Below are 56,781 nucleotides of genomic sequence, written 5' to 3' on the forward strand. Positions count from 1 at the left end.
AAGAGTGAGTCGGGGTTCAAAAAATTGGCATTGAACATAGTGCACGCTGTTGAGTTCTCAAGGAACGGACGCACCCGCTTCACGATCCGATCAGGACCGATCACTCGGGGCTTGTTCGTTGTTTCCACCCGGTCATCCCGAAGGACGCATCCGAATGCTTCAAGCCGATGAAAAGACATCTTCGAGGCTTGGAATCTTCGTGCCGCTTGAGGAGGGTCTGCGTGGCCTCTCGGCCTTCCCGCTCTCCGCTCCTGTGGGGCAACGAATGAATACTTTACGGAGATCCGGGCACCCATGCAACTCGACGGTGCATCCCGGGCGTGTCGCGCGTGTTTCCGCGGATTTCCGCTCGGACGACAGCCGGTCGTCCGAGCAGGCGGCGACCACCCGGTGGAAACGAGAACGGCCCCGCATCGCTCGTGCGATGCAGGGCCGTTCGACGACACCGGTCGGATCACTCGACGAAGACGCCGGCGAGGGTCTTCTTGCCACGGCGGAGCACCGCCATCGCGCCCGGCGCGACGAAGTCGGCAAGGGTCGCCTTCTCGTCATCGACCCGCACGTTGTCGAGCGAGACGCCGCCCTGGGCGATGGCGCGCCGGCCCTCGCTGGCGCTCGCGACGAGTCCCGTATCGGCGAGCACTTGCGCGATGGGTGCGTCGGGCGACGTCGTCGTGTTGGGCAGTTCGCGCAGCGCCGACTCGAGCGTCGCGGCGTCGAGCGCGGCCAGGTCGCCCTGGCCGAAGAGCGCCTGCGAGGCCGCGATGACCGCGGCCGTGGCATCCGCCCCGTGCACCAGGGTGGTGACCTCGGAGGCGAGCACGCGCTGGGCCTCGCGCCGGAACGGCTCGTCGGCGACCGCCGCCTCGAGCTCCTCGATGCGCGAGCGGCTCAGGAACGAGAACACCTTGAGCCGCGCGATCACGTCGGCGTCGTCGGTGTTGAGCCAGAACTGGTAGAAGCGGTAGGGGCTGCACATGTCGGCGTCGAGCCAGATCGCGTTGCCCTCGCTCTTGCCGAACTTGGTGCCGTCCGCGTTCGTGACGAGCGGCGTGCCGATCGCGTGGACGCTGCGCCCCTCGACCCGGTGGATGAGGTCGGTGCCGCTCGTGAGGTTGCCCCACTGGTCGCTGCCACCGGTCTGCAGCACGCAGTCGTACTGGCGGAACAGCTCGAGGTAGTCGTAGCCCTGGAGGAGCTGGTAGCTGAACTCGGTGTAGCTGATACCGGCGTCGGAGTTGAGGCGCGAAGCGACCGCGTCCTTCTTCAGCATCGTGCCGACGCGGTAGTGCTTGCCGATGTCGCGCAGGAAGTCGATCGCGCTGAGCTCCGCCGTCCAGTCGAGGTTGTTGACGAGACGCACCGGGTTGTCGCCCTCGGCCGAGAGGAACCGCGAGACCTGCCCCTGCAGGCGGCCGACCCACTCGGCCACGGTCTCCTTCGTGTTGAGCGTGCGCTCGGCGGTCGGGCGCGGGTCGCCGATGAGGCCGGTCGAGCCGCCGACGAGCCCCAACGGCCGGTGGCCGGCGAGCTGGAGCCGTCGCATGACGATGAGCTGCACGAGATTGCCGAGGTGCAGGCTCGGCGCGGTGGGGTCGAACCCGCAGTAATACGTGATCGGCTCGCCCGCGAGGAGCTCTTTCAGCGCGGCCCGGTCGGTCGACACGTGCACGTGGCCGCGCCAGACGAGCTCTTCCCAGACGTCTTCGAAAGCGGCGTCGTTCTGCTGGGTGGAGAGGATCACGGGGTCTGACACCACGCCAGAGTATCAGCGCCGCGAAACAGGCTGCATCGCTAAGCAGAGCACAGTTAGTGCTGTATGCTTATCTCTGATCGAGTAAATGATAGCGCCTGAAGGAGTCGAGATGATCGTCGTCACCGCCGACCAGGTCGCGAGTCGAACCCGAGCCGACCTCGCGGGTGCCGCGCGCGACCGAATCCAGGCCGCGCACGGCGATGCGCTCGTGCTGCCCGTCGCCCGCAACGCCGGCGACGAGATCCAGCTGCTCACGCGTGACGGCCGTACCGTCGTCGACGTCGTCTTCGAGCTCACCCGCGACGGCAACTGGAGCGTCGGCATCGGTTGCGGCCCCGTCCACGAGCCCCTTCCCGACGACATCCGGGAAGCGAGCGGTGAAGCGTTCTTCGCCGCGCGGGACGCGGTCGAGCGCGCCAAGAAGAGCTCGCCGCGCCTCGCCGTCGAGGCCGGTGCCGACGGCCACGACGGCGCCCTCGACGGGCTCTCCGCCGCCGACGTCGAGGCGCTCTTCACGCTCGCCCTGCTGCTGCGCGAACGCCGCTCCGACCAGGGCTGGGAGGTCTACGACCGCATCGTCGGAGGCGCACGGCAGACCGACATCGCCGATGAGCTCGGCGTGAGCGCCCCGGCGATCAGCTCGCGCATGAAGTCGGCGAACATCCGCGCAGAGCTCGACGCGGTCCCCGCGCTCGCTAGGCTGCTTGAGCATCTGGACGCCTCGACGGAAGCCCGCGCATGAACCTCATCGTCATCGCCGACGCGATCACCTGGTCGGCCCTGCTCATCTCCCTCGCCGCCGCGACCGTGCTGTCGGTGCTCGCATCGATCCGGCCGAACCGCGCCTACGTCTGGTTCGCGACCGGCACCCTCGGCATCGCGCTCGCCGCAGCCGCCGCGACGAGCGCCGCCGCGCCGTTCGGCCTCGCACCGATCGTCGTGGTCCTCGGACTCGCGACCGCGGCCTTCGGCGGCAGCGCGGCGGCCGGCACCGCACTCGACCTCGCGATGGGAGGCGCGGTCGCGCCAGGGCTGCACGGCGGCATCATCGTCACCGACCGCCGGGTCGACCCGAATGCGGCGCCCGGCGTGCAGGCGCCCGAACGGCGGCGCGAGGTGCTGCGCGGCGGCCTCACGATCGGAGTGCTCGAGCGGATCGCCTCGGCCGGGGCGATCGTCGCGGGCTTCCCCGAGGCGCTGGCCATCGTCGTCGCGGTGAAGGGCGTCGGCCGGTTCACGGAGCTCGAGGCGCCCGAGGCGCGCGAGCGGTTCATCATCGGAACCTTCGCGAGCCTCATCTGGGCCTGCGCCGCCGCGCTCGTCGTGCACCTCGCCATCAACTGAACCGGCCCGGATGCCTCGGCCGACGCATCCGGCCTCATGAGGTGGGGTCGACGGCCCCCGCATGCCGGCGGTAGGGCGAGACGCCCTCGTCGCCGGGCAGCCAGAACCGCCAGGGGTAGGCGGCGCCGCCACCGATGCCGTTGACGCCCGTCCGCGGGCCGCTCGCGTGGTGCAGCGGATTCGCCGGCACGCGGAGCCCGAACGGCGGAGCCAGCAGATCGCCGCCGTCCGCCGCGAGCGGCACGCCGAGCGCCTTCGAGAGGCGTCCCGGTCCCCGCGCGAGATCGCGGTCGCGCACCCCGGGCCGGCGACGCCGGGCGAGCTCGAGACCGTCGACGACCGTGGCGCCGCGCAGGAGCACCGCCGACGAGGTCCCCGCGGCACGTGCGACCACGTTGAGGCACACGTGCATGCCGTAGCTGAAGTAGGCGTAGAGGTGCGCCGGCTCCCCGAACATCACCGCGTTGCGCGGAGTGCGGCCCCGGAAGGCGTGCGAGCCGGGGTCCTCCCCCACGCCTCGATACGCCTCGACCTCCGAGAGCCGGATCGCCACCTCGCCGTCGGGCGCACGGTACGAGAGCACCGCCCCGAGCAGGAGCGGCGCGAGCCGCACCGGATCCTGTTCGAAGAACGCCCGCTCGGGAGCGACCAGCAGCCTCAGTTCGACGCCTCCGGGAGGCCCGCCATCAGCTGCCGCACCCGCTCAGCGAGCCGGGCGAACTGCTCGGCGACCCGCTGCGGCGCCGTGCCGCCGACGCCGTCTCGGCTCGCCACCGACCCCTCGATCGTCAGCACCTCGCGCACCTCGGGCGCGAGATGGGGCGAGATCGCGGCGAGCGCGGCGTCGTCGACGCCGTCGAGGCCGACCCCGTGCTGCTCGGCGTAGCGCACGAGCGCCCCGGTGATCTCGTGGGCGTCGCGGAACGGCACGTGCCGCTTCACGAGCCACTCGGCGACGTCGGTCGCGAGCGAGAACCCGGCGGGAGCGAGCTCGGCCATGCGCTCGGTGTGGAACGTCAGGGTCGCCACCATGCCCGTGAAGGCCGGCAGCAGGACCTCCAACGTCTCGACCGAGTCGAAGACCGGCTCCTTGTCCTCCTGGAGGTCGCGGTTGTACGCGAGCGGCAGCGCCTTGAGCGTCGCGAGCAGGCCCGTGAGGTTGCCGATGAGGCGACCCGACTTGCCTCGGGCGAGCTCGGCGATGTCGGGGTTCTTCTTCTGCGGCATGATCGACGAGCCCGTCGAGAATCCGTCGTCGAGGGTGACGAAGCCGAACTCGCGCGTGTTCCAGAGGATGATCTCCTCGGAGATGCGGGACAGGTCGATGCCGGTCAGCGCCATGACGAACGCGAACTCGGCGACGACGTCGCGGCTCGCCGTGCCGTCGATCGAGTTCTCGGCGGGAGCGGCCAGGCCGAGGTCGCGCGCCACCGCGGCGGCGTCGAGCCCGAGGGTCGAGCCGGCGAGCGCTCCCCCGCCGTAGGGCGACACGTCGGCGCGCTTCGTCCAGTCGACGAGTCGCTCGAGGTCGCGCGACAGCGCCCACGCGTGGGCGAGCAGGTGGTGGGCGAGCAGCACCGGCTGCGCGTGCTGCAGGTGCGTGCGCCCGGGCATGATCGCGCCCCGATGCGCGTCGGCCTGCGCGGCGAGGGCGTCGATGAGGTGCACGAGCTGCTGCCCGATGGTCGCCGCATGGTCTTTCAGGTACAGGCGCACGAGGGTCGCGATCTGGTCGTTGCGGCTGCGGCCCGCGCGCAGCTTGCCGCCGAGCTCGGGCCCGACGACGTCGATGAGCGCGGCCTCGAGGGCGCCGTGCACGTCCTCGTCGCCCTCGGCGGCCACGAGGTCGCCCGAGAGCACCCGGGCCTCGAGGGTGTCGAGGCCCGCGAGCATCGCCGCGAGCTCGTCGGCGTCGAGGTAGCCGGCCGCGGCGAGCGCACGCGCGTGCGCACGCGAGCCGGCGAGGTCGTACCCGGCGAGCTGCCAGTCGAAGTGGGTCGATTTCGAGAGCCGGGCGAGCTCGGGCGAGGGGCCCGACGCGAAGCGTGCGCCCCAGAGCGATCCCTCGTTGGTGCCGTGCTCGGTCATCATGCGTCCTTCCGGTCGAGCAGCCAGCTGAGCAGGGCCTTCTGCGCGTGCAGCCGGTTCTCCGCCTCGTCCCACACGATCGACTGCGGGCCGTCGATCACCGCGGCGTCGACCTCGACCCCGCGGTAGGCGGGCAGGCAGTGCATGAAGACCGCGTCGGCGTCGGCCTCGCCCATGAGCGCCTCGGTCACGCGATAGTCGCCGAAGGTCGCGAGGCGCTCGGCCTTCTCGTCCTCCTGCCCCATCGACACCCAGGTGTCGGTGACGACCACGTCGGCGTCGCGCGCCGCCTCGACGGGATCGGTCGTGACGAGCACCGATCCGCCGGTGGTCGCGGCGACGCGCGCGGCATCGGCGATGATGTCGGCCCGGGGCGCGTACGCCGCGGGGGCGGCGACGCGCACGTGCATGCCCGCCGTCGCGCCGGCGAGCAGGTACGAGTGGGCCATGTTGTTCGCGCCGTCGCCGAAGTACGAGAGCGTCAGTCCGGCGAGCGAGCCCTTCCGCTCGCGGATCGTCTGCAGGTCGGCGAGCAGCTGGCAGGGGTGGAAGTCGTCGGAGAGCGCGTTGACGACCGGCACCGTCGTGCCCTCGGCCATCTCCTCGAGGCCCGTGTGGTCGAAGGTGCGCCACACGATCGCCGAGACCATCCGCTCGAGCACCCGTGCGGTGTCGGCGACCGACTCCTTGGCGCCGAGCTGGCTGTCGCTCGAGCTCACGACGAGCGGCACGCCGCCGAGGTCGGCGATGCCGACGGAGAACGAGACCCGGGTGCGGGTCGAGGTCTTGTCGAAGAAGACCGCGACGGTCTGAGGTCCGTCGAGCGGGCGCTCGGCGTATCGGTCGGCCTTGAGGCGGTCGGCGAGATCGAGCACCTCGGCCTGCTCGGCCGGCGAGAGGTCGTCGTCGCGGAGGAAGTGGCGGGTCATGCGGTCCGTTTCGTTCGGAGGGCGAAGGAGGTCAGGAGGCGGTCGCGCGCTCGAGCGCGCGACCGAAGCGGACGTCGAACTCGTCGAGCTCGGCGTCGCCGATGATGAGCGGCGGGGCGATGCGGATCGTCGAGTCGTTCGCCGCGTTGACGATGAGGCCCTCGTCCATCGCCGCGGCGACGACGCGCCCCGCGACGGGTTCGTCGAGGCCGACGCCGACGAGGAGGCCCCGGCCCCGCACCCCGGCGACGAGCGGGGAACCGATCCCGAGGATGCGCTCGCGCAGCTCGGCGCCGCGACGGGCGGCGTTGCCGACGAGGTCGGCGCGCTCGATCTCGCCGAGCACCGCGTTGGCGACCGCGGTCGCGAGGGGGTTGCCGCCGAACGTCGAGCCGTGCTGCCCCTTGGTGAACAGTGACGAGGCACGGCCGAAGGTGACGAGACCGCCGATCGGGATGCCGCCGCCGATGCCCTTCGCCACGGTGATGGCGTCGGGCGTGATGCCGGCGTGCTGGAACCCGAACCACGCGCCCGTACGACCGGCTCCCGTCTGGATCTCGTCGACGATGAGCAGCGCGCCGTGACGGTGCGTGAGCTCGCGCGCGGCTTCGAGGAACCCGGGCGGCAGCTCGACGACGCCCGCCTCGCCCTGGATGGGCTCGAGGATGAGCGCCGCCACGGCGTCGTCGATCGCCGATTCGAGCGCCTCGACGGTCGCGGGGATGTGCTCGACGCCGCCCGGGAGCGGCTCGAACGGGTCGCGCATGTGCGGCTTGCCGGTCAGCGCGAGCGAGCCCATCGTTCGGCCGTGGAAGCCGTCGACGAGGGCGAGCACGCGCGTCCTGGCGCCGCCCGAGTTGTTGAGGCGGGCGAGCTTGAACGCGGCCTCGTTCGCCTCGGCGCCCGAGTTGCCGAACCAGGCGCGCCCCGCGTCGCCGGTGCCCGCCAGCCGCGTGATGCGCTCGGCGAGCTCGAGGGCGGGCTCGGTCGTGAAGTAGTTCGACACGTGCGCGAGCGTCGCGGCCTGTCGCGAGACCGCCTCGACGAACACCGGGTGCGCGTGGCCGAGCGAGTTGACGGCGATGCCGGCGAGGAAGTCGAGGTACTCCTTGCCCGTGTCGTCCCACACCCGGCACCCTTCGCCGCGCGCGAGCTTCGCGAGCGGCATGCCGATCGACCGCATGACGCGGGTGTCGAAGCGCTGCTGCCAGTCGTTCATGCCGCACCTCCTGCGGGGACCACCTCGGTGCCGATGCCCTGCTGGGTGAAGACCTCGAGCAGGATCGAGTGCGGCACCCGGCCGTCGATGATCGCGGCCTTCGCGACGCCGCCGTCGACGGCTTCGAGGCACGCCCGCATCTTCGGGATCATGCCCGACTCGAGCGACGGCAGCAGGGCCTCGAGCTCGGGAACGCCGATCATCGAGACGAGCGAGTCGCGGTTCGGCCAGTCGCGGTAGAGTCCGGCGACGTCGGTGAGGATGACGAGCTTCGCCGCCCCGAGCGCCACGGCGAGCGCGGCCGCCGCCGAGTCGGCGTTCACGTTGAGCGGCTGCCCCGGCGCGTCGACGTCGGGCGCGATGGAGGACACGACCGGGATGCGGCCGGCCGACAGCTGCGCCGCGACCGCCTCGGGGTCGACCGCGATGACGTCGCCGACGAGCCCGAGGTCGACCTCGACGCCGTCGACCACCGCGCCGCGCCGGCGGCCTGTGAAGAGTCCGGCGTCCTCGCCCGAGAGCCCCGCCGCGAGGGGACCGTGCTCGTTGATGAGCGAGACGAGCTCGCGGTTGACCTGGCCCGAGAGCACCATGCGCACGACGTCCATCGCCTCGGGCGTGGTCACCCGGTAGCCGCCGCGGAACTCGCTCTCGATGCCGAGCCGCTCGAGCATCGACGAGATCTGCGGGCCGCCGCCGTGCACGACGACCGGCTTGATGCCGGCGTATCGGAGGTAGACCATGTCCTCCGCGAAGGCGCGCTGCAGCTCGGGGCTGACCATGGCGTTGCCGCCGAACTTCACGACGATCGTCTCGCCGTGGAAGCGCTTCAGCCAGGGCAGCGACTCGATGAGCACCCGTGCCTTCGCGGCCGCGGCGGCGGCCTCGTCGATCTCGGCGGTCTCTGCGGCGTCGGTCGCGGCATCCGTTTCGTGATCGCCCATGGTCAGCTCGCGTACGCGCTGTTCTCGTGCACGTAGTCGTGCGTGAGGTCGTTCGTCAGGATCGTCGCGGAGGACTCGCCGGCGTGCAGCTCGATGAGCACGTGCGTGGCCCGCGGGGTCAGGTCGACCTCGTCGCGCGGACGGTCGGGTCGTCCCGCATGGCAGACGCGCACTCCGTTCATCGAGACGTCGACGAGGTACGGATCGAACGGCGCGCGCGTCGTGCCGATCGCGGCGAGCACGCGGCCCCAGTTCGGGTCGTTGCCGAAGATCGCGGCCTTGAACAGGTTGTTGCGCGCCACCGAGCGCCCGACCTCGACGGCATCGTCTTCGGTGACGGCACCGCGCACCTCGATGGTGATGTCGTGGCTCGCACCCTCGGCGTCGGCCTGCAGTTGCGCCGCGAGGTCGAGGCACGCCGCCGTGAGCGCCGCGGTGAACGCGGCCTCGTCGGCGACGACGCCCGAGGCGCCGCTCGCGAGCAGCGTGACCTGGTCGTTGGTCGACATGCAGCCGTCGGAGTCGAGCCGGTCGAAGCTCACCCGGGTGGCCTGCCGCAGGGCGCGGTCGAGGGCGGATGCCTCGAGGTCGGCGTCGGTCGTGATGACGACGAGCATCGTGGCGAGCCCCGGCGCGAGCATGCCCGCGCCCTTGGCCATGCCGCCGATGCGCCAGCCGTCGCCGTCGACCACGACGGTCTTCGGCTTCGTGTCGGTCGTCATGATGGCGCGCGCCGCATCGTCGCCCGACGCGCCGTCGGCGGACAGCCGGTTCGCGGCGCTCAGCACGCCCTCTTCGAGGATCTCGCCGTCGAGCTGGTCGCCGATGAGTCCGGTCGAGCAGACGAGCACGTCGCCGGCCGAGACGCCGAGCGCCGACGCCGCCGCCTCCGCGGTGCGGTGCGTGACCTGGAAGCCCTCGGGGCCCGTGAAGCAGTTCGCGCCGCCCGAGTTCAGCACGATCGCCGAGACGACGCCGTCTTTCGCGACCTCCTTCGACCAGATGATCGGGTTGGCCTGCGCGCGGTTCGAGGTGAACACGACGGCGGCCTGCTGCGACGGTCCGCGGTTGACGACGAGAGCGAGGTCGAGGGCGCCGGTGCGCTTGATGCCGGCCGCGATGCCGGCGGCTTCGAACCCTGCTGGGGCGGTGACGGTCACGGGGCGACTCCGTTCACGGGCAGGCCGGTCGACTCGGTGAGCCCGAGCGCGAGGTTCGCCGACTGGATGGCGGCACCCGCGGTGCCCTTGACGAGATTGTCGACCGCGGTGACCACGACGACGCGGCCGGCGCGTTCGTCGATCGCGAGGCCCATGAGCGCGGTGTTGGCGCCGAGCACGTCGGCCGTGCGCGGGAACTGCCCCTCGGGCAGCAACTGCACGAACCGTTCGCCCGCATACGCGTCCTCCCAGGCGGCACGAACCGCCGAGGCATCCGTGCCGGGCATGATGCGGGCCGTCGAGGTCGCGAGGATGCCGCGCGACATCGGCACGATCACCGGGGTGAACGAGAGCGTCGGCTCGGCCGCGCCCGCCCAGCGCAGCGCCTGCTGCACCTCGGGGATGTGCCGATGCACGCCGCCCACCGAGTACGGGTTCGCCGAGCCCAGGATCTCGGCCGCGAGCAGGTGAGCCTTCAGGCTCTTGCCGGCGCCGGACGGGCCGACGGCGAGCACCGAGACGAGGTCGCGGTCCTCGATCACGCCCGCACGGATGCCGGGGGCGAGCGAGAGCGCGACCGTCGAGGCGTTGCAACCGGGGGCTGCGATGCGCTTCGCCTTCGCGAGCCGGTCGCGCTGGGTGCCGCTGAGGCGCGGCAGCTCGGGCACACCGTACTCCCACGCCGGGTGGAAGTCGCCGCCGTAGAACTCGGCCCAGTCGGCCTCGCTCTCGAGGCGGTGGTCGGCGCCGCAGTCGATCACGAGGGTCTCCGGCGACAGCTCGGCCGCGATCGCGCCGGAAGCGCCGTGCGGCAGGGCGAGGAAGACGACGTCGTGGCCCGCGAGGGTCTCGGCCGTCGTCTCTTTCAGGGTCAGGTGCGTGTAGGTGCGCAAGTGCGGCTGCACCGCGGCGAGCGACTGCCCGGCGTTCGAGTGCGCGGTCACGGTACGGACCTGGAGCTCGGGATGATCGGCCAGGAGGCGCAGGATCTCTCCCCCGGCATAGCCGGACGCGCCGGAGACGGCGACGGAGTACGTCATGGAATCCACCTTAGGGTCTGTGCGGTCGGGGCGATGTTCCGGCGACGCCCCGCGACCGACCCTCAGGCCGTCGCAGGGGTCGCCGAGATTCGGCGCCCGCCACGGCGTCGGCTGCGCACGACCTCGACACGCGCGTGGCGTGCGGCGGCGAACCGGGTGATGGACATGCGACGACCCTATCGACGCGCTGCCGCGCCTCGCAAACCGAGCGTCGCACGACGTCACGGGAAGCCGCAGCGCGGCACCGGCGACGCGACGCGCGAAAGGGCCGGGAAGCCATCGGCTTCCCGGCCCTTCGTCGTGCGCGCGATGCTGCCTCGGCCGCCGCGCACGCGTCCGCTAGTCGCGGATCGCGGCCCCCGTGCGCTGGCCCGCGAGCGCGGCTCCGGCGAGCTTCGCCTCGCTCGCCTCGGCCGCGGTCAGGGTGCGGTCGGCGGCGCGGAACCGCAGTGCGAAGGTGAGGCTCTTCGACCCCTCCACGACGCCCTGGCCCCGGTAATCGTCGACGAGCTCGAGGTGCTCGAGCAGCTCGCCCGCACCCTCGCGCACGGCGGCGGCGACCTCGGCTGCCGGCACGTCGGCGGCGACGACGAGCGAGAGATCCTGCGTCGCCGCAGGCAGGGTGCCGATCGGCGTGGCCTCGACCGCGGGGTCGGCCGCCGCGATCACGGCGTCGAGGTCGAGCTCGGCGATCGCGACCACGCGGGGCAGATCGTTCGCCTCGGCGAGCGCGGGGAGCAGTTCGCCCGCGAAGCCGACGTGGCGACCGCCGACGCGGAGTTCCGCGGTGCGACCGGGGTGGAACGCGTGGTGCGATCCCTGCACGATCTCGAGCTCGGCGCCCGTCGCCAGGGCCACGCGGCGAGCAGCGTCGAGCGCATCGGCCAGCCCGTAGGGCTCGGCCGGGACGCCCGGCTGCTTCGCGACGCGATCGCCGACGAGCAGCACGCCCAGATGACGCGGCTGGGGCGGGATCCCGGCATCGAGTGCGGCGAGCGTCTCGTCGGTCGGCTTGGCGTCGCCGACCGGCAGCTCGGCGGAGCCGTAGGCACGACCGGGCTCGGGCCGGAACACGAGCCCGATCTCGAAGAGGTCGAGGTCGACGAGCCCGCGCGAGCGGTTGCGCTTGGCGGCCGCGATCAGGCCGGGCACGAGCGAACGGCGCAGGAACGGCGTCGACTGGTCGAGCGCGTTCGCGAGGCGGACCGACGCGACCGGCGAGCCGTCGACGCTGCCGAAGGTGCGGTTCTCGTCGTCGGTCGCGAACGGGAACGTGAGCACCTCGACCGAACCGGCTGCGGCGAGCGCGTCGGCCGTCTGGCGGCGCAAGCGCTGCGAGCGGGTCAGGCCGCGGCCGGGCGGCGCGACGGGCAGCACCGACGGGATGCGGTGGTAGCCGACGAGCCGGGCGACCTCTTCGGCCAGCTCCTCGCGACCCGTGAGGTCGGGGCGCCATGCCGGCGGGACGACCGACCAGCCGCCCTCGACGCGCTCGAGCACGCCGCCGATCTCGGCGAGCGCGTCGTGCACCTCGTCGTCGGTGTACTCGACCCCGATGACGCGGGCGACGAAGCCGTCGGGCAGCTCGATCGCCTCGCGATCGGTCGTCGTCTGGATGAGCGACCCGCCCGCGTCGGCCGTGCCGCCCGCGAGGTCGACCATGAGCTGGGCGACGCGTGCGACCGCGACGGCCCCGATCGTGGGGTCGATGCCGCGCTCGTAGCGCTTCGCCGCCTCGCTCGGCAGCTTGTGCCGGCGCGCGGTACGGGCGATCGACACCGGATCCCAGTGCGCGGCCTCGATGAGCACGTTCTGCGTCGTGTCGCTCATCTCGGTCTCGGCACCGCCCATGACGCCGGCGAGCCCGATGGGGCCGCGGTCATCGGTCACGACGATGTCCTCCGCGTGGAGCGTGCGCTCCTTGCCGTCGAGCGTCGTGAACCGCTCCCCCGCCTCGGCACGCCGCACGACGATGCCGCCGCGGAGCGTGTCGAGGTCGTACCCGTGGATCGGCTGGCCGAGCTCGAGCATGACGTAGTTCGTGATGTCGACGAGCACGGAGAGCGAACGGATGCCGGCGAGCTTCAGTCGCGAGACCATCCACGCCGGCGTCGGGCGCGAGGCGTCGACGCCCCGGACGATACGGGTCGCGAAGGCGCTCGACGCGAGCTTGCCGCGGATCGGCGCGCGGTCGTCGATGACGACCGGGAAGCCGTCGCCGGAGACCTCGGTCGCGGGCGTCTGCTCGACCGGATCGCGGAAGACGGCGCCCGTGGCGTGCGCGTACTCGCGGGCGACACCGCGGATCGAGAACGCGTAGCCGCGGTCGGGCGTGACGTTGATCTCGATCGCCGCGTCATCGAGGCCGAGCAGCGCGATCGCGTCGGTGCCGACCGGCGCGTCGATGCCGAGGGTCGACAGTCGCAGGATGCCGTCGTGGTCGTCGCCGAGGCCGAGTTCGCGGGCGGAGGCGATCATGCCGTCGGAGACGTGCCCGTAGGTCTTGCGCGCGGCGATCGGGAACGGCCCGGGCAACACCGACCCCGGGAGCGTCACGACGACCTTGTCGCCCGGGAAGAAGTTGCGCGCACCGCAGACGATGCCGTGCACGGCGTCGCCGCCGTCGGCCGCCCGCTCGCCGTCGGGTGCGACGCGCACCTGGCACCAGCGAATGGTCTTGCCGTTCGTCTGCGGCTCCTCGACGAACTCGAGCACCTCGCCCACGACGATCGGGCCCTCGAGCTCGAACGTGTGCACGTCTTCTTCTTCGAGGCCGACCTTCACGAGGGCGGCGTGGACGTCCTCGGGCGTCGTGCCCGGCACGAGCTCGACGTACTCGGCGAGCCAGCTGAGAGGTACTCGCATGAATCAGACCACCATTCCGAACTGCTGGGAGAAGCGGACGTCTCCCTCGACCATTTCGCGCATGTCCTGCACGTCGTTGCGGAGCATCAGGCCGCGCTCGATGCCCATGCCGAACGCGAATCCCGTGTAGACCTCGGGGTCGATGCCGGCCGCCTTCAGCACGTTGGGGTGCATCATGCCGCAGCCGCCCCACTCGATCCAGCGGGCGCCGCCCTTGAACGTCGGGTGCCAGAAGTCGAGCTCGGCGCTCGGCTCGGTGAACGGGAAGTAGCTCGGGCGCAGTCGGATCTTCGCCTCGTCGCCGAAGATCGACTTCACGAAGTGGTCGAGCGTGCCCTTGAGGTGCGCCATCGTGAGGCCCTTGTCGACCGCGACGCCCTCGAACTGCATGAACACCGGCAGGTGCGTCGCGTCGAACTCGTCGGTGCGGTACACCCGCCCCGGTGCGAGCACGTAGAGCGGCAGGTCGCGCTCGAGCATCGAGCGGATCTGCACGGGGCTCGTGTGCGTGCGCATGACGAGGTGCGCCTCGGGCGGGTCGACGAAGAAGGTGTCCTGCATCGCCCGCGCCGGGTGGTCGGCGTCGAAGTTCAGGGCGTCGAAGTTGAACCACTCGCTCTCGACCTCGGGGCCTTCGGCGATCTCCCAGCCCATGCCGGTGAAGACGTCGCACACCCGGTCCTGCAGGAGGGCGAGGGGATGCCGCGCGCCGGCGTGGAACCGCGACGGCAGCGCCGTGACGTCGACGGTCTCGGCGACGAGCTGCGCGGCGGCCTCGGCCTCGACGATCTCGGCCTCGCGGGCGGCGAACGCCTGGTTGACACGCCCGCGGGCGCCGCCGACGAGCTTGCCGAGGGCGGCCTTCTGCTCGTTGGGCACGTTGCGCAGCTCGGCGTTCAGGAGCGCGAGCGGCGACTTCTCGCCGGTGTGCTCGGTGCGAACGGTCTTCAACGCGGCGGAGTCGCCGGCCGACGCGATGGCCGCGAGGGCCGCGTCGACCGCGGACTGGACCGCGGACTCGGTGATTTCGAGGGGTTCTGGCACGAGAACCGAGTCTACCGGCGACGCGAGACGGTGCGTGGCGCGCCGTCCCGTGACCGACGTGGCGTCGAATCCTCGTCGCCCTCAGCCCCGGAGGCCGCCGCCGGTCCCTTCGCTGCCGCCGATCGCGTCGAGACCGGCCTGCACCGCGACCGCACGGGTCGTGGTGATGTTCTCGTCGAGCAGGTCGGCGGTGACGACCACCTTGTTCGAGCGCCGCAACCGACGTTCGACCCGGTAGGCGATGTACGAGAGGATCAGGCAGAGCAGGATGTAGATCGTGCCGACCACGATCGTCGCCGGGACGATCGGCGACCCGTACGTCGACTGGGAGCCGATATACCGCGCGTAGAACAGCAGCTCGGGGTACGTGATGATGTAGCCGAGCGCCGTGTCTTTCAGGGTGACCACGAGCTGGGCGATGATGACGGGCATCATCGCGCGGATCGCCTGGGGCAGCAGAATGAGCCGCATGACCCCGGCCTTGCGCAGGCCGATCGCGTAGCCCGCCTCCGACTGCCCCCTCGGCAGAGATTCGACGCCGGCGCGGAAGACCTCGGCGAGCACCGAGCCGTTGTACGCGACGAGGGCGATGACCACCGCCCAGTACGGGTCCATCTTCACGCCGATGACCGGGAGCCCGTAGTACAGCAGGAACATGAAGACGAGCACCGGAATCGCACGGAGTACCTCGACGACCGCACCAACCGGACGACGCAGCCATGCGTGGTCGGAGAGCCGGCCGAGCGCGAGAAGGAGGCCGAGCACGAGCGCGCCGACCGCCGCGACGCCGAACGCGGCGAGCGTGCGGCCCGTCGCGAGCAGGATCTGCACCCACACGTTCGTGTACGTGAAGGCCGACCACTTCTCGGCCGTGAACTGCCCCGTCGCCCAGAGCCGCCACAGGATGAACCCGATGATCGCGACCACCACGACGACGGTGACGATGCCGAGGATGCGGTTGCGGGCGATGGCCCGAGGGCCGGGTACGTCGTAGAGGACGCTCGTCATCGTGCCACCTTCCAACGGTTCTCGAACGCTCGCTGCGCCCACGAGAGCAGGAGCACGAGCACCACGAAGATCACCATGATCCAGAGGATCACGACGAACTGGTTCTCACCGCGCTCGCTCATGTTCGCCCGGATCGAGCCGAGGTTGACCACGCTGAATCCGGCCGCGACGGTCGTGTTCTTGAGCAGTGCGATGAACACGCTCATCATCGGCGGGATCACGGAACGGAATGCCTGGGGCAGCACGACGAGCGACATGACCTGGCCGAAGGTGAGGCCGAGTGCACGCGCCGCCTCGGCCTGGCCGACCGGCACCGTGTTGATGCCCGACCGGATCGTCTCGGCGACGTACGTCGCGGTGTATATGCCGAGCGCGAAGATCGCCAACGTCAGTGAGACCCCGGTCGTCAGCCGGAGCCCGAACAACGGCGGCAGCGCGAACGCGAACGCGAAGAACACCAGGGTCAGCGGAGTGTTGCGCACGGTGTTCACGTAGACCGCGCCGACCGAGCGCGCTATCGGCACCGGGGAGACGCGCATCGCCCCGACCAGAGTGCCGAGCACGAGTGCGACGATGCCGCCCCCGACGAAAAGCACGAGCGTGCCGATGAGCGTCTCGACCCAGAGATCGAGGTTGTCGGTGATGATGCCCATCGCGCTCCTTCATGGGGCCGGGATCGTGCGGCGTGGCCGCGGTGCGGGTGCGGGGCGGAGGCGGCGCAGCGCCTCCGCCCCGGGTGATCAGCTGGTCGGGTCGACCTCGGGCTGCTCGCCCTGGATGCCCGCCGGGGCGAGGTTCTCGTCGAAGAGCGCCTGCCACACGTCGTTGCCGTCGGTGAAGAGCGTGTTGATGTGCTCCTGCAGGGCGGCGTCGCCCTTCTGGATGCCCACGCCGTAGCGCTCCTCGCTGAACGGCTCACCCGCGATCTTCAGGGCATCGGGGTCCTGCGCGACGTAGCCGGCGAGGATCGCCTCGTCGGTCGTGATCGCGTCGACCGCTCCGGCCTTCAGCTGCTCGACGCACTGCGAGTACGTGTCGTACTCGACCGTGTCGCCGGGGTTGTACTCGTCGCGGATGCGCTGCAGCGGCGTCGAGCCCGTCACCGAGCAGACGATCTTGCCCTCGAGGTCGTCTGGGCCGTTGATGTCCTCGTTGTCGGCCGCGACCAACAGGCCCTGGCCCGTGATGAAGTACGGGCCCGCGAAGTCGATCTGCTCCTTGCGCTTGTCGGTGATCGAGTACGTGCCGACGTAGTAGTCGATGTCGCCGTTGACGAGCGCCTGCTCGCGGTTCGCCGACGGGATCGTCTGGTACTCGATCTGGTCTTCGCCGAAGCCGAGCGACGCCGCGATCCACTGGGCGATGCCGATGTCGAAGCCGCTCCGCTCGCCGGTCGCGGCGTCTTCGTAGCCGAGGCCCGGCTGGTCGTTCTTCACGCCGATGACGACCTTGCCCCGGTCGGTCATCGCGTCGAACGTCGGGCTGCCCTCGAGCTGCACGTCGGTGGCGACCTCCCACAGCGCTGCGTCGCCGCCGGCGTCGTCGGTCGCGCCGTCACCGCCGGTGTCGCCCGGGCTGCCGCTGTTGCACGCACTGAGTGCGAGCGCCGCGATCGCGATGCCCGCCAGCGCACCGGCGATTCGTGTAGTCCTGCGCATCTTGTCCTCCTGGTATCGAATCCGGTACGGTCGCCGCGCCGAGCGCGGACGTCTAGTGGGTGATGAGCTTCGCGAGGAAGTCCTTCGCACGGGCGCTCTGCGCATTCGTGAAGAAGTCGTCGGGCGTCGCCTCCTCGACGATCTGCCCGTCGGCCATGAACACGACCCGGTCGGCCGCCTTGCGGGCGAAGCCCATCTCGTGCGTGACGACGATCATCGTCATGCCGTCTTGCGCGAGCCCGACCATGACGTCGAGCACCTCGTTGATCATCTCGGGGTCGAGGGCCGAGGTCGGCTCGTCGAAGAGCATGACCTTCGGGTTCATCGCGAGGGCGCGCGCGATCGCGACCCGCTGCTGCTGCCCGCCCGAGAGCTGCGCGGGCAGCTTCTGGGCCTGTTCGCCGACCCCGACGCGATCGAGCAGCACCTTCGCCGCCCGCTCGGCGTCGGCCTTCGACTGGCGCTTCACCTTGATCGGCCCGAGCGTCACGTTGTCGAGCACCGTCAGGTGCGAGAACAGGTTGAACGACTGGAAGACCATGCCGACGTCTGCGCGGAGCGCGGCGAGCTCTTTGCCCTCTTGCGGCAGTTCGGCGCCGTCGATGCGGATCGAGCCCGTCGTGAACGTCTCGAGCCGGTTGATCGTGCGGCAGAGCGTCGACTTGCCGGACCCGGAGGGCCCGATGACGACGACGACCTCGCCCCGGTGCACCGTGAGCGAGACGTCTTTCAGGGCGTGGAACTGGCCGTAGTGCTTCTCGACGTGCTCGACCACGACGAGGGGCTCGCCACGTCGTGCGCTGATGTTCGAGGTCGGCGGGCCGGACTGGGTTGGGTCCATACCCCCAAAACTAGGGAGATTCCGTACCTCGCCACCAGAGCATTCGCGGCGCGGTTACCGATTCGTGATCAGCGAGACCCGCTCATCGTTCGACGGCGACCGCGCGTTCGGGCGTCAGCTGCGCTGCGCGAAGGCGCTCTCGTAGAGGCACACCGACGCCGCGGTCGCGAGGTTCATCGACTCGGCGTGGCCGTAGATCGGCACCGTGACGACCCGGTCGACGAGGGCGAGCTGCTCGTCGGGCAGACCGCGCGCCTCGTTGCCGAACAGCCACGCCGTGGGCTTCGCGAGCACCCCGTCGTTGCGCGCGGTCAGGAGGTCCTCGCCCTTGATGTCGGCCGCGAGCACGGTGAGCCCGGCGGCGCGGGCCCGCGCGAGCACGTCGTCGAGGTCTGCGCCGACCGCGACGGGAACGTGGAAGATCGAGCCCGTCGACGACCGCACGACCTTGGGGTTGTAGAGGTCGACCGCGCGCCCGGTCATGATGACCGCGTCGGCGCCGGCGGCGTCGGCCGCGCGGACGATCGTGCCTGCGTTGCCGGGATCGCGCACCTCTTCGAGGATCGCGACGAGCTTCGGGGATGCCGCGAACACGTCTTTCACGGCGGTCGGGAACTGCCGGCACACCGCGGCGAAGCCCTGGGGCGTGACGGTGTCGGCCATCGACGCGAGCACCTCTTCGGTGACGTACTCGGGCGTGAGCCCGGCCACCACGGCGGCCTCGGCGATCTCGGGATACCGGTCGAGCGCCGTCGGGGTGGCGTAGAGCTCGACGAGCAGCTCGGGCCGGAACTCGAGCGCTTCGGCGACCGCCTGCGGCCCCTCGAGCAGGAACAGCCCGCTCTCGACTCGCGCGGCCTTCTTGGCCAGCTTCGCGACGGCACGGACTCGCGGCGAGCGGGGGTTCTCGAGCATGGTTCCAGTCTATTCAGCGGGATGCCCCGGCCGAGGCATCCGCGCATGCGAACGGCCCGGCACCCTCAGGGGTGCCGGGCCGTTCGTGGAGACGTCGTCGCTTGCGCGGCGATCTTCGGGGCCGAGGTGTCTGGCCGCCGAAGATGCAGCGCCGTCTTACGCGGCGGTCTTCGGAGCCGAGGTGTCTGGCCGCCGAAGATGCAGCGCCGTCTTACGCGGCGGTCTTCGGAGCCGAGGTGTCTGGCCGCCGAAGATGCAGCGCCGTCTTACGCGGCGGTCTTCGGAGCCGAGGTGTCGGCCGGGAGCGCCTTCTTGGCCGTCTCGACGAGCGCGGCGAAGGTGGCGGGCTCGTTCACCGCGAGCTCCGCGAGGATGCGGCGGTCGACCTCGACGCCCGCGAGGCCGAGGCCCTGGATGAGGCGGTTGTAGGTGAGGCCGTTCTGACGCGAGGCCGCGTTGATCCGCTGGATCCAGAGGCGACGGAAGTCGCCCTTCTTCTTGCGGCGGTCGTTGTACGAGTAGACGAGGGAGTGGGTGACCTGCTCCTTCGCCTTGCGGTACAGGCGCGAACGCTGACCGCGGTAGCCCTCGGCGCGCTCGAGGATGACGCGACGCTTCTTGTGCGCATTGACTGCGCGCTTGACTCTAGCCATGACTCTGTTTCTTCCTTAACGGGTCTCGCGGCTCAGTGGCCGAGAAGCTTCTTGATCTTCTTCGCGTCGGCGGGCGAAACGACCTGGTCCTGGTTCAGGCGCATCTTGCGCGACGAGGCCTTGACCTCGAGGTTGTGGCGCATACCGGCCTGCTGCTTCTTGATCTTGCCGCTGCCGGTGATCTTGAAGCGCTTCTTGGACCCGGAGTGGGTCTTCTGCTTCGGCATCTCGTGATTCTCCTTGGTTCTGCCGTCACGCTGGTGACGGACGCGGTGCTTGGCCTACGCCTCGGTGGACTCGGCCGTCTGCGGGTCGGACTCGGCCGGGGCATCCGCCGCCGGTCGCGCCTTCGCCGCAGCACGCTGTGCATTCGCCTCGGCCTTGGCCTCGGACTTGTTCTTCAGGGGCGCGATGACCATGACCATGTTGCGGCCGTCGATCGTGGGGTTGTGCTCGACCGTGCCGAACTCCGCCACGTCCTCCGCGAAGCGCTGCAGGAGACGCACACCCATCTCGGGGCGCGACTGCTCGCGCCCGCGGAAGAGGATCATCGCCTTGACCTTGTCGCCGGCCTTCAGGAAGCCGACGGCGCGCTTCATCTTGGTCTCGTAGTCGTGCTTGTCGATCTTGAGGCGGAACCGCACCTCTTTGAGGATGGTGTTCGCCTGGTTGCGCCGGGCCTCTTTCGCCTTCTGCGCAGCCTCGTACTTGTACTTGCCGTAGTCCATGATCTTGACGACCGGCGGACGAGAGTTCGGGGCGACCTCGACGAGGTCGAGGTCGGCCTCCTGCGCGAGCCGCAGGGCCACCTCGATCTTCACGACGCCGACCTGCTCTCCGCCGGGACCCACGAGGCGGACCTCGGGAACGCGGATACGGTCATTGGTACGCGGATCGCTGATGCGTGTACTCCTCTACTCAAGCTGTTTCATGCGCCGAACGAGGAGACTCACGTATTTCGCGCGGATTCTCACCGCGGCTCATACGGCACCCTGTCTACTCCCCCGCGCCGACCTCGCGATCGGCGGCGTGGAAGCGGAGTGCAATCGACCCGGTAACCTTGATGAAGCGGTATGCGCGGGTGGGAGAATCTCCACTTTCGTACCGGGGAGAAGCCCCGGAGCCCGAAGTAGTCTAGCAGAGGATGTCTGTGACCCAGAACACGCCCGCCCCCGCGGGTTCCGACGAGTTCACCCCCCGTCCCGACGCGGCCCCCTCCGACGAACACGCCGCATACGACGCGGCCGTCGCCGGTGAGGTCGAGGGCGCGACGCGCGACATCGCCGACGTGCCCGCCGTCGAGGTCATCACCACCACGGCGGTGCACCTCATGAGCGCGGCCGCGGTCAAGGTCGGCCTCGCCGACGACCCCGTGTCGCAGCTCGACCTCGACGAGGCGCGCAAGCTCATCAACGCCCTCGCCGGCCTCATCACCGCGGGCGCACCCGAAATCAGCGACATGCATGCCAGGTCGCTGCGCGACGGCCTGCGGTCGCTGCAGCTCGCGTTCCGGGAGGCCTCGCCCATTCCCGACGCGATCGGGCAGGGCCCCGGCGAGAAGTGGACCGGTCCGGTCAGCTGACCCCGAACCGACGCGCGACGTCGGGCGGGCTCAGCGCTGGCAGTTCGGGCACCAGAAGACGACGCGCTCCTGCGGGTCGGTGACCGCGTCGACCCGCTCGCGCCCGAGTTCGCCGCGCTCGATCGTCGTGCGGCAGCGCCGGCACGGCTCCCCCGCCCGCCCGTAGACCCAGAGCCGCTGCCCGCGGCGGTCGACGCCCGTGGTGACCCTCGCCCGACGGTCGCGGTTCGCGACGATCAGCCGGCGCGCGAGGTCGACGACCGCGGCCAGCCCCTCGACCTCGCCGACCGGTCGCTGCGGGCGGATGCCGCGGAGGAAGCACAGCTCGTTGACGTACACGTTGCCGAGGCCGGCCAGGTTGCCCTGGTCGAGCAGTGCGACCGCGAGCGGTACGGCGGGATGCTCGCCGAGCCGGCGGACCGCCTCCGCCGCGTGCTCGCCGCCCCAGGCCGGGTCGAGCACGTCGGGGCCGAGATGGGCGAGCATCGCCGACTCTTCGGCCTTCGGCACGACCTCGACCTCGCCGAGATCGAACCCCACCGCCTCGACATCGGACGTCGCGAGTACGACACGGGCCCGATGCGCCGGCTTCGTCCACCGCTCGCCCGGTGCGAAGACCCGCCATTCGCCCTCCATCTTGAGGTGCGTGCGGACGGTGTGCCCGGACGTGCGGACGAGCAGGTGCTTGCCGCGGCTCACGACCTCGTCGACGTGCTCGCCCGCGAGGTCGACCGTCGCATAGCGAGGGACCCGGAAATCGGTGCGAGCGAGGTCGCGCCCGGCCAGGACGGGTCGCAGCATGGCGGCGAGCTGGTAGACGGAGTCACCTTCGGGCATCGAGCCGCAACCCCCTCGGCGTCTCGCCGAAGCCCGCCGCGCGCAGCGCGGCCCCGAGCGGCGTGCCGAGCACGAACGCGCCGTTCACCGATTCGACGGCCAGCCGCCGAACGCGGCCCGCGGTGACGAGACCCGCCACGGCCGCCGCGGCGAGCGCGAGGAGCTCGTCGTCGTCGGTGTAGGCGAGCACCGTCTTGCCGCCGCGCTCGACGTAGGCGACGAGTTCGCCGTCGGCGACGACCACGATCGCCCCGGCCTTGCGGGCCGCCCGGTGCGAGCTCTCGCCGGGTGGGTCGGGCCACGGCAGCGCGGCCCCGTAGGCGTTCGCCGGGTCGGTCGCCGCGAGCGCGAGCGCCCGGGGCGCGTCGGCGTCGCGCACGTCGAGGTCGGCATGGCTCCGCAGCCGGTCGACCGCGCCCGGTGCGGCGAACTGCGCCGCGCCCAGTCGCTCGACGAAGTAGCCGCGGCGGGCCCGCCCCGACTCCTCGAAGCCGCTCAGCGTCTTGTAGACGAGGGCGAACCCGCCGACGACGCCCTCGGCGACGGCGGCTCCGCGAGTGACCACGCCGTATCGGTCGAGCAGCATCTCGCCGAGCGCATGCGCACGCCGGGTGGCGTCGGCATCGGCCACCGGCAGGATCGACCAGCGTCCGGCGACCGACGGCGGGCCGGTGCGGCTCGGCATCGTCGCCCGCGGCAGCGAGCGCCCGCGCAGCATCCGCGCCCGGGGCACCGGGCGGCTCGCCTTGTGCGCGCTGCGCCCGCCGCTCGTGAGTGCGCGCACCGGTGCGAACGTGTCGTTCGTCACGAGGCCCGCCCAGGCGAGCCCCCAGAGCGCTTCGACGAGGGCGCCGTCGTCGACCGGCGCCTCGAGCTCCCCGAAGGCGCCGACGGCGTCGGAGAGCTGCCGGAAGAAGAACGCGCCGCCCGAGCCCAGTGCGACGAGCACCTCGCGCTGCAGCGGGGTGAGCTCCGCGTCGATCGGCGGCGCGAGCGTGAGCGGGGCGGTCTCGGCGAGGTGCAGCGTGATCCATCCGTCGTCGCCGGCGAGCTCGCCCGCCCCCGCCCACAGCACTTCGCCGCTCGCCATGAGCTCGTCGAGCATCGCCGGGCTGTAGTCGGCGACGCGCGAGGGCAGCACGAGCGACTCCCACGCCGACGCGGGCAGGCGCACGCCCTCGAGCTGCTCGATGGTGCTCGCGACGCCGTCGATGCCGCGCAGCCCCCCGCCGACCTGCTGCCACGACGGCAGGAACCGTGCGAGCGCACGCTGGGGCACCGGCTCGATCTCGTGGCGAAGCGCGGCGAGCGAGCGGCGCCGGAGCCGCCGCAGCACCTCGGCGTCGCACCACTCGGTCGACGTGCCGTGCGGGCGGAACTCGCCCTCGACGACGCGTCGTTCGTCGGCCAGCCGGCGAAGCGCGGCGCGGGCGACGGCGACGCCGATGCCGAACCGATCGGCGACCTCGTCGACCGCGAAGGGCCCGTGCGTGCGGGCGTACCGGCTCACGAGGTCGCCCATCGGGTCGGCGACGTGCTCGCTGAACGCGACGGCCACCCCGGGTGGCACGGGCACGCCGAGCGCATCGCGCAGGCGCCCGACGTCTTCGACCGACGACACGTGCTCTCGACCGGCGAACCCGACCCGAACGACCCTGCGCGAGGCGGTGAGCTCGGCGACGGCCGAGGCCGGGTCGGTCGATTCGTCGACACGGGCGGCGATCTCGTCGACGGTGAGCGGGCCGAGCGCCATGAGCAGGTCGGCGACGCCTTCGGCACCGCGGACCCGGCGGTCGGGATCGAGTCGCTGCAGCTCGCGCTCGGTCTGCTCGATGACCCCCGGGTCGAGGAGCTCCCGCAGCTCGACCCGTCCGAGCAGCTCGCCGAGCAGCGACTGGTCGATCGCAAGGGCGGCCGCGCGGCGCTCGGCGAGCGGCGAGTCGCCCTCGTACATGAACGCGCCGACGTAGCCGAACAGGAGCGTGCTCGCGAACGGGCTCGGCGAGTCGGTCGTCGTCTCGACGAGTCGCACGCGCCGCGCGGCGAGGTCGGCCGCCACCTCGATGAGGCCGGGCACGTCGTAGACGTCTTGAAGCACCTCGCGGACGGTCTCGAGGATGATCGGGAAGGTGGGGAACGCACTCGCGACCTCGAGCAGCTGGGCGGCCTTCTGCCGCTGCTGCCACAGCGGCGAACGCCGGCCCGGCTGGTAGTGCGGCAGCAGCAGTGCACGGGCGGCGCACTCCCGGAACCGGCTCGCGAACAGCGCCGACCCGCCGACCTCGTCGGTCACGAGCTGCTCGAGCTCGGCGGCCTCGAAGTGGAAGAGGTCGGCACCGGGCGGTTCGTCACCGGTGTCGGGGATGCGGACGATGATGCCGTCGTCGGCCGCGACGGCGGCGCCGTCGACCCCGTGCCGCTCGCGGATGCGCGCCGCCACGGCGAGCGCCCAGGGCGCATGCACGGGCATGCCGAACGGCGAGTGCAGGATGATGCGCCAGTCGCCGAGCTCGTCGCGCGTGCGCTCGACGACGAGCGTGCGGTCGCTCGGCACTGCGCCCGTTGCACGGCCCTGGTCGGCGAGGAAGGCGATGAGGTTCGTCGTCGCGTTCTCGTCGAGTCCGGCTGCCGCGATGCGCGCCCGTGCCTCGGACTCGGTCGCGGTCGAGACCTCGCGCATGAACGCCCCGAGCGCGCGACCGAGCTCGACGGGCCGGCCGAGGCCGTCGCCCTTCCAGAACGGGACGCGACCGGGCTGGCCGAAGGCGGGCACGACGTTGACGCGGTCGAACGTGATCTCCTGGATGCGCCAGCTCGTCGCCCCGAGCGCGAAGACGTCGCCGACGCGCGACTCGTAGACCATCTCTTCGTCGAGCTCGCCGACCCGTCGCCCCGTGGTCTCGTCGCCGCCCACGAGGAACACGCCGAACATGCCGCGGTCGGGGATCGTGCCCCCGCTCGTCACGGCGAGCCGCTGGGCACCCGGCCGCCCCGTGACGACCCCGACCTCGCGGTCCCACACGACCCGTGGCCGCAGCTCGCCGAAGCGATCGGAGGGATAGCGGCCCGCGATGAGGTCGAGCGTCGCCTCGTAGGCCGAGCGGGGCAGCGTCGCGAACGGCGCCGCCCGCCGGACCGTCGTGAACCAGCCCTCGACGTCGAGCTCGTCGACGGCCGCGGCCGCGATCGTCTGCTGGGCGAGGATGTCGAGCGGGTTCGCCGGCACCCGCATGGTCTCGATGAGCCCGGCGAGCATGCGCTCGGCCGCGACCGCCGTGTGCACGAGGTCGGCGCGGTGCTTCGGGAACATGACGCCGCGCGAGACCTCGCCGACCTGGTGGCCCGCTCGCCCGAGGCGCTGCAGGCCGCTCGCGACCGACGGCGGGGACTCGACCTGCACCACGAGGTCGACGGCACCCATGTCGATGCCGAGCTCGAGGCTCGAGGTCGCGACGACGCAGCGCAGGCGCCCCGACTTGAGGTCGTCTTCGATGTCGGCCCGCTGCTCTTTGCTGACCGACCCGTGGTGGGCGCGCGCGATGACGGGCGCCGCGCCGGCGGTCTGGCCCGACTGCGCCATGAGCGCGGCGGGCGGGCCCGACGCGGCGGCCGCGGTGACGAGCTCGGCGCGCTCGACCTCGTCGAGGTGCAGCTCGTTGAGACGGGCGGTGAGGCGTTCGGCCAGCCGCCGGGAGTTCGCGAACACGATCGACGAGCGGTGCTCGAGCACCCGGTCGAGGATCGCCTGTTCGACATGCGGCCAGATCGAGCCCGTCGCGTCATCGTTCGCGGGCAGCTGGGCCATGTCTTCGACCGGCACCACCACGCGGAGGTCGAACCGCTTGTCGGTCGGCGGCGCGACGACCTCGACGGGGGCACTCGCGCAGAGGAACCGCGCGACCTCCTCGACGGGCCGCACCGTCGCCGAGAGCCCGATGCGCTGGGCCGGTCGCTCGAGCAGGGCGTCGAGCCGCTCGAGCGACAGCGCGAGGTGCGCGCCCCGCTTCGTGCCGGCGACGGCATGGATCTCGTCGACGATCACGGTCTCGACCGTGCGGAGGGTCTCGCGTGCCTGCGAGGTCAGCATGAGGAAGAGCGACTCGGGGGTCGTGATGAGGATGTCGGGCGGCGTGCGCAGCAACGCCCGACGCTCGTTCGCCGGCGTGTCGCCCGACCGCACGCCGACCGTCACGTTCGGCGGCGCAGCGCCGAGGCGCTCGGCGACCCGGGCGATGCCGGTGAGGGGTGCGCGGAGGTTGCGCTCGACGTCGACGCCGAGCGCCTTGAGCGGCGACAGGTAGAGGACCCGGGTGCCGGGCTCGCCGGCCGGCTCGGTCGTGAGCCGATCGATGGCCGACAGGAAGGCCGACAGCGTCTTGCCCGAGCCGGTCGGGGCGACCACGAGCGCGTGCGAGCCGCCGCCGATCGCGCGCCAGGCACCCTGCTGCACGGCGGTGGGCGCGCGGAACGCCTCGGCGAACCACGTGCGCGTCGCCTCGGAGAAGGACGCCGGCGCATCGGTCATGGCACCCATTCAATCGGATGCCGCCGACATCACGCCCGGTCGGCGTCGATCGCGGCGAGGGCGCGGGCCACCGCCGCGACGGTGCGGTCGGCCTCCGCGGCATCCGTCGCCCAATTGCTCACCGAGAACCGCACGACCGAGCGGTCGCGCCACCGCGAGGTCATCGCGAGCACCTCGCCGTCGTCCCACAGCCGTGCCGAGAGCGCCTCGGTCGCCGCATCGTCGGCGAGGGCGAGGCACACCTGGGTGAAGACGACTTCGTTGAGCACCTCCGCGCCCGGCAGGCGCGCGACGCCGTCGGCGATCCGCCTCGCCGAGTCCGCCAGACGCTCGACGAGCGCGGCGACCCCCTCTCGACCGAGCGCCCGCAGCACGGCCCACGTCGGCACGCCGCGCGCGCGACGCGAGAGCTCGGGCACCCGCTCGTGCGGATCGGCGACGGCGTCGCTCGCCTGCAGGTAGCTCGCGTGCATGCTGAGCGCCCGCTGCATCGCGTGCTCGTCGCGCACGATCGAGATGCCGCAGTCGTACGGCACGCTCAGCGTCTTGTGCGCGTCGGTCGACCACGAGTCCGCGGCCTCGTATCCCGCGACGAGGTGCCGCAGGCGCGGGCTCGCCCCCGCCCACAGCCCGAACGCCCCGTCGACGTGCACCCATGCGCCCGCGTCGTGCGCGACCGCGATCGCCGCGGCGAAGTCGTCGAACGAGCCCGAATGGATGTTGCCCGCCTGCAGGACGACGATCGCCGGCTCCGTTCCGCCCGCGAGCACCTCTCGGAGCGCATCGGCCTCGATGCGCCCCTCGGCGTCGGCGGCGACGACGATCGGCGCCCCGAGGCCGAGGTAGCGCCCAGCGAGGTCGACCGTGCCGTGCCGTTCGGCGCCGACCACGAATCGCACGCGCGGAGCGCCGAACACCCCGCGCTCCGCCGCATCCCAGCCCGCCCGCCGCAGGAGTTCGTCGCGCCCCGTCGCGAGACCCACGAAGTGCGCCATCGTCGCGCCGGTCGTGAAGCCGACCGCCGACGACCGCGGCAGGCCGAGCAGGTCGACGATCCACTCCCCCGCCAGTTCCTCGACCGCGGCGACCCCGGGGGTCGCGAACCGCAGCCCGGTGTTCTGGTCCCACGCCGAGACGAGCCAGTCGGCCGCGAGGGCGACCGGCTGCGCCCCGCCCATCACCCAGCCGTAGAAGCGCGGCGAGCCGATGCCGAGCAGCGCCGGCTCGACCCCGTCGGCGAGCCGCTCGAGGACCTGCTCGGCCGGTTCGCCCCCGTCGGGCAACACCCGCCCCAGCCGGTCCTTCGCCGTCTCGGCGTCGATCTCGGGCGGGATCGGGCGCTCGGCGACCGCGTCGATCCAGCGCCTCGCCCGGTCCGCCGCGAACTCCAGCGGGCCGTCGTACTCGGGTCGCCGCGCTCCGGCGGCCGATGGTCGCTCAGCCATGATGCACCTGGTTTCCGCGCACTCGTGCGCGCATCCAGATGATGCTCCCGCCCGGTCACGTGGTCAATGCCCAGTTCGGGCGGGATGCCCCGCCGGCGGTCGTCCCCGCGCGGGCTCAGTCGCGCCGACCGCCCACGAGCCGGACGGCGAGCGTGTCGACGCCGGTCGCGATCGCGTCGTCCTCGGCCCAGCGCCGGGCGAGCCTCGAGGTCGTGGCGTCGAGCTCGTCGCGGGTGAGCCCGTCGACGAGCCGCAGCGTCACGACGAGTTCGGGGCCGGCGAGCCGGGCGAGCGGGTCGCCGGCGGCGAGGTCGACGCCGAGCACGGCGAGCTCGCTGCCGATCGAGCGCTCGAACGCCCGACGGATCGGTTCGTCGTCGAACGGCGGTCGCCAGGCCTTCTGCTGCGCCACCGCCCACACGGCCGGCCGCCGCAGCACGAACTCGGTCGGCGACCCGGGGTCGAGCACCACGAGCTCGGTGCCGTCGTCGGCGGCGGCGAGCGCCACCCGGACGCCGTCGGCCGGCACGGGCCGGGCGATCGGGTTCCACCTCCGCATGGCGTCGACCGACGAGAAGACCGGCAGCACCCGACGCCCGTCGGGTCCCTCGACCGTGACGATCGACAGCTCCTGGCTCTTGTCGACGGCGTGGCCGTGCGCGCCGACCTCGGTACCGCCGTCGCCGAGCTCGGCGAGCAGGGGGATCAGGAGTCGCGACTCGCCGAATGCCGCCACGACGTCGGCCTGGCCGCCGTCGCCCTCGCGGAACGCCCGGAGCGCCGCGCCGAGCGCGACGGGCGTCGAACCGTCGTCACCGGCGTGCGGGTTCTCGTCGAACGATCGTCCGGCCCAGGGCTGCCCGGCCGAGTCCGCGAGGTGCGGGGGCAACGACCGGGATGCGCCGGGCGCCGCGCCCGAGGCATCCGCGTCGCCCACCGGCTCGTCGCCTGCCGTCATGCCCGTCGCCTCGATCAGTTGCTCGCGACGTCGAGCGCCTCGGCGAGCGTGAACGCGCCCGCGTAGAGCGCCTTGCCGACGATCGCGCCCTCGAGGCCGAGCGGCACGAGCTCGCGGAGGGTCGCGAGGTCGTCGAGGCTCGAGACGCCGCCCGAGGCGACGACCGGGCGGTGCGTGCGGTCCATGACCTGGCGGAGGAGTTCGACGTTCGGCCCCTGGAGCGTGCCGTCCTTCGTGACGTCGGTCACGACGTAGCGGGCCGCGCCGGCCTCCTCGAGCCGGTCCATGACCTGCCACAGGTCGCCGCCGTCCTTCGTCCAGCCGCGGGCGGCGAGCGTCGTGCCGCGCACGTCGAGGCCGACGGCGATCGCCTCGCCGTACTGCGCGATGACCGAGGCGGCCCACTCGGGGTTCTCGAGCGCGGCCGTGCCGAGGTTGATGCGCTTGGCGCCGATCTCGAGCGCGTGCTCGAGCGACTCGTCGTCGCGGATGCCGCCCGACAGCTCGACGTTCACGCCGCGGACCTGGCGGATGACCTTCTTCAGGATGCCGCCGTTCGAACCGCGCCCGAACGCGGCGTCGAGGTCGACGAGGTGGATCCACTCCGCACCCTGGTCGGCCCAGTCGACCGCCGCGTCGACGGGGTCGCCGTAGCTCGTCTCGGTGCCGGCCTCGCCCTTCGTCAGGCGGACCGCCTTGCCGCCGGCGACGTCGACGGCCGGCAGCAGCACGAGGCCGGGGGTCTTGTTGAACTCACTCATCAGTACTGTCCTCGATCGCGGTGGGCCGTCGGGCCCGTCTCAGCCGGCGCAGGAGGCCGGCACAGTCACAGGATCATAGTCGCCCGTGGCGGGTGCGACGCTCCCGTGACCCTCGGATGGCTCAGGCGAGTGCGCCGAGCCAGTTGGAGAGCAGCCGGATGCCCGCATCCGACGACTTCTCGGGGTGGAACTGGGTCGCCGACAACGGGCCGTTCTCGACCGCGGCGAGGAATCGCCCGCCGTGCTCCGCCCAGGTCAGCTTCGGCTGCGGGAACGGCGGCATGACCTCGAGCTGCCACGATTGCGCTGCGAACGAGTGCACGAAGTAGAACCGCTCGTCCTCGATGCCGTCGAACAGCACCGATCCCTCGTCGGGCGAGACGGTGTTCCAGCCCATGTGCGGCAGCACGTCGGCGGGCAGCTCGGTGACGGTGCCCGGCCACTCACCGAGCCCCTCGGTGTCGACGCCGCGCTCGACGCCACGCTCGAAGAGCACCTGCATGCCGACGCAGATGCCGAGCACGTGCCGCCCGCCGGCGAGCCGGCGGTCGATGACCTCGTCGCCGCGCACGGCGCGCAACTGGTCCATGACCGCCTTGAAGGCACCGACGCCCGGCACGAGCAGGCCGTCGGCCTCCATCGCCGCCGTGCGGTCGGCCGTCACGTCGACCTCGGCGCCGGCGCGCTCGAGCGCCTTCGCCGCGGAGTGCACGTTGCCCGACCCGTAGTCGAGCACGACGACGCGCTTGGTGCGGGTCACAGCGCTCCCTTCGTCGAGGGGATGCCGCTCACGAGCGGGTCGAGCGCCTTCGCCTGGCGGAACGCACGGGCGAACGCCTTGAACTCGGCCTCGGCGATGTGGTGCGGGTCGCGTCCGCCGAGCACCGTGACGTGCACCGTGAGGCCGGCGTTGAACGCGATCGCCTCGAACACGTGCCGCACCATCGACCCCGTGAAGTGGCCGCCGATGAGGTGGAACTCGAACCCGTCGGGCTCCCCCGTGTGCACGAGGAACGGGCGGCCGGAGATGTCGACGACCGCCTGCGCGAGCGCCTCGTCGAGCGGGACGAGGGCATCGCCGTAGCGGGAGATGCCCCGCTTGTCGCCGAGCGCCTCGCGGATTGCCTGCCCGAGCACGATGCCCGTGTCTTCGACGGTGTGGTGCACGTCGATGTGGAGGTCGCCCGAGGCCCGCACCGTGAGGTCGGTGAGCGAGTGCTTCGCGAACGCCGTGAGCAGGTGGTCGTAGAACGGCACGCCCGTCTCGATGTCGCTCGATCCGGTGCCGTCGAGGTCGATCGACAGGTCGATGCTCGACTCGCTCGTCTCGCGCTGGACGCGCGCGGTGCGCGAGCGGGACGGGCGCGACGGGGATTCGGCGGTCATGAGTCGATCCTATTCTCGGCGGAGGCCGCGGCCGCGGCGGGAGCGAACACGGCGATCGCCTCGAGGAACGCGGTGGTCTCGGCTTCGGTACCAGCGCTGACCCGCAGGTGTCCGGGGATGCCGAGCTCCCTGATCAGGATGCCGCGCGCGAGCAGCCCCTCGAACACCGCGTGCGGGTCGTCGACGCCGCCGAAGAGCACGAAGTTCGAGCCGCTGCGGTGGGGCGCGAAGCCGAGGCGCGTGAGCTCCGTCGTGATGCGCTCGCGCTGACGCCGGATGTCGTCGACCATCGCGAGCATCTCGTCGGCGTGGGCGAGCGCGCCGAGCGCGGCCGCCTGGGTGAGCGCCGACAGGTGGTACGGCAGGCGCACCAGCCGGAGCGCGTCGATCGTCGCGGGATCACCCGCGAGGTAGCCGACTCGGGCGCCGGCGAACGCGAACGCCTTGCTCATCGTGCGCGAGACGACGAGGCGCGGCCGCCCGTCGAGCAGGGTGAGTGCGCTCGGCGTGCCCGGATCGGCGAACTCGAAGTAGGCCTCGTCGACCACGACGATGCCGCGTGCGGCGTCGGCGACCGCGCGGACCGTGTCGAGCGAGAGCGGCGTACCCGTGGGGTTGTTCGGGGCGCACAGGAAGACGAGATCGGGGTCGTGCTCGCGCACGGCCGCCACGGCGGTCTCGGGACTCAGCTCGAAGTCGTCGTCCCGCTCCGCGGAGATCCAGCGGGTGCCCGTGCCCGAGGCGAGCAGCGAGTACATCGAATACGTCGGCGAGAACCCGAGCACCGAGCGGCCCGGTCCGCCGAAGGCCTGCAGCACCTGCTGCAGCACCTCGTTGGAGCCGTTGGCGGCCCAGATCTGGTCGGGCGAGAGCGCGTGGCCGAGATACCGCGCCAAGGCCTCGCGGAGTTCGGTGAACTCGCGATCGGGATAGCGGTTCAGTCGCAGGATCGCGGCGGCGACGCGGGCGACGATGTCGTGCGCGACGTCTTCGGGGATGGCATGCGTGTTCTCGTTGACGTTGAGGGCGACCGGCACGGCCTTCTGGGGGGCGCCGTACGGAGAGCGACCGCGAAGGTCGTCGCGGATGGGAAGGTCGTCGAGACTCGTCACCGATCCAGCCTAGCCACGCCGATCACGGCGACGACGACGTGCGACACCGTGTGACGGGCGGCGGCACCGCGAGCCGCGCATCGGCGGGCGCTGCATGCCGCACGGGCGTTCTCGCGCTGCGGACGCCCGTCGCGAAGCGGCCGCGTCACTCGGCCGCCGGCACCGCCAGGCGCTGGCCGGGCTCGATCGTCGCACCGTCGAGCTGGTTGAGCCGCACGATCTCGGCGATCGTGTCGCGCGGATCGGCGGACGGCGCGATCGACTCGGCGATCTGCCACAGGGAGGCGCCGGCGTCGACGGTCACGTACTGCAGCGACCCTCCGCCGGAGAGGTCGGCGGCCGCGCCGCCGGCGTTCAACGCCGACGCGAACACCCAGACGGCGATCGGAAGCGCGGCGAGCGTCGTGAAGACGACTCGCCCGCGACGCGTCAGCCGGAGGCGCGTGCGCGCCTCGGCCGGGAAGTCGCTCGTCATGATCGCTGCGCTCATGTCACCCCTCCTGCGTGGACTGCATCCGGCCCTCGGCCGGGAGGGCCGGATGCGAATCTCTGTTCCGAATATATCTTCGAACATCTTCGACTGCAAGCACCGGCCCGCGGATTTCTCCGCATCCGATCTCGCGACACACTCGAACGGATGTTTGCCGCGCCCGCCTGCGGCGGATACAGTTTCGAATGTCTGGCAAGAGTCCAGCAGACACCACCGACATCCGGTCGCAGCGGGCGATCGCAACGAGGGGCGGAGAGCGTGAAGAGCGACAACGACGTGCGCGAGACCGGCAGGGCACGCCGCCGCAAGAGCCTGAGCGCGAAGCAGATCTCGATCCTCGAGGTCGTGCAGCGTTCGGTCGCCACACGCGGCTACCCGCCGAGCATGCGCGAGATCGGCGACGCCGTCGGACTGTCGTCGCTGTCGAGCGTCACGCACCAGCTGAACCAGCTCGAGCTCGCCGGGTACCTGCGGCGCGACCCGAACCGGCCCAGGGCGCTCGAGGTGCTCATCGAGCTGCCGGGCCTCGACGAGCGCGCGCCGTCGGCGGGCGAGCCGGCACCCGTCGCCGACGCCGCCATGGTGCCGCTCGTCGGCCGCATCGCGGCCGGTGTGCCCATCACCGCGGAGCAGCAGATCGACGAGGTGTTCCCCCTCCCCCGGCAGCTCGTCGGCAAGGGCGAGCTGTTCATCCTGAAGGTCGTCGGCGACTCGATGGTCGACGCCGCGATCTGCGACGGCGACTGGGTGGTCGTGCGCTCGCAGCGCACGGCCGAGAACGGCGAGATCGTCGCGGCGATGCTCGACGGCGAGGCGACCGTCAAGGTCTTCCGCCAGCGCGACGGCCACACCTGGCTGCTGCCGCGCAACACCGCGTTCGAGCCGATCCTCGGCGACCACGCCGAGGTGCTCGGCAAGGTCGTCGCCGTGCTGCGAACGGTCTGATCCGCACCGAGCCGCTCGGGGACGCCCCCGGTCGAGCCGACGGTCGTCAGACGGACGCGGCCGCCTCCGCGGACTGGCCGACCGATCGCAACCACTCGCCGATCGCGTGCATGAAGCCCGCATGGTCGTCGCGGAAGACCGTGTGCCCCGTGCCCGGCACCGTGGCGACCGTCATTCCCCTGCGGCGCAGGTCGGCCGCGACCCGGTCGGTGATGAGCAGGCTCCGCTCGGCGAGCAGCACGAGGCTGGGGGCGACGAGTCGCGCGGGCGGCACGAGCGGCCGGGTGTCGGCGAAGCCGAGGATCGTGCGCTTGTCCCAGTCGCGCAGCGTCGCGAGCTCGATGTCGACGTCGGTCGCGCTCCACTTCGGGTTCATCCGCACCAGCGCACCGCGGCGGGGCCTCGGCGCGATCGCGAAGAACAGCTTGTAGGCGAGGCCCATCGGCCCCTTCGGGAACGCGAACGCGGGGTCGACGTAGATCGCCGTGCGCGGCGCGAGCCGGTCGGCGACGAGGCTCGCGACGAGGCCGCCGAGCGAGTGGCCGAGCACCACGTCGGGCGGGCCGTCGAGCATGGGTGCGACCGTCTCGACGACGTCGTCGGCCCACGCCGCCGGGGAGTAGCGCCGCGCCCGCGGGCTGCGTCCGTGGCCGGCGAGGTCGACGGCCAGCACCCGGAACCCCTGCGCCTCGAGTTCGCCGGTGACGCGATGCCACGCCCGGGAGTCCGACATGATGCCGTGGATGAGGATGGCCGTCCGGGCGCCGGCGCCCGTCTCGTGAACCGCGAGTCGCATGCGACGACCGTACGCGGCGCGCCTGAGCATCGACCCGGCGAACCATGCGAACCCGCCGTGCATCGCCCGGTCGTCGGCCTCGAACCATCCCCCGGCCCGGCCGCCGGGGGCACGGGCGGACGCCGGCTCGCGGCATCCGCCCGCAACCCGCCTAGCTCGCGACCGCGACCGCCGCGCGGTCGGCCTCGAGCCGGGCCCGCACGGCGCGAGTGGCCGCGACGAGGTTCGCGAGCGAGGCGACCGTCTCGTCGTAGCCGCGCGTCTTCAGCCCGCAGTCGGGATTCACCCACAGCCGCCCCGCCGGGATGCTCGCTGCCGCACGCTCGAGCAGCTCCTGGAGTTCGCCCGCCGACGGCACCCGCGGCGAGTGGATGTCGTAGACGCCCGGCCCGATGCCGTGGTCGAAGCCGTTCGCGGCCAGGTCGTCGACGACCTCCATGCGACTGCGGGCCGCCTCGATCGAGGTGACGTCGGCATCAAGTCCCCTGATCGCGTCGATGACGACGCCGAACTCCGAGTAGCAGAGGTGCGTGTGCACCTGCGTCTCGGGCGCCGCGGCGGCGGTCGCGAGCGTGAACGACCCGACCGACCAGTCGAGGTACGCCGGCTGGTCGGCGCGCTTGAGCGGCAGCAGTTCGCGCAGCGCCGGCTCGTCGACCTGGATGATGCGGATGCCGGCCCGCTCGAGGTCGGCGATCTCGTCGCGCAGGGCGAGCGCGACCTGGCGCGCGGTCTCGCCGAGCGGCTGGTCGTCGCGCACGAACGACCACGCGAGGATCGTCACCGGGCCGGTCAGCATGCCCTTCACGGGCCGATCGCTCAGCGACTGCGCGAACGCCGACCATTCGACCGTCATCGGTGCCGGGCGCGACACGTCGCCCCAGAGGATCGACGGGCGCGTGCAGCGCGACCCGTACGACTGCACCCAACCGTGCTCGGTCACGGCGAAGCCGTCGAGGAGCTCGGCGAAGTACTGCACCATGTCGTTGCGCTCGGGCTCGCCGTGCACGAGGACGTCGAGGCCGAGCTCCTCCTGCAGGCGCACCACCCGCTCGATCTCGTCGCGCATGAGTGCGGCGTAGGCGTCGACCTCGAGCTCGCCGCGAGCGAGGCGGGCTCGTGCGGTGCGGAGGTCGCCCGTCTGCGGGAACGATCCGATCGTCGTCGTCGGGAGCTCGGGCAGGCCCAGGTCGGCCTGCGCCTCGACGCGCTCGGCCTCAGCCCCGCGCGTGAAGTCGTCGTCGGTGAGGGCGGCGAGGCGCTCGCGCACCGCGGGCACGCGCACGCCGGGCGCCCCTGTGCGGTCGGCGAGGGCAGCGGATGCCTCGGCCAGGGGTCCGGCGACGGCGTCGCGCCCGTTCGCGAGACCCTCGGCGAGCGTCGCGACCTGGCCGACCTTCTGGTCGGCGAAGGCGAGCCAGCCGACGAGCCGCGCGTCGAGCCGCGACTCGTCGGCGACGTCGTGCGGCACGTGCAGCAGCGAGGTCGAGGTCGACACGGACACGTCGGCCGCGAGACCGCGCAGGGCCTCGGCGCGGTCGAGCGCGTCGGCGAGGTCGCCCCGCCAGATGTTGTGGCCGTCGACGACCCCGGCGACGAGCGCCTTCGTGCGGAGTGCCGCCTCCGTCGCCGCGTCGAGGCCCGTGGGCACCGCGCCGCGCACGAGGTCGAGGCCGATGGCCTCCACCCGCGTGGCCGCGAGCACCGGCAGCGCGTCGTCGAGCGCGCCGTACGGGGCGGCGACGAACAGGGCGGGGCGGCGGCCGAGGGCGCCCAGCGCGGAGTAGGCGGTCTCCGCCGCGGCGAGCACGCGCGCACGCGGGACGTCGATCGACTCGGAGACGAGCGCCGGCTCGTCGAGCTGCACCCACGAGACGCCCGCCTGCTCGAACGCCGCGAGCAGCTCGGCGTACACCGCGACGAGGTCGTCGAGGCGGTCGATCGGCGAGAAGCCGTCGGGCGCCCCGTCGACGGCCTTCGCGAGCGACAGGAACGTGACCGGCCCGACCACGACGGGGCGCGTGTCGAACCCCGCGCTCCTCGCCTCGGCGAACTGCGCGAGGTACCGCCCGGCGTGCAGCGAGAACTCCGTGTCGGGCCCGATCTCGGGCACGAGGTAGTGGTAGTTGGAGTCGAACCACTTCGTCATCTCGAGCGGCGCCAGGTCGCCCGCGCCGCGGGCGATCGTGAAGTATCCCGCGAGGTCGACGCCACCCCGCTCATCGCGGAGGTGCGCGAACCGCGTCGGCACGGCGCCGAAGGCGACGGCCGCGTCGAGCACCTGGTCGTAATAGGAGAAGGTCTCGGGGATCGCCGAACCGGTGCGAGCGAGCCCGAGTGCGGCGAGGCGCTCGCGGGTGGCACCGCGGAGCTCGGCGGCGCGCGCCTCGAGCTCGACCGCGTCGATCGTGCCGGCCCAGAAGGCCTCGACGGCGCGCTTGAGCTCGCGCCGGCGGCCGATGCGCGGATAGCCGAGGACGGTTCCCGACGGGAAGGGGGTGGTGGGTTCGGTCATGACTCGTTCCTTTCGATTTCGGGTACGCCGAAGCACCGCCCGGGTGGCGGTTCGTCGACATCGGCCGCGGGGCATCGGGCCCCGGACCGGTGATGGGTGGTGTCGGGTCGGTGGGTTCGGCCGTCGTGCGGACGCGGCCCGGTCAGCTCCGGCCGGCGCGGGCGCCGAGCCCGAGCCGATCGAGCACCGAGAGCACGGTCTCGTGGCGGTTGTAGGTGTAGAGGTGCAGGCCGGGGGCGCCGCCGTCGAGCACCTCGCGGGCGAGGGTCGCGGCGTACCGCTCGCCGATCTCGCTGCGCGCCTCGACGTCGGGTTCGATCTCGAGGTCGATGGCGAGGTCGGCCGGCGGCTCGACCCCCGTGAGCTCGGTGAGACGTGCGAGGCGAGCCGGGTTCGTCACGGGCATGAGCCCGGGCAGGATCGGGATCGTCACCCCGGCGCCCCGGGCGCGCTCCACGAAGCCGAGGTAGTCGTCGGCGTGCCAGAACAGCTGCGTGATCGCGAGCGTGGCCCCGGCGACCTCCTTGGCGAGGAGCGTGTCGACGTCCTGCGAGAGGCCGCGCGAACGCGGGTGGCCGGTCGGGAACGCCGCGACCGCGACGCGCTCGGGCCGCGGCCGGGCACCGATGCGGCGGGCTCGCGGTGCCCCCGGCACGCCGGACTCGCCGAACGGCTCGCGCTCCTCCTGCACGCGGTGGATGAGCTGCACGAGCTCGGCCGCGGTGCCCAGATCGCCGAGCCCGGACTCGGGCCCGTCGTCGTCGAGCCCCACGCCCTCGGGCGGGTCGCCGCGCAGCGCGAGGAAGCTCGTGATGCCGGCGTCGAGGAACTCGCGCACGAGCCGGTTGGCCTCGGCGTGCGACGAGCCGACGCACGTCAGGTGCGCCATCGGCTCGACCGCGGTGTGCTCGAGGATGTAGCGCAGCACCGTGAGCGACCGCCCCCGCTGCGAACCACCCGCGCCGAACGTGACGGAGATGAAGGCCGGGTCGACCTCCGCGAGCCGGTCGATCGTGCGGCCGAGCGCGATCGCCGCGGCGTCGGTGCGCGGCGGGAACAGCTCGAACGAGATCGGCGGGCGGTCGGTACAGTCGCCCGTCTCCCGGGTGCCGGCGGCTCCGGTCGCAGCCATGTCGGACTCCTCGATGGGGTGCCGCATGGCGGTGGTGGCACGGCAGGCCGCGGCCACCGCCTCACGGCGGATGGGTCACGCGGGCGGGTGCCGGGCTCGGCGGTCGCTCCAGGCGGCGGGCATCCGGCCCGTCGCCGACGATCATGAGCGACGTTACGCCGCCCGGTCGGCTCACGGGTCAATATGACCCGGAATGACGTCGACGCGGATGCCGCGGCTCGCGCCGAGGCATCCGCGTCGCCCGATCGGCCCGGCGTGCGGCGCCGGCACGCCCTAGGCGGCCGCGACCGGTGCGCCGAACTCGGCGAACTGTCCGGCGAGCTCGGGCGAGACGAGCGCGCGCACGCGCGTGCCGTCCTCGACGTAGTCGAGATCGAGCACGCGGGCCTGCTCGTGGAGGGTCGAGACGACGTCGCCGCGGTCGTACGGCACGAGCAGCTCGACCTGGATCGCCGGGTCGGGCAGCATCTCGCCGATCGCGACGAGCACGTCGCCGATGCCCTCGCCCGTACGCGCGGAGGCGAACACCGCGTCGGGCTCGAGCCCACGCAGCACGAGACGGTCTTCGGGCGAGACCAGGTCGGCCTTGTTGAAGACGACGAGCTCGGGGATGTCGCGGGCGCCGACCTCGCCGATGACGTCGCGCACGGTGGCGATCTGCCCGGCAGGGTCGGGGTGGGCCGCGTCGACGACGTGCACGATGAGGTCGGCGTCGCCGACCTCTTCGAGGGTCGAGCGGAAGGCCTCGACGAGCTGGTGCGGCAGGTTGCGCACGAAGCCGACCGTGTCGGCGATCGTGTAGACGCGCCCGTCGGCCGTCGTGTTGCGGCGAACGGTCGCGTCGAGCGTCGCGAACAGCGCGTTCTCGACGAGCACGCCCGCGCCCGTGATGCGGTTGAGCAGGCTCGACTTGCCCGCGTTCGTGTAGCCGGCGATCGCGACCGACGGCACCGCGTTGCGGCGGCGGTTCGCACGCTTCGCCTCACGCGCGGGCTTCATGCCCGCGATCTGCCGGCGGAGCTTGGCCATGCGCGAGTGGATGCGACGACGGTCGAGCTCGATCTTCGTCTCGCCCGGGCCGCGCGAGCCCATGCCGGCTCCGGCGGAGCCCACCTGGCCACCGGCCTGGCGCGACATCGACTCGCCCCAGCCGCGCAGGCGCGGGAGCAGGTACTCGAGCTGCGCGAGCTCGACCTGCGCCTTGCCCTCGCGGCTCTTCGCGTGCTGGCTGAAGATGTCGAGGATGACGGCGGTGCGGTCGATGACCTTGACCTTCACCGCGTCTTCGAGCGCGCGACGCTGGCTCGGCGCGAGCTCGGTGTCGGCGACGACCGTGTCGGCGCCGAGCGACGCCACGATGTGGCGCAGCTCCTCGACCTTGCCGCGGCCGAGGTACGTGGAGGGATCGGGGTGCGGACGGCGCTGCAGCACGCCGTCGAGCACGCGCGCACCGGCGGTCTCGGCGAGGGCCGAGAGCTCTCGCAGCGAGTTCTCGGCGTCGTCGAGCGACCCCTGCGAGTAGACGCCGATGAGCACGACGTTCTCGAGCCGGAGCTGCCGGTACTCGACCTCGGTGACGTCCTCGAGCTCGGTCGAGAGTCCGGCGACGCGACGCAGCGCGGCGCGTTCCTCGCGGTCGTACTGCTCGCCGTCGGTGTCGGCGCCGAGCGCGGACTCGGAGCCGGGTGCCATCATGGCCTCGGCCTCGCTCGAGCCGAACCGGGTGACCCCGGCCTTGGTCTCAGCGCCCCGCAGCACCCGCTCGACCGCGTCGTCGGCCGTGTTCTGTTCGGCTTCGTTCATCGTGTTAACCCTACTTCCGATCGCTGCGATAGGTTCCCCTACATGAGTTCCGACCACTACTTCACCTCCGCGCCCTCGAGCGACGCACGCACCCGCACCATCCGGGTGACGCTCGCCGGCCGCGAGGTCGAACTCGTGACCTCGGGCGGCGTGTTCAGCCCCGAGCACCTCGATCAGGGCACCCGCGTGCTGCTCGACGCCGTGCCCGCTCCCCCGGCCACGGGGCACCTGCTCGACCTCGGCGCCGGCTGGGGCCCGATCGCGCTCACCCTCGCGATCCGGTCGCCCGAGGCGACGGTGTGGGCGGTCGACGTCAACGAGCGGGCCCTCGACCTCACGCGACGCAACGCGGCTCGGCTCGGTCTGCACAATGTCAACGCCGTACTGCCCGACGATGTTCCCGACGACGTGCGATTCGCGACGATCTGGTCGAACCCGCCGATCCGTGTGGGCAAGCCCGAGCTGCACGCGATGCTCACGCGCTGGCTCACCCGCCTCGACGACGCCGCCGACGCCGCCGCGTGGCTCGTCGTCGCCAAGCACCTCGGCGCCGAGTCGCTGCAGCGCTGGATCGGCGACGAACTCGGGCTCGACGTCGCGCGCGCGGCGAACTCGAAGGGCTTCCGCGTGCTCGACGTGCGGCGCTAGCGACGATCGGGCCGGCGGCTGGCCGCGTACGAGGTGGCGGCTCCCGGCGATCGAGCTCGCGGCCGGCCGCCATCTGGGTCGCGGCTACCGGCGATCGAGCAACCGCGCGGAGCCGACCGCCGCGGTGGTCGTGAGCACGAGGAACGCGATCGTCGCCACGAGCACGGCGACGAGGGGCAGCGCCCACGCCCCGCTCGACTCGTGCAGCGCGCCCAGCACGGGCGGTGCGGTCGCGGCGACGAGGTACCCGCCGGCCTGCACGAGCGCCGACATCTGCGTCGTCTCGCGATCGGTGCGCGTGATGCGCACGACGGTCGCGATGATGACGACGAACCCGCCGCCCTGCGCGATGCCGCCCGTCACCGTCCACAGCAGGAACCACTGCGGGGCGAGGAGCAGGCCGAGCGGCAGCGACGTCCAGAGCACGCCGACGATCGCGGGCTGCACCCAGGCCGGACGCAGCCGCCCGAGGAAGGGGACCCCGAGCGCGCCGACCACCGCGGCGAGCTGGAAGAGCGACGCCACGTTGCCCGACGCGATCGCGTCGAGCCCGAACTCGTCGCCGTAGAGGCTCGGCAGCCACGCGCTCAGGCCGTAATACGAGAACGACTGGGCCGCGAACGCTGCCGCGAGCAGCCACGTCATGGGGTTGCGCCACGCGGAGTACTCACCGGGGCGGACGACGCCCGTCGGGCCGGTGACGGCGGCCATCGAGCCGGTCACCGCGAGGGCCTCGGCCTCTCGCGCCTCGCGGCTCTCGGCCGCGACGCGGCGCAGGTGCACGCCCCACACGGCGAGCGCCAGCACGATCAGCACGCCCCAGATCGCGGTCGCCCACTGCCACCCGATCTGCGCGGCGAGCGGTGCCGTCACGGCGATCGTCAGCATCGAGCCGACGTTCATCATCGCCGAGTACACGCCCGTCACCAGCTGCGCCCGTTCGGGCGGCACGTCTCGGCGGATGACGACGGGCACGACGACGTTGCCGATCGCGATCGCGAGGCCGATGATCACGGTGCCGAGGAACGCCGCCCAGGTCGTGCCGCCCGAGCGCACGATCGTGCCGATGAGCGTGCCGACCAGCGAGATCGCGACCGCGCGCTCGGCGCCGCTCAGCCGGATCGTCCACGCGGCGATCGGAGTGCCGAGGGCGAAGCAGAGCACGGGCAGGCTCGTGAGCAGGCCGGCCGCCGTGGGAGACAGGCCGAGCGACGCCTCGATTTCTTCGATGACGGGCGCGATCGCGACCAGCGGACCGCGCATGTTGAGCGCGACGAGCGAGATGCCGACGAGGAGGAGCCAGGGGAAGGCGCCGTGCCGGGCGGAGGCCGACGGGCTCATGCCAGGGTGAGCACGCCGTCGAAGACGAGCTCCGCAGGGCCGGCGAGGGCGACGTGCTCGCCGTCGGCGGCCTCGAACATGCGCACGCCGAGCACCCCGCCAGGCACCTGCACGCGCCAGTCGTTCGGAGCGCCCGCTCCGGCCCAGTGGCGCACCGCGAGGGCGGAGGCCACGGCCCCGGTGCCGCACGAGAGCGTCTCGCCCGAGCCGCGCTCGTGCACGCGCATGCGGATGCGGCCGACGCCGTCTTCGACGAGCGGTTCGGCCGGCACCACGAACTCGACGTTCGCGCCCGCCTCGGGCACGGGGTCGAGGATGGGTGCGTACGCGAGGTCGAGGCCCTCGAGCTCGTCGTCGTCGGCGAGGGCGACGACGACGTGCGGGTTGCCGACGTCGATGCCGAGGCCCGGCCGGGCGACCGGCAGCTGCTTCGCACGGACGAGCGGCTCGCCGCCGGCGAGGTGCCAGACGCCGAGGTCGACCTGGAAGCCCGTGGCGGTGCGTGTCACCGTGCGCACACCCGCGCGGGTGCCGATCGCGATCTCGGCGCCGGGATGCAGCTCGGCGAGCCCCTGGTCGAGGAGGTAGCGCACGAAGACCCGGATGCCGTTGCCGCACATCTCCGACACGGTGCCGTCGGCGTTCCAGTAGTCCATGAACCAGACCGCGCGGCGGTCGGCCGCGAGGGCGGCGGCACCGTCGGCGAGGTTCTGCGACCGCACCGCGCGGATGAGCCCGTCGGCGCCGACGCCGAAGCGGCGGTCGCAGACGGCCGCGATCTGCGTCGGCTCGAGCTCGTTCTCACCCTCGGGATCGCTGAAGAGCACGAAGTCGTTGCCCGTGCCCTGGCCCTTGGTGAATCGCAGATCGAACGGCATGCGACTCAGTCTATGGCGGCCTGCCGGGCGAGCTCGGCGCCGCGAGCGACGACGTCGCCGGCGTCGACCTGCGCGGCGTCGCGATAGCGCTTGAACCAGCCGACCTGCCGCCTCGCATAGGTGCGGGTGAGCTGCTGCGTCTCGGCGACGGCCTCGGCACGAGGCATCCGCCCCTGGAGCTCGGCGAGCGCCTGCGCGTAGCCGATCGCCTTGCGGGCCGTGACGCCGCGTTCGAGGCCGAGCGGCACGAGCCCCTGCACCTCGTCGACGAGGCCGGCGGCCCACATGTCCTCGACGCGGCGGTCGAGGCGCTCGACGAGCTCGGCACGGTCGCTGCGGAGGTGCACGATGCGGTGCGGGCGCCAGGGCACGGGATCGTCGGGGATCCGGGCAGCGGCGGGCTCGCCCGTGACCTCGATCACCTCGAGCGCGCGCACGACGCGGCGCCCGTTCCGGGCGTCGACCTTCGCGGCCGTCTCGGGGTCGATCTCGCGCAGTCGAGCGTGCAGCATGCCAGGTCCGTGCTCGGCGAGCTCGGCTTCGAGCCGGGCGCGCACGCCCGCGTCGGTGCCCGGGAACCGGAAGTCGTGGATGACCGACGAGACGTAGAGACCCGACCCTCCGACGAGCAGGGCGACGTCGCCGCGGCCGATGATCTCGTCGATGCGGGCGCGGGCCGCCTCCTGATAGGCGGCGACGGATGCCTCATCGGTGACCTCGAGCACGTCGAGCAGGTGGTGCGGCACGCCCCGGCGCTCCGCGGGCGCGAGCTTCGCGGTGCCGATGTCCATGCCCCGGTAGAGCTGCATGGCGTCGGCGTTGACGACCTCGGCGACCCGGCCCGCGCGCCCGAGCGCCTCGGCGAGGTCGAGGGCGAAGGCCGACTTGCCGGTGCCCGTCGCACCGACGACGGCGATGAGGGTCACGTCAGCGCAGGCCGTCGGTCGGGTCGTAGATGGGGAACGTGCCGACGCCCGGCGAGACGAGCGGCTCGCTCGCGACGCGTAGCGTCGGCAAGCCGAGCGACACCCGTCCGGGCGTCGACGCTCCCGGCGCGGCGGGCACGCCGCAGCTCTCCGCCTGATCGCGGTCCCAGGCGTCACCGGCGCGGGTACGACGGATGCGGAGCGGCGAGCCGTCGATCGAGTCGGCGAGCAGGTGGAAGGGCGCCGCCTGGGTGATCTCGACCGTCACGACATCGCCCGGCCGCGGCAGCTCGGAGCCCTCGGGCACCTCGAAGTGCACGAGCCGACTGTCTTCGGCGCGACCGCTCAGGCGGTGGGTCTCGGCGTCCTTCTTGCCCTCGCCCGTGGCGACGAGCAGGTTCACGGTCGTGCCGACGAGCTTCTGGTTCTCCTCCCAGGAGATGCGCTCCTGCAGTGCGATCAGGCGGTCGTAGCGCTCCTGCACGACCTCCTTCGGCACCTGGTCCTCCATCGTCGCCGCGGGTGTGCCCGGTCGGATGGAGTATTGGAACGTGAACGCGGAAGCGAAGCGCGCGGCCTCGACGACGCGGAGCGTCTCCTGGAAGTCCGCTTCGGTCTCGCCCGGGAAGCCCACGATGATGTCGGTCGAGATCGCGGCGTTCGGGATCTTGGCGCGCACCCGGTCGAGGATGCCGAGGAACTTCTCGGACCGGTAGGAGCGCCGCATCGCCTTGAGGATGCGGTCGGAGCCCGACTGCAGCGGCATGTGCAGCTGCGGCATGACGCTCGGCGTCTCGGCCATCGCGTCGATGACGTCGTCGGTGAAGGCGGCCGGGTGCGGGCTCGTGAAGCGGATGCGCTCGAGCCCGTCGATCTGCCCCGCAGCGCGCAGCAGCTTGCCGAACGCCTGGCGGTCACCGAACTCGACGCCGTAGGAGTTGACGTTCTGGCCGAGCAGGGTCACCTCGACGGCGCCGTCGTCGACGAGCGCCTGGACCTCGGCGAGGATGTCGCCCGGCCGGCGGTCCTTCTCCTTGCCGCGCAGGGCGGGCACGATGCAGAACGTGCACGTGTTGTTGCAGCCCACCGAGATCGACACCCAGCCGCTGTAGGTCGAGTCGCGCTTCGTCGGCAACGTCGACGGGAACACCTCGAGTGCGTCGAGGATCTCGAGCTGCGCCTCGTCGTTGTGGCGGGCCCGCTCGAGCAGGCTCGGCAGCGAGCCCATGTTGTGGGTGCCGAAGACGACGTCGACCCAGGGGGCCTTCTCGAGGATGACGTTCTTGTCCTTCTGGGCGAGGCAGCCGCCCACGGCGATCTGCATGCCCGAGTGGCGGCGCTTGACACCGGCGAGGTGGCCGAGGTTGCCGTAGAGCTTGTTGTCGGCGTTCTCACGCACGGCGCACGTGTTGATGACGACGACGTCGGGCTCGGCGCCGTTGGCCGGAACGTAGCCGGCCGCCTCGAGGGAACCCGAGAGACGTTCGGAGTCGTGGACGTTCATCTGGCACCCGAAGGTGCGGACCTCGTAGGTGCGGGGCGCGGGCTCCGTCGCCTCGGCGCGGTCGACCTCGTGAATGGTGCTCATGATCGCACCAGTCTACGAGTCGTCGGCTGAGAGCGCGGCCGTCACCGCCTCGCGCACGACCTCGCCCGAGTAGCCTCGGCGCTGGAGGAACGCGGAGAGCCGACGTTCGGCCGTTGCGCGGTCGAGGCCCGTGAGCTGGCGCGCCCGCCGCACGGCGACGGTGGTGGCGTTCTCGCGCTCGGCCTCGGGGTCGAGACCGTCGACCGCCGCCCGTGCGACGGCCGGCTCGATGCCGCGCCGGCCCAGCTCGTGCAGGATGGCCCCCGACCCGCGACCGCGGCGGACTCCGTGACTGTGCACGACCTGCTCGGCGAGGCGTGCGTCATCGAGGTAGCCGTAGCGCTCGTAGCGTTCGAGCCACTCCTCGACCTCGACCTCGTCGAGCCCGTGCTCGACGAGCACGGAGCGGACCTCGGCCACCGACAGCGCGGACCGCCGTAGCCGAGAGACGACGAGACGATCGATGCGCTCGTCGCGCTCGATCCCGGTCTCGTCGGGTGGCGGGTCGGCCTCCGCGCTGCGAGGCCGGGAGCGTCGGCGGGCCTGCGAGTCGGGTACGGCGCGAGGGCGGGAGGCGGCCCCGGAAACGGAGCCGCGACCGCCACTACGACCGGCACCGGGCGACGCCTCGCCCGGCTCCTCGCGCGACGCAGACCGGCTCGAGGCTGATTCGCCCGCATCGGTCGTCTCGCCGGTGCCGACCCACGGCAGGTAGGTGACCGGGGCGAGCCGCTCTGCCGACGCGTCGCGCATGCTGCCGCCCTCCCCGGTCACTCGATCAGCCTCGTGCGGACCCGGCCGCTCAGGCGCCCTTGCGCTTCGCGGTGATCGACTCGACGTTCGCCGGCACCGCGTCTGCAGCGGCGGCGCCCGCCTGGCCGATGCCGAGCTTCACGAGGATCTTCTGCTCGATGTCGGCGGCGATGTCGGGGTTCTGCAGCAGGAAGTTGCGGGCGTTCTCTTTGCCCTGCCCCAGCTGGTCGCCGTCGTAGGTGTACCAGGCACCCGACTTCTTGACGATGCCCTGGTCGACGCCGTAGTCGATGAGGCTGCCCTCGCGCGAGATGCCGACACCGTAGAGGATGTCGAACTCGGCCTGCTTGAAGGGCGGCGCCATCTTGTTCTTGACGACCTTCACGCGGGTGCGGTTGCCGACCGCCTCGGAACCGTCTTTCAGGGTCTCGATGCGTCGGATGTCCATGCGGACCGAGGCGTAGAACTTGAGCGCCTTGCCACCGGCCGTCGTCTCGGGGCTGCCGAAGAACACGCCGATCTTCTCGCGCAGCTGGTTGATGAAGATCATCGTGGTGTTCGTCTGGTTGAGACCACCGGTCAGCTTGCGGAGCGCCTGCGACATGAGTCGGGCCTGGAGGCCGACGTGCGAGTCGCCCATCTCGCCCTCGATCTCGGCACGGGGAACGAGCGCCGCGACCGAGTCGATGACGACGAGGTCGATCGACCCCGAACGCACGAGCATGTCGGCGATCTCGAGCGCCTGCTCGCCCGTGTCGGGCTGCGAGACCAGCAGTGCGTCGATGTCGACGCCCAGCTTCTTGGCGTACTCGGGGTCGAGCGCGTGCTCGGCGTCGACGAACGCGGCGATGCCGCCGGCCCGCTGCACGTTCGCGATCGCGTGGAGCGTGAGCGTGGTCTTGCCCGAGGACTCGGGACCGTAGATCTCGACGATGCGGCCGCGCGGGAGCCCACCGACGCCGAGGGCGACGTCGAGGGCGATCGAACCGGTGGGGATGACCTCGACGGGTGCACGCTCCTCTGAACCGAGGCGCATGACCGACCCCTTGCCGAACTGGCGGTCGATCTGGGCGAGGGCGGCTTCGAGCGCCTTCTCGCGGTCTGCGGGTGATGCCATGGTGGTGGGCTCCTTCGATGCTCGTGTTCGGCTGCCTCTAGGCTGTCGTTCTTCGCTGCGGGCCCCGGTTGAACCGGTGCCGACCCGCGGCGTCTCGCGACAAGGCGGTTGCGGTATGTCCCGACGCATCGACCGTATGACCGGCCACCGACATCCGACGCCCTGGCGGGTGAGGATGTGGATGGATTCGCCGTTCCTCCTGCTGTTGAGGACACTAGCGCAGAACCGAACGGATGTTCGAACGGCCGCCCGGCGTGTCGAACAGCCCTTCGTACGCGTCGCCGTCAGCGCGCGGCGCCGCCCGCTTGGCCGGGGACCGGCCGGCCCGCCCCGTGCCGACGCGACTCCGGGACATCCGTCGCCTCGCAGAGGGCGAGCCAGACGTCGCGCGGCCGCACGCCCGCGGCGAGCGCCTCGCGCGCCGTGCGCCCACCGAGTGATGCGAGCACCAGGTCGTTGACGACGACCCCGCCGTAGCCCGCACCGAACTCGGCATCGACGGCGAACTGGAACTCGCTGAGCTTCATGGCACCTCCGGAAACGGCTCCGGCCGGTCAGAAGACCGGCCGGAGTACAGATGGAAACGATCGAGTCAGCGGACCATCATGTCTGCGTCGAACTCGGCGACGAGCTCGTCGGGCAGGCTGTCGGGCACCACCGAGAGGCCCTCGAGCACCGCGATGCGGTCGCCGACCTCGTGCATGATCACCGAGATGGGCGTGTCGAGCGCCTCGGCGACCGAGGCGAGGATCTCGGAGGAAGCCTCTTTCTGGCCCCGCTCGACCTCGCTGAGGTACCCCAGCGCAACACTCGCCTTGGACGCGACCTGCCGGAGCGTGCGCCCCTTCTGCAGGCGGAAGTCCCTCAACACATCGCCGATCTCCTGTCGAACCAGAACCATCGGGGAACCTCCTTCTACACTGCCTCGACCCCGCAGGAGCCGGAAACGGGAGCGTCAGTCTACCTGATGCTCATGTCTTCGAATCTAGCGTGGCACACTGGGGCTTTCGTGTGAACCTGCCACATGTAACAGGGTGTTCACGAAGACTATTCCGCTACCTCGGTTCGTCCTCCCAGGCCGGCAGCGACGCGGTGATCGGCTCGGGTGCGGAGGCCTCGAGCCGGGCCCTGCGGCGCTTCAGCCAGAGGCCGACGACGATGATCACCGCGAGGGTCGCGTAGGCGACGACCGCGAACGGCGAGTGCACGAGGTAGGCGGGATCGCCCTGGCTGATCGCCATCGACTTGCGGAGCTGCTCCTCGGCCATCGGGCCGAGGATGCCGCCGACCACCATCGGTGCGACGGGATACCCGTAGCGACGCATCAGGAAGCCCGCGAGACCCACGACGAGCAGGAGCAGCGTGTCGAACACGTTGAAGTGCAGCGCATACGCGCCGAGGCCCGCGAACGAGAGGATGCCGGCGTAGAGGTACGGCCGCGGGATGCGCAGCACCTTCACCCACATGCCGACGAGCGGCAGGTTGAGCACGAGCAGCATGACGTTGCCGATGTAGAGGCTCGCGATGAGCGCCCAGACGAGACCCGACTGGTTCTCGAACAGCATCGGACCGGGGCGGATGCCGTACGACTGGAACGCGGAGATGATGATGGCCGCGGTCGCCGTGGTCGGCAGGCCGAGCGTGAGCAGCGGCACGAGCACGCCCGCGGCGGCCGCGTTGTTCGCGGCCTCGGGGCCGGCGACGCCCTCGATCGCTCCGCGCCCGAACTCGGCCCTGGCGTTGCCCTTCGCGAGCTTGCGCTCGGTCGCGTACGAGAGGAACGTCGCCACGTCGGCGCCGCCGGCCGGGATCGTGCCGATCGGGAAGCCGATCGCGGTGCCCCGGAGCCACGGCCGCCACGACCGGGACCAGTCGCGCCGCGTCATCCAGCTGCGCCAGCCGCCGGTGACGGGGATGACGCGCACGGGGCCGTGCCGGAGCCGGGAGGCCACGTAGAGCGTCTCGCCGAGCGCGAAGAGCCCCACCGCGATGATCACGACGTCGATGCCGTCGGCGAGGCTCGGGACGCCGAGCGTGTACCGCTGCTGGCCCGAGAGCACCTCGGTGCCGACGAGCCCGAGCATGAGGCCGAGCCCGAGCGAGACGAGCCCGCGCGGCACGCTCGGGCCGAGCAGCGCCCCGACCGTGAGGAAGGCCACGACGATGAGCGCGAAGTAGTCGGCCGGGCCGAGCTGCACGGCGAGCTTCGAGATGCCCGGCGCCAGGAACGTCAGGCCGAGCGTGGCCGCGGTACCCGCGACGAAGGAGCCGAGCGCCGCCGTCGCGAGGGCCGCGGCTCCGCGGCCGGCCTTGGCCATGCGGTTGCCCTCGAGGGCCGTCACGATCGAGGAGGACTCCCCCGGCGTGTTCAGCAGGATCGAGGTCGTCGAGCCGCCGTACATGCCGCCGTAGTAGATGCCGGCGAAGACGATGAGGGCGCCCGTCGGGTCGAGCGAGTACGTGAGCGGCAGCAGCAGCGCGACGGTCATCGCGGGGCCGATGCCCGGCAGCACGCCCACCGCGGTGCCGACGAAGACGCCGAAGAGCGCATAGAGCAGGTACTGCGGCTGCAGGGCCGTGGCGAAGCCCTCGAGCAGGGCGTTGAGGCTATCCATGGAAGATCGGGATCCAGTCGAGGAGCGGGCCGGCGGGCAGCGAGAGCCCGAGCCAGGCGCCGAAGACGAGTTGCGTGACGAGCCCGAGGCCGAGCCCGATGAGGAGGGCGACCCACCAGCGCTTCGCGCCGAGTGCGAGCGCGCCGCCCGCGAAGAGCACCGTCACGGCGAACGGCCAGCCGGCGAATTCGATGAGCACGAGCTGCGTCGCGAAGCACAGCACGAGGAGTCCCACGGTGCGCCAGTCGGTCGGTGCGTCGGGATCGATGTCCTCGCCGTCGTCGGGCACGCCGCGGTGACCGCGAGCGAGCTGCACGAGCACGACGGCGGCGGCGACGAGCAGCAGCACGCCGACGGCGTACGGGAAGACGCGCGGGCCCAGCACGCTCGCCGAGCCCGGCGGCACCCGGATGAAGCCGGCGCCGATGATCGCGTACACCCCGACCGCAGCGCAGAACCCCGCGAACGCGAACTCCCCCACCGGTGCGTGCGAGCGCCCGGCGGTTGGAACCTCGCCTCCCCCCGACGCGGGGGCGTCGAGCGGAGGCTGGGCTCCCCCCGACGCGGGGGCGTCGAGGGGAGCCTCGGCCGGATCGGTCACTGCTCGACCAGGCCGATCGTCTGCAGGGTGCCGGTGACCTCGGCAATGTTCGCGTCGAGGAACGACGAGAACTCGTCGCCCGTCTCGAAGGCGTCGGCCCAGCCCTTCTCCTCGAGCTCGGCGGCCCAGCCCGCCGAGTCGTGCATCTCGGTGACGAGCTCGGTGAGCGCCGCGGCCTCGTCGTCGGAGATGCCGCCCGGCGCGAGCACACCGCGCCAGTTGGTGAGCTCGACGTCGTAGCCCTCGTCGACGAGGGTCGGCACGTCGGGCAGTACCGCGCTCGGCTCGGGCGACGACACCGCGAGTGCGCGCAGCTCGCCCGCCTCGATCTGCTCGGCGAACTCGCCGACGCCCGAGATGCCCGCCTGCACCGTCCCTCCGAGGAGCATCGTGACGGCCTCGCCGCCGCCGGAGTTCGGGATGTAGTTCAGCGTCGTCGGCACGTCGGCCGCATCGACCCCTGCCTCGACGAGCAGCATGCCGGCGAGGATGTGGTCGGCGCCGCCCGCCGAGCCGCCGGTCACCGAGACGGCGGCCCCGTCCTCGACGATCGCGTCGACGAGGTCCTCGGTCGTCTCGTACGGCGAGTCGGCGGGCACGACGACCACGAGCGCCTCCTCGGTCAGCTTCGCGATGGGCGTCGTGTCCTCGATGCGGCTCGCCGACGCGTTCGTCTCGACGGCTCCGACCATGACGAGCCCCGTCACCATGAGCGTCGCAGGGTCCTTCTCGTTGGCGAGCGCGGCGAGGCCGACCGTGCCGCCGGCGCCGCCGATGTTCTCGACGGGCGCCGAGCCGACGAGGTCCTCGTCGGTCAGCACCTTCGACATCGCCCGGGCCGTCTGGTCCCAGCCGCCGCCCGGATCGGCCGGCGCGATGAGGTTCACCGAGTCGAAGCTCACCGCCTCGCCGGAGCCGTCGCCTCCGGACTCCGCGTCGGCGGCCGGGCTCGAGCACGCCGCGAGGGCGAGCACACCGGCGAGCCCCAGGCCGAGGCCTGCGGCCGCCCGACGGGCGATGGGTCGTGCGGCCGTGCGGCCGCCCTGATCGGCCGAGAGGCTCGGCCCGCTGTGAGATCGCAATTCTCCTCCTTGAGCGTCCGCAGCAGTGCGGACGACGATCGATTCGGGTCGACGCTAGGAGCGGCATCCGCGTCGGGGAATGCTGCGGTCGTAACGGTCGTACTGGTCGTTTCGGTCGATTCGGTCGTATTGGTCGCGGGACGGATGCGAGGGCGGCGCACCAGCTGGGGCACACTTGACGGGTGGTCCGGTCGATGACGCTTGGCACGCAGCTGCTCCTGCTGCAGCTCGCGATCGTGCTCGTCACGGTCGTCGGCACCGGCGCCACGGCGATGTGGATGCAGGAGCAGCAGCTGCGCGACGCGTACCAGGACCGCATGATCGCCGTCGCGCAGTCGGTCGCGGGGCTCCCGGTCATCACCGAGGCGTTCGACGACGCCGATCCCGCCGCGACGATCCAGCCGGTCGCCGAGGTGATCCGCGAGGCCTCCGACGTCACCTACATCGTCGTCTCCGACGACGAGGGCATCCGCTTCTCGCACCCCAACCCCGACCGCATCGGCGAGCGGGTGTCGACCGACCCGACGATCCCGCTCTCGGGGCAGGTCTACGTCGGCACCCAGACCGGCACGCTCGGCGAATCGTGGCGCGTCAAGGTGCCGATCTTCGACGACGACGGCTCGGTCATGGGGCAGGTGTCCGTCGGCATCCTCGAGTCCGAGCTGCGTGCCGACTTCCTCGACGACCTGACCCTGCTCGTGGCCGCCCTCGTCGTGGCCGCCGTGCTCGGCGTCATCGGCTCGGCGTGGATCGGCCGCGTCATCCGGCGCCGCATCTACGGGCTCGAGCCCGACGAGATCAGGGCGATGCTCGAGACCCGCGAGGCGATGCTGCACGGCATCCGCGAGGGGCTCGTGGCCGTCGACGAGCGCGGCCGCATCGTGCTCGTGAACGACGCCGCAGCGCGCCTCCTCGACCTCGCCGACGCCGTGGGCGCGCTCGGTCGCGCGGTCGACGAGGTGCTCGACCCCGCGCTCGCCCGCTTCATCGTCTCGGGCGAGGAGCGCGAGAGCCCGGTGCTCTCGGGCGAGCGGGTGCTGCTCGTGCACGGCGACCGGGTGCGCATCGACGGCCGCGACATCGGCTCGATCGCCATCCTCCGCGACCGCACCGAGCTCGAGACCACGCTGCGCGAACTCGAAGGGGCGCAGGGCCTCGCCGAGGGGCTGCGCGCGCAATCGCACGAGTTCTCGAACAAGCTGCACGTCGTGAGCGGGCTGCTCGAGCTCGGCCACGTCGAGGCGGCGCTCGAGTTCATCGAGCGGGTCGGCAGCGGTGGCGCATTGTCGGTGCTCGACGACCACGACGGCGTCGCGGACCTCGAGGTCGCGGCACTCGTGCTCGCGAAGCGCACCCGCGCGCAGGAGCTCGGCGTCGCCGTCGAGCTCGCACCCGACGCGCACCTCGATGCCCCACGCGGGGGCGAGCCGCGCACGGAGCTGCTCACCATCGTCGGCAACCTGCTCGACAACGCGATCGAGGCGTGCGTGCTGGGCGGTCGCGTCATGCTCGGCGTGCGCGACGACCTCGAGCCGGCCACCGTCGTCGTACGCGTCGACGACGACGGGCCGGGCGTCGCGCCGGCACAACGCGCGGCCGTGTTCGAACCGGATGTCTCGGGCAAGGCTCCCGCTCCCGGCAAGGCGCGACGCGGCATCGGGCTCGCGATCGTGCAGCGCATCGCCCGCCGCCTCGGCGGCGATGCCGTGGTCGGCGACTCGCCGCTCGGCGGCGCCGCGTTCACCGTGCGGATCCCGTGGTCGCCCGCGGCGTCGGCATCCGACCGGTCTGCGGCAGTCGCGCACGGGGGTCCGCCGCGATGAACCACGCGCCGCATTGGTCCGACATCGCGGTCGTCGTCGTCGACGACGACCTCTCGGTCGCACGCGTCAACCGTGCGTTCGTGGCGGCGCAGCCGGGGTTCGCCGTCGTCGCGGAGGCCCACACCGGCGGCGAGGCACTCGCGATCATCGCCCGGCATCGTCCCGACGTCGTGCTGCTCGACGTGTACCTGCCCGACCTCGGCGGCCTCGAGGTGCTGCGCCGGCTGCGCGCTTCGGGCGACGACGTCGAGGTCATCGCCGTGACCGCGGCACGCGACCTCGAGACGGTGCGCAGGGCCCGTTCGCTCGGCGTGCGCCACTATCTCGTGAAGCCGTTCTCGGGTGCGCAGCTCGGCGATCGACTCGAGGAGGTGCGTCGCGTCATCGACGCCGACCGCTCGACGCGGGCCGTGCCGCTCGACCAGCGTGCGGTCGACCAGGTCATCGGCTCGGCACCGGTGCGCCGTGGCGCCCTGCCGAAGGGCCTGTCGGCCGTGAGCCTCGAGCGGGTCGCCGCCGGCCTGGCCTCGTGCGCCGGGGACGCCTCGGCCGCCGAGATCGCCGAGCTGCTCGGGATGTCGCGGGTGAGTGCCCGACGCTACCTCGAGCACCTCGTCTCGACCGGCGCCGCCGAGGTCGCGCCCCGGTACGGCTCGGCCGGACGCCCCGAGCATCGCTACCGCGTGCCGGGGTCCTCCTCGCGCTGACGGTCGCCGGCGGCGCCGAGCTCGTCGAGCTCGTCGAGCGCGTCGAGCGCGTCGATCGCGTCGATCGCGTCGAGCGCGTCGAGCGCTGCCCGGATCGCGGCGGCCACCGTCTGCCGCCGGATCGACGCGCGATCGCCCGAGAGTGCCAGGTCGATCACCTCCACCCGGTCGCCGACCGCGATGCCGACGAACACGGTGCCGACCGCGCGTCCGTCCTGCAGGTCAGGACCGGCGACCCCGGTCGTCGAGAGCCCGATGTCGGCAGGGCGTCCCGCGACCGCGAGCGCCGTGCGCGCGCCCGCCGCCATCTGCCGAGCCACCTCGGGATGCACGGCGCCCTCGCGCCGGAGCAGGTCGGCGTCGACCCCGAGCAGCGACCCCTTCACCGCCGTGTCGTAGGCGACCACGCCGCCCGAGACGACGAGCGAGGCGCCGGGAACGCTCGTGAGCCCGGCCGCGAGGAGCCCGCCCGTGAGCGACTCGGCGACCGCGATGCGCAGGCCGCGCCGCGTGAGCTCCGCGACGAGGCGCGCGGTCGCGTCGTCGCCGGCCGCGCCCGGCCCGGTCACGCCGAGGTGCCCCTCGCGAGCCGCACGGCATCGCGGACGTAGAGCAGGCCCGACCACACCGTGAGCACGAGCGCGGCCGCGAGCAGCACGGCGTTCACCCAGGCCATCCACTCACCGAGCAGAGCCGGCAGCGGCGCGAGGGCGAACGAGATCGCGACGGCCTGCACGACGGTCTTCAGCTTGCCGCCCGACGAGGCCGGAACGACGTTGCCGCGCCCGAGCTCGACGAAGCGCCAGACGGTGATGCCCACCTCGCGCAGCACGATGAGCCCCGTGACCCACCAGGGCACCTCGCCGAGGATCGACAGGCAGACGAGCGCGCCGCTCGTGAGCAGCTTGTCGGCGATCGGGTCGAGGATCTTGCCGAGATCGGTGACGAGTCCTCGGCTGCGGGCGATGTGCCCGTCGATGCCGTCGGTCGCGATCGCGATGACGAAGAGCGCCGTCGCCGCCCAGCGCATCGGGCCGCCCTGCCCGTCATCGGCGAGGAGGAGCCAGAAGAACACTGGCGCGAGCAGGATCCGGACGATCGTGATCGCGTTCGGCAGGTTCCAGTTCGCCGATCGGGCGCGCCCTTCGGCGGAGGAGGTCATGACGCCAAGGATACCGGGCGCTCAGTCTCTGCCGGTGAGCCCCCAGGCGTCTTCGTCGCCGCCCTCGGCCTCGACCTCTTCGAGGCCCTCGGGGATGCGCCCGACGGGATCGTCGTACCGATCGTCGACGTCGTACCGGGCCGGCGCCGCGGGCGCCGACGGAGCGGGTGCCGCCGCTGCGGCGGCCACGGCTGCGCCCGGCACCGGTGCGGACGGAGCGCTCGGCTCGCCGCGCAGCTTCGCGAGCACGCCCGGCAGCTGCTCGGCAGTCACGAGCACATCGCGCGCCTTCGATCCCTCGGACGGACCGACGATCTCGCGGGACTCGAGCAGGTCCATGAGCCGGCCCGCCTTGGCGAAGCCGACGCGCAGCTTGCGCTGGAGCATCGAGGTCGAGCCGAACTGGGTCGAGACGACGAGCTCGGCCGCGGCGAGCAGCAACTCGAGGTCGTCGCCGATGTCGGAGTCGATCTCCTTCCGCTCGACGGCGGCGGCGACGTCTTGACGGTACTCGGGGCGCGCCTGCCGCGTCACGTGGGTGACGACCTTCTCGATCTCGGCCTCGGTGACCCAGGCGCCCTGCACGCGGAGCGGCTTCGACGCCCCCATAGGCAGGAACAGCGCGTCGCCCTGCCCGATGAGCTTGTCGGCGCCGGGCTGGTCGAGGATGACTCGCGAGTCGGTCACGCTCGTCACCGCGAAGGCGAGGCGCGACGGCACGTTGGCCTTGATGAGGCCCGTGACGACGTCGACCGACGGCCGCTGCGTCGCGAGCACGAGGTGGATGCCCGACGCGCGCGCGAGCTGCGTGATGCGCACGATCGAGTCCTCGACGTCGCGCGGGGCGACCATCATGAGGTCGGCGAGCTCGTCGACCACGACGAGCAGGTAGGGGTAGGGCTTGAGCTTGCGCTCGGAGCCCGCGGGCAGCACGATCTCGTCGTTCACGACGGCCTTGTTGAAGTCGTCGATGTGGCGGAACCCGAACGACGCGAGGTCGTCGTACCGCATGTCCATCTCCTTCACGACCCACTGCAGCGCCTCGGCCGCCTTCTTCGGGTTCGTGATGATGGGGGTGATCAGGTGCGGCACGCCGGCGTACGGCGCGAGCTCGACGCGCTTCGGGTCGATGAGCACCATGCGCACGTCGGAGGGCTTCGCCCGCATGAGCAGGCTCGTGATCATCGAGTTCACGAAGCTCGACTTGCCCGAGCCGGTGGAGCCGGCGACGAGCAGGTGCGGCATCTTCGCGAGGTTCGCGACGACGTAACCGCCGCCCACGTCCTTGCCGACGCCGATCGTCATCGGGTGCTTCGCCCCGACCGCCGCGTGCGAGCGCAGCACGTCGCCGAGCGTCACCGTCTCGCGGTCGGCGTTCGGGATCTCGACGCCGATCGCGCTCTTGCCCGGGATCGGCGAGAGGATGCGCACCTCGTTGGACGCGACCGCGTAGGCGAGGTTCTTCGAGAGCGCCGTGACCCGCTCGACCTTCACACCCGGGCCGAGCTCGATCTCGTACTGCGTCACCGTCGGACCGCGGGAGAACCCGGTCACCTTCGCGTCGACCGAGAACTGCTCGAGCACGCCCGTGATCTGGCGCACGACGTCGTCGTTCGCCTGCGACCGCGACTTCGCCGGCGGGCCGGCCGCGAGCGTCGCGGCCGACGGCAGGAAGTACGGCCGGTCGGGCTGGTCGCCCGCGTCGGCTTCGGCCGGCACGAGGGATGCCTCGGCGCCGGTGCCGACCGCATCGGGCGCGAAGTCCGCGGCCGCGTCGTAGAGCGGGATC

The 56,781-nt window shown here is 72.0% G+C and carries 52 protein-coding genes (1 of these 52 only partly in view); 7 read left to right on the top strand and 45 right to left on the bottom strand.

Going from position 1 to position 56,781, the window contains the following annotated elements; translation table 11 throughout:
- Positions 1-454: 454 nt before the first annotated feature.
- The gene (gene tyrS / locus AC3RJ6_RS14580) at positions 455-1,756 is read right to left on the bottom strand and encodes a tyrosine--tRNA ligase (RefSeq protein ID WP_491427813.1); all 1,302 of its coding nucleotides are present in this window, start codon (positions 1,754-1,756) and stop codon (positions 455-457) included.
- A gap of 109 nt (positions 1,757-1,865) precedes the next feature.
- On the opposite strand from tyrS, the gene AC3RJ6_RS14585 reads away from it, so the two are divergent.
- On the top strand, positions 1,866-2,498 hold the full coding sequence (locus AC3RJ6_RS14585) for a DNA-binding protein (RefSeq protein WP_491427814.1): 633 nt from the start codon (positions 1,866-1,868) through the stop codon (positions 2,496-2,498).
- Positions 2,495-3,100 carry a hypothetical protein gene (locus tag AC3RJ6_RS14590; protein WP_491427815.1) on the top strand — a complete coding sequence of 202 codons (606 nt, stop codon included), beginning with the start codon at positions 2,495-2,497 and terminating at the stop codon, positions 3,098-3,100. Before AC3RJ6_RS14585 ends, AC3RJ6_RS14590 begins: the two co-directional genes overlap by 4 nt.
- A gap of 34 nt (positions 3,101-3,134) precedes the next feature.
- Here the strand turns inward: AC3RJ6_RS14590 and AC3RJ6_RS14595 are convergent, their stop codons facing one another.
- From AC3RJ6_RS14595 to infC, 17 genes are all read right to left on the bottom strand, one after another.
- Positions 3,135-3,755 (bottom strand): DNA-3-methyladenine glycosylase, encoded by a 621-nt coding sequence (locus tag AC3RJ6_RS14595; RefSeq protein ID WP_491428334.1) that lies wholly within the window; start codon positions 3,753-3,755, stop codon positions 3,135-3,137.
- 2 nt (positions 3,756-3,757) lie between these two features.
- Positions 3,758-5,188, bottom strand: a complete 1,431-nt coding sequence (argH, locus tag AC3RJ6_RS14600; RefSeq protein WP_491427816.1) for an argininosuccinate lyase — start codon at positions 5,186-5,188, stop codon at positions 3,758-3,760.
- A complete protein-coding gene (gene argF, locus AC3RJ6_RS14605; protein ID WP_491427817.1) occupies positions 5,188-6,117 on the bottom strand; it encodes an ornithine carbamoyltransferase in 930 nt (309 codons plus the stop codon). Before argF ends, argH begins: the two co-directional genes overlap by 1 nt.
- Positions 6,118-6,148: 31 nt before the next feature.
- Positions 6,149-7,336 (bottom strand): acetylornithine transaminase, encoded by a 1,188-nt coding sequence (locus AC3RJ6_RS14610; RefSeq protein WP_491427819.1) that lies wholly within the window; start codon positions 7,334-7,336, stop codon positions 6,149-6,151.
- Positions 7,333-8,280 carry an acetylglutamate kinase gene (argB, locus tag AC3RJ6_RS14615; RefSeq protein ID WP_491427820.1) on the bottom strand — a complete coding sequence of 316 codons (948 nt, stop codon included), beginning with the start codon at positions 8,278-8,280 and terminating at the stop codon, positions 7,333-7,335. Before argB ends, AC3RJ6_RS14610 begins: the two co-directional genes overlap by 4 nt.
- A 2-nt stretch (positions 8,281-8,282) precedes the next feature.
- Positions 8,283-9,440, bottom strand: coding sequence for a bifunctional glutamate N-acetyltransferase/amino-acid acetyltransferase ArgJ (gene argJ, locus AC3RJ6_RS14620; RefSeq protein ID WP_491427821.1), 1,158 nt, complete (start codon positions 9,438-9,440; stop codon positions 8,283-8,285).
- Positions 9,437-10,480 carry an N-acetyl-gamma-glutamyl-phosphate reductase gene (argC, locus tag AC3RJ6_RS14625; RefSeq protein ID WP_491427822.1) on the bottom strand — a complete coding sequence of 348 codons (1,044 nt, stop codon included), beginning with the start codon at positions 10,478-10,480 and terminating at the stop codon, positions 9,437-9,439. Before argC ends, argJ begins: the two co-directional genes overlap by 4 nt.
- 339 nt (positions 10,481-10,819) lie before the next feature.
- Entirely contained in the window at positions 10,820-13,345 is a 2,526-nt protein-coding gene (gene pheT, locus AC3RJ6_RS14630; protein ID WP_491427823.1) for a phenylalanine--tRNA ligase subunit beta, read from the bottom strand.
- Between the two features lie 3 nt (positions 13,346-13,348).
- Positions 13,349-14,389, bottom strand: a complete 1,041-nt coding sequence (gene pheS, locus AC3RJ6_RS14635; protein ID WP_491427824.1) for a phenylalanine--tRNA ligase subunit alpha — start codon at positions 14,387-14,389, stop codon at positions 13,349-13,351.
- 81 nt (positions 14,390-14,470) lie between these two features.
- On the bottom strand, positions 14,471-15,397 hold the full coding sequence (locus AC3RJ6_RS14640) for an amino acid ABC transporter permease (protein ID WP_491427825.1): 927 nt from the start codon (positions 15,395-15,397) through the stop codon (positions 14,471-14,473).
- Positions 15,394-16,050, bottom strand: coding sequence for an amino acid ABC transporter permease (locus tag AC3RJ6_RS14645; RefSeq protein WP_491427826.1), 657 nt, complete (start codon positions 16,048-16,050; stop codon positions 15,394-15,396). Before AC3RJ6_RS14645 ends, AC3RJ6_RS14640 begins: the two co-directional genes overlap by 4 nt.
- 87 nt (positions 16,051-16,137) lie before the next feature.
- The gene (locus tag AC3RJ6_RS14650) at positions 16,138-17,055 is read right to left on the bottom strand and encodes a glutamate ABC transporter substrate-binding protein (RefSeq protein ID WP_491427827.1); all 918 of its coding nucleotides are present in this window, start codon (positions 17,053-17,055) and stop codon (positions 16,138-16,140) included.
- 52 nt (positions 17,056-17,107) lie between these two features.
- Positions 17,108-17,896 (bottom strand): amino acid ABC transporter ATP-binding protein, encoded by a 789-nt coding sequence (locus tag AC3RJ6_RS14655; RefSeq protein ID WP_491427828.1) that lies wholly within the window; start codon positions 17,894-17,896, stop codon positions 17,108-17,110.
- Positions 17,897-18,010: 114 nt separating this feature from the next.
- On the bottom strand, positions 18,011-18,811 hold the full coding sequence (locus AC3RJ6_RS14660; protein ID WP_491427829.1) for a TrmH family RNA methyltransferase: 801 nt from the start codon (positions 18,809-18,811) through the stop codon (positions 18,011-18,013).
- Positions 18,812-19,077: 266 nt separating this feature from the next.
- The gene (gene rplT / locus AC3RJ6_RS14665) at positions 19,078-19,464 is read right to left on the bottom strand and encodes a 50S ribosomal protein L20 (protein ID WP_231431287.1); all 387 of its coding nucleotides are present in this window, start codon (positions 19,462-19,464) and stop codon (positions 19,078-19,080) included.
- 32 nt (positions 19,465-19,496) lie between these two features.
- The gene (rpmI, locus tag AC3RJ6_RS14670; protein WP_491427830.1) at positions 19,497-19,691 is read right to left on the bottom strand and encodes a 50S ribosomal protein L35; all 195 of its coding nucleotides are present in this window, start codon (positions 19,689-19,691) and stop codon (positions 19,497-19,499) included.
- Positions 19,692-19,745: 54 nt separating this feature from the next.
- The gene (gene infC / locus AC3RJ6_RS14675; RefSeq protein ID WP_491428335.1) at positions 19,746-20,366 is read right to left on the bottom strand and encodes a translation initiation factor IF-3; all 621 of its coding nucleotides are present in this window, start codon (positions 20,364-20,366) and stop codon (positions 19,746-19,748) included.
- A gap of 242 nt (positions 20,367-20,608) precedes the next feature.
- Here infC and AC3RJ6_RS14680 point away from each other — a divergent pair, with 242 nt between their 5' ends.
- Positions 20,609-21,046: a DUF1844 domain-containing protein gene (locus AC3RJ6_RS14680; protein WP_491427831.1), complete on the top strand. Its 438-nt coding sequence runs from the start codon at positions 20,609-20,611 to the stop codon at positions 21,044-21,046.
- Between the two features lie 30 nt (positions 21,047-21,076).
- On the opposite strand, the gene AC3RJ6_RS14685 is transcribed toward AC3RJ6_RS14680, so the two are convergent.
- The 9 genes from AC3RJ6_RS14685 to AC3RJ6_RS14725 all read right to left on the bottom strand — a co-directional run bounded on the left by AC3RJ6_RS14685 (position 21,077) and on the right by AC3RJ6_RS14725 (position 32,560).
- Positions 21,077-21,883 (bottom strand): DNA-formamidopyrimidine glycosylase family protein, encoded by an 807-nt coding sequence (locus tag AC3RJ6_RS14685; protein WP_491427832.1) that lies wholly within the window; start codon positions 21,881-21,883, stop codon positions 21,077-21,079.
- On the bottom strand, positions 21,870-26,408 hold the full coding sequence (locus tag AC3RJ6_RS14690) for an ATP-dependent helicase (RefSeq protein WP_491427833.1): 4,539 nt from the start codon (positions 26,406-26,408) through the stop codon (positions 21,870-21,872). The genes AC3RJ6_RS14685 and AC3RJ6_RS14690 overlap by 14 nt, the downstream gene beginning before the upstream one ends.
- 29 nt (positions 26,409-26,437) lie before the next feature.
- A complete protein-coding gene (locus AC3RJ6_RS14695) occupies positions 26,438-27,853 on the bottom strand; it encodes a pyridoxal phosphate-dependent decarboxylase family protein (RefSeq protein WP_491427834.1) in 1,416 nt (471 codons plus the stop codon).
- A gap of 115 nt (positions 27,854-27,968) precedes the next feature.
- Positions 27,969-28,811 carry an SseB family protein gene (locus tag AC3RJ6_RS14700; protein ID WP_491427836.1) on the bottom strand — a complete coding sequence of 281 codons (843 nt, stop codon included), beginning with the start codon at positions 28,809-28,811 and terminating at the stop codon, positions 27,969-27,971.
- A gap of 14 nt (positions 28,812-28,825) precedes the next feature.
- Complete coding sequence (gene priA, locus AC3RJ6_RS14705) at positions 28,826-29,572, bottom strand: bifunctional 1-(5-phosphoribosyl)-5-((5-phosphoribosylamino)methylideneamino)imidazole-4-carboxamide isomerase/phosphoribosylanthranilate isomerase PriA (RefSeq protein ID WP_491427837.1); 747 nt, start codon at positions 29,570-29,572, stop codon at positions 28,826-28,828.
- Between the two features lie 121 nt (positions 29,573-29,693).
- Positions 29,694-30,332, bottom strand: a complete 639-nt coding sequence (hisH, locus tag AC3RJ6_RS14710) for an imidazole glycerol phosphate synthase subunit HisH (protein WP_491427838.1) — start codon at positions 30,330-30,332, stop codon at positions 29,694-29,696.
- Positions 30,329-30,958, bottom strand: a complete 630-nt coding sequence (gene hisB, locus AC3RJ6_RS14715) for an imidazoleglycerol-phosphate dehydratase HisB (protein ID WP_491427839.1) — start codon at positions 30,956-30,958, stop codon at positions 30,329-30,331. Before hisB ends, hisH begins: the two co-directional genes overlap by 4 nt.
- Entirely contained in the window at positions 30,955-32,070 is a 1,116-nt protein-coding gene (locus AC3RJ6_RS14720) for a histidinol-phosphate transaminase (RefSeq protein ID WP_491427840.1), read from the bottom strand. The genes hisB and AC3RJ6_RS14720 overlap by 4 nt, the downstream gene beginning before the upstream one ends.
- A 145-nt stretch (positions 32,071-32,215) precedes the next feature.
- Positions 32,216-32,560, bottom strand: a complete 345-nt coding sequence (locus AC3RJ6_RS14725) for a LysM peptidoglycan-binding domain-containing protein (protein ID WP_491427841.1) — start codon at positions 32,558-32,560, stop codon at positions 32,216-32,218.
- Positions 32,561-32,818: 258 nt separating this feature from the next.
- Here AC3RJ6_RS14725 and lexA point away from each other — a divergent pair, with 258 nt between their 5' ends.
- A complete protein-coding gene (gene lexA, locus AC3RJ6_RS14730) occupies positions 32,819-33,505 on the top strand; it encodes a transcriptional repressor LexA (protein ID WP_491427842.1) in 687 nt (228 codons plus the stop codon).
- Positions 33,506-33,551: 46 nt separating this feature from the next.
- On the opposite strand, the gene AC3RJ6_RS14735 is transcribed toward lexA, so the two are convergent.
- The 4 genes from AC3RJ6_RS14735 to hflX form a co-directional block, all read right to left on the bottom strand.
- Positions 33,552-34,301: an alpha/beta fold hydrolase gene (locus tag AC3RJ6_RS14735; RefSeq protein ID WP_491427843.1), complete on the bottom strand. Its 750-nt coding sequence runs from the start codon at positions 34,299-34,301 to the stop codon at positions 33,552-33,554.
- A 151-nt stretch (positions 34,302-34,452) separates the two neighbouring features.
- The gene (metE, locus tag AC3RJ6_RS14740; protein ID WP_491427844.1) at positions 34,453-36,816 is read right to left on the bottom strand and encodes a 5-methyltetrahydropteroyltriglutamate--homocysteine S-methyltransferase; all 2,364 of its coding nucleotides are present in this window, start codon (positions 36,814-36,816) and stop codon (positions 34,453-34,455) included.
- Positions 36,817-36,958: 142 nt separating this feature from the next.
- Positions 36,959-37,948, bottom strand: a complete 990-nt coding sequence (locus tag AC3RJ6_RS14745; protein ID WP_491427845.1) for a methylenetetrahydrofolate reductase — start codon at positions 37,946-37,948, stop codon at positions 36,959-36,961.
- A gap of 273 nt (positions 37,949-38,221) precedes the next feature.
- Entirely contained in the window at positions 38,222-39,751 is a 1,530-nt protein-coding gene (hflX, locus tag AC3RJ6_RS14750) for a GTPase HflX (protein WP_491427846.1), read from the bottom strand.
- A gap of 42 nt (positions 39,752-39,793) precedes the next feature.
- On the opposite strand from hflX, the gene AC3RJ6_RS14755 reads away from it, so the two are divergent.
- Positions 39,794-40,399 carry a class I SAM-dependent methyltransferase gene (locus AC3RJ6_RS14755; RefSeq protein WP_491427847.1) on the top strand — a complete coding sequence of 202 codons (606 nt, stop codon included), beginning with the start codon at positions 39,794-39,796 and terminating at the stop codon, positions 40,397-40,399.
- Positions 40,400-40,483: 84 nt separating this feature from the next.
- Here AC3RJ6_RS14755 and AC3RJ6_RS14760 read toward each other — a convergent pair whose 3' ends face one another.
- The 11 genes from AC3RJ6_RS14760 to AC3RJ6_RS14810 all read right to left on the bottom strand — a co-directional run bounded on the left by AC3RJ6_RS14760 (position 40,484) and on the right by AC3RJ6_RS14810 (position 51,300).
- Positions 40,484-41,740, bottom strand: coding sequence for an MFS transporter (locus AC3RJ6_RS14760; protein WP_491427848.1), 1,257 nt, complete (start codon positions 41,738-41,740; stop codon positions 40,484-40,486).
- Entirely contained in the window at positions 41,737-42,618 is an 882-nt protein-coding gene (gene dapF / locus AC3RJ6_RS14765; protein ID WP_491427849.1) for a diaminopimelate epimerase, read from the bottom strand. Before dapF ends, AC3RJ6_RS14760 begins: the two co-directional genes overlap by 4 nt.
- A 5-nt stretch (positions 42,619-42,623) precedes the next feature.
- Positions 42,624-43,544 carry a tRNA (adenosine(37)-N6)-dimethylallyltransferase MiaA gene (gene miaA / locus AC3RJ6_RS14770; RefSeq protein ID WP_491427850.1) on the bottom strand — a complete coding sequence of 307 codons (921 nt, stop codon included), beginning with the start codon at positions 43,542-43,544 and terminating at the stop codon, positions 42,624-42,626.
- Position 43,545: 1 nt separating this feature from the next.
- Positions 43,546-45,132: a tRNA (N6-isopentenyl adenosine(37)-C2)-methylthiotransferase MiaB gene (gene miaB / locus AC3RJ6_RS14775; RefSeq protein WP_491427851.1), complete on the bottom strand. Its 1,587-nt coding sequence runs from the start codon at positions 45,130-45,132 to the stop codon at positions 43,546-43,548.
- Between the two features lie 12 nt (positions 45,133-45,144).
- Entirely contained in the window at positions 45,145-45,906 is a 762-nt protein-coding gene (locus tag AC3RJ6_RS14780) for a regulatory protein RecX (RefSeq protein WP_491427852.1), read from the bottom strand.
- A gap of 28 nt (positions 45,907-45,934) precedes the next feature.
- Complete coding sequence (recA, locus tag AC3RJ6_RS14785) at positions 45,935-47,002, bottom strand: recombinase RecA (RefSeq protein ID WP_491427854.1); 1,068 nt, start codon at positions 47,000-47,002, stop codon at positions 45,935-45,937.
- A 284-nt stretch (positions 47,003-47,286) separates the two neighbouring features.
- On the bottom strand, positions 47,287-47,529 hold the full coding sequence (locus AC3RJ6_RS14790; RefSeq protein ID WP_491427855.1) for a DUF3046 domain-containing protein: 243 nt from the start codon (positions 47,527-47,529) through the stop codon (positions 47,287-47,289).
- A 65-nt stretch (positions 47,530-47,594) separates the two neighbouring features.
- The gene (locus tag AC3RJ6_RS14795) at positions 47,595-47,903 is read right to left on the bottom strand and encodes a helix-turn-helix domain-containing protein (RefSeq protein WP_130351053.1); all 309 of its coding nucleotides are present in this window, start codon (positions 47,901-47,903) and stop codon (positions 47,595-47,597) included.
- A 154-nt stretch (positions 47,904-48,057) separates the two neighbouring features.
- Positions 48,058-49,617 (bottom strand): tripartite tricarboxylate transporter permease, encoded by a 1,560-nt coding sequence (locus AC3RJ6_RS14800; RefSeq protein WP_491427856.1) that lies wholly within the window; start codon positions 49,615-49,617, stop codon positions 48,058-48,060.
- The gene (locus AC3RJ6_RS14805) at positions 49,610-50,098 is read right to left on the bottom strand and encodes a tripartite tricarboxylate transporter TctB family protein (protein WP_491427857.1); all 489 of its coding nucleotides are present in this window, start codon (positions 50,096-50,098) and stop codon (positions 49,610-49,612) included. Before AC3RJ6_RS14805 ends, AC3RJ6_RS14800 begins: the two co-directional genes overlap by 8 nt.
- Positions 50,099-50,214: 116 nt before the next feature.
- Entirely contained in the window at positions 50,215-51,300 is a 1,086-nt protein-coding gene (locus AC3RJ6_RS14810) for a Bug family tripartite tricarboxylate transporter substrate binding protein (protein ID WP_491427858.1), read from the bottom strand.
- 194 nt (positions 51,301-51,494) lie between these two features.
- Between AC3RJ6_RS14810 and AC3RJ6_RS14815 the strand changes: the two genes are divergently transcribed.
- Together AC3RJ6_RS14815 and AC3RJ6_RS14820 are read left to right on the top strand one after the other, a co-directional pair.
- A complete protein-coding gene (locus AC3RJ6_RS14815) occupies positions 51,495-53,123 on the top strand; it encodes an ATP-binding protein (protein ID WP_491427859.1) in 1,629 nt (542 codons plus the stop codon).
- On the top strand, positions 53,120-53,830 hold the full coding sequence (locus AC3RJ6_RS14820; RefSeq protein WP_491427860.1) for a response regulator: 711 nt from the start codon (positions 53,120-53,122) through the stop codon (positions 53,828-53,830). Before AC3RJ6_RS14815 ends, AC3RJ6_RS14820 begins: the two co-directional genes overlap by 4 nt.
- Here the strand turns inward: AC3RJ6_RS14820 and AC3RJ6_RS14825 are convergent.
- The 3 genes in view from AC3RJ6_RS14825 to AC3RJ6_RS14835 are tightly spaced (at most 21 nt apart) and all read right to left on the bottom strand, a layout consistent with a single transcriptional unit that may run on beyond the window.
- A complete protein-coding gene (locus tag AC3RJ6_RS14825; RefSeq protein ID WP_491427861.1) occupies positions 53,800-54,399 on the bottom strand; it encodes a CinA family protein in 600 nt (199 codons plus the stop codon). The two genes, AC3RJ6_RS14820 and AC3RJ6_RS14825, sit on opposite strands and share 31 nt — an antisense overlap.
- Complete coding sequence (gene pgsA, locus AC3RJ6_RS14830; RefSeq protein WP_491427862.1) at positions 54,396-54,992, bottom strand: CDP-diacylglycerol--glycerol-3-phosphate 3-phosphatidyltransferase; 597 nt, start codon at positions 54,990-54,992, stop codon at positions 54,396-54,398. Before pgsA ends, AC3RJ6_RS14825 begins: the two co-directional genes overlap by 4 nt.
- Positions 54,993-55,013: 21 nt before the next feature.
- On the bottom strand, positions 55,014-56,781 hold the 3' portion of the coding sequence (locus tag AC3RJ6_RS14835) for an FtsK/SpoIIIE family DNA translocase (RefSeq protein WP_491427863.1). The gene runs 1,145 nt beyond the window's last position; 1,768 of the gene's 2,913 nt are visible here — the last part of the coding sequence; its start codon lies off the right edge, out of view; the stop codon is at positions 55,014-55,016.

The organism is Agromyces cucurbitae (assembly GCF_058349945.1).

Coding starts and splice junctions, on each gene's coding strand:
- AC3RJ6_RS14585 (WP_491427814.1), top strand. CDS start 1,866: ATGATCGTCGTCACCGCCGACCAGGTCGCGAGTCGAACCCGAGCCGAC.
- AC3RJ6_RS14590 (WP_491427815.1), top strand. CDS start 2,495: ATGAACCTCATCGTCATCGCCGACGCGATCACCTGGTCGGCCCTGCTC.
- argH (WP_491427816.1), bottom strand. CDS start 5,188: ATGACCGAGCACGGCACCAACGAGGGATCGCTCTGGGGCGCACGCTTC.
- argF (WP_491427817.1), bottom strand. CDS start 6,117: ATGACCCGCCACTTCCTCCGCGACGACGACCTCTCGCCGGCCGAGCAG.
- AC3RJ6_RS14610 (WP_491427819.1), bottom strand. CDS start 7,336: ATGAACGACTGGCAGCAGCGCTTCGACACCCGCGTCATGCGGTCGATC.
- argB (WP_491427820.1), bottom strand. CDS start 8,280: ATGGGCGATCACGAAACGGATGCCGCGACCGACGCCGCAGAGACCGCC.
- argC (WP_491427822.1), bottom strand. CDS start 10,480: ATGACGTACTCCGTCGCCGTCTCCGGCGCGTCCGGCTATGCCGGGGGA.
- pheT (WP_491427823.1), bottom strand. CDS start 13,345: ATGCGAGTACCTCTCAGCTGGCTCGCCGAGTACGTCGAGCTCGTGCCG.
- AC3RJ6_RS14640 (WP_491427825.1), bottom strand. CDS start 15,397: ATGACGAGCGTCCTCTACGACGTACCCGGCCCTCGGGCCATCGCCCGC.
- AC3RJ6_RS14645 (WP_491427826.1), bottom strand. CDS start 16,050: ATGGGCATCATCACCGACAACCTCGATCTCTGGGTCGAGACGCTCATC.
- AC3RJ6_RS14650 (WP_491427827.1), bottom strand. CDS start 17,055: ATGCGCAGGACTACACGAATCGCCGGTGCGCTGGCGGGCATCGCGATC.
- AC3RJ6_RS14655 (WP_491427828.1), bottom strand. CDS start 17,896: ATGGACCCAACCCAGTCCGGCCCGCCGACCTCGAACATCAGCGCACGA.
- AC3RJ6_RS14660 (WP_491427829.1), bottom strand. CDS start 18,811: ATGCTCGAGAACCCCCGCTCGCCGCGAGTCCGTGCCGTCGCGAAGCTG.
- rplT (WP_231431287.1), bottom strand. CDS start 19,464: ATGGCTAGAGTCAAGCGCGCAGTCAATGCGCACAAGAAGCGTCGCGTC.
- rpmI (WP_491427830.1), bottom strand. CDS start 19,691: ATGCCGAAGCAGAAGACCCACTCCGGGTCCAAGAAGCGCTTCAAGATC.
- AC3RJ6_RS14680 (WP_491427831.1), top strand. CDS start 20,609: ATGTCTGTGACCCAGAACACGCCCGCCCCCGCGGGTTCCGACGAGTTC.
- AC3RJ6_RS14685 (WP_491427832.1), bottom strand. CDS start 21,883: ATGCCCGAAGGTGACTCCGTCTACCAGCTCGCCGCCATGCTGCGACCC.
- AC3RJ6_RS14690 (WP_491427833.1), bottom strand. CDS start 26,408: ATGACCGATGCGCCGGCGTCCTTCTCCGAGGCGACGCGCACGTGGTTC.
- AC3RJ6_RS14695 (WP_491427834.1), bottom strand. CDS start 27,853: ATGGCTGAGCGACCATCGGCCGCCGGAGCGCGGCGACCCGAGTACGAC.
- AC3RJ6_RS14700 (WP_491427836.1), bottom strand. CDS start 28,811: ATGACGGCAGGCGACGAGCCGGTGGGCGACGCGGATGCCTCGGGCGCG.
- priA (WP_491427837.1), bottom strand. CDS start 29,572: ATGAGTGAGTTCAACAAGACCCCCGGCCTCGTGCTGCTGCCGGCCGTC.
- hisB (WP_491427839.1), bottom strand. CDS start 30,958: ATGACCGCCGAATCCCCGTCGCGCCCGTCCCGCTCGCGCACCGCGCGC.
- AC3RJ6_RS14725 (WP_491427841.1), bottom strand. CDS start 32,560: ATGAGCGCAGCGATCATGACGAGCGACTTCCCGGCCGAGGCGCGCACG.
- AC3RJ6_RS14735 (WP_491427843.1), bottom strand. CDS start 34,301: ATGCGACTCGCGGTTCACGAGACGGGCGCCGGCGCCCGGACGGCCATC.
- metE (WP_491427844.1), bottom strand. CDS start 36,816: ATGACCGAACCCACCACCCCCTTCCCGTCGGGAACCGTCCTCGGCTAT.
- AC3RJ6_RS14745 (WP_491427845.1), bottom strand. CDS start 37,948: ATGGCTGCGACCGGAGCCGCCGGCACCCGGGAGACGGGCGACTGTACC.
- hflX (WP_491427846.1), bottom strand. CDS start 39,751: ATGAACGAAGCCGAACAGAACACGGCCGACGACGCGGTCGAGCGGGTG.
- AC3RJ6_RS14755 (WP_491427847.1), top strand. CDS start 39,794: ATGAGTTCCGACCACTACTTCACCTCCGCGCCCTCGAGCGACGCACGC.
- AC3RJ6_RS14760 (WP_491427848.1), bottom strand. CDS start 41,740: ATGAGCCCGTCGGCCTCCGCCCGGCACGGCGCCTTCCCCTGGCTCCTC.
- dapF (WP_491427849.1), bottom strand. CDS start 42,618: ATGCCGTTCGATCTGCGATTCACCAAGGGCCAGGGCACGGGCAACGAC.
- miaB (WP_491427851.1), bottom strand. CDS start 45,132: ATGAGCACCATTCACGAGGTCGACCGCGCCGAGGCGACGGAGCCCGCG.
- recA (WP_491427854.1), bottom strand. CDS start 47,002: ATGGCATCACCCGCAGACCGCGAGAAGGCGCTCGAAGCCGCCCTCGCC.
- AC3RJ6_RS14790 (WP_491427855.1), bottom strand. CDS start 47,529: ATGAAGCTCAGCGAGTTCCAGTTCGCCGTCGATGCCGAGTTCGGTGCG.
- AC3RJ6_RS14795 (WP_130351053.1), bottom strand. CDS start 47,903: ATGGTTCTGGTTCGACAGGAGATCGGCGATGTGTTGAGGGACTTCCGC.
- AC3RJ6_RS14800 (WP_491427856.1), bottom strand. CDS start 49,617: ATGGATAGCCTCAACGCCCTGCTCGAGGGCTTCGCCACGGCCCTGCAG.
- AC3RJ6_RS14815 (WP_491427859.1), top strand. CDS start 51,495: ATGACGCTTGGCACGCAGCTGCTCCTGCTGCAGCTCGCGATCGTGCTC.
- AC3RJ6_RS14820 (WP_491427860.1), top strand. CDS start 53,120: ATGAACCACGCGCCGCATTGGTCCGACATCGCGGTCGTCGTCGTCGAC.
- pgsA (WP_491427862.1), bottom strand. CDS start 54,992: ATGACCTCCTCCGCCGAAGGGCGCGCCCGATCGGCGAACTGGAACCTG.